Source organism: Stenotrophomonas maltophilia, from assembly GCF_002799155.1.
GTDB lineage: Bacteria > Pseudomonadota > Gammaproteobacteria > Xanthomonadales > Xanthomonadaceae > Stenotrophomonas > Stenotrophomonas maltophilia_R.
In genome coordinates this window covers 2,712,988-2,770,658 of the sequence record NZ_NERD01000002.1, presented here as the reverse complement: position 1 = coordinate 2,770,658, position 57,671 = coordinate 2,712,988, and the positions used below count along the sequence as shown (strand labels likewise).

Here is a 57,671-nt window from a genome sequence, read left to right as displayed (position 1 = left end):
ACCTGGCTGGCCGCCGAGTGGGGCCACCCTTCCGACAATCTCGGCGGCATCTTGGCCGTGTGCGATTGGCTGGGGCGCAACGCGCAGGCCCTGCATCGCCCAGCGCCGACCGTGCACGACGTGCTGCTGGCCATGATCAAGGCGCACGAGATCCAGGGCGCGCTGGCCCTGCAGAATTCCTTCAACCGGGTCGGGCTGGATCACGTGGTGCTGGTCAAGGTGGCCACCACCGCGGTGGTCGCGCAGTTGCTCGGCCTGGATCGCGAACGCATGCTCAATGCGCTGTCGCTGGCCTGGGTCGATGGCCAGGCGCTGCGCACCTACCGGCATGCGCCCAACACCGGGTCGCGCAAGAGCTGGGCAGCCGGCGACGCCACCAGCCGTGGTGTGCGCCTGGCGCTGATGGCGGCCAGTGGCGAGATGGGCTATCCCAGCGTGCTGAGCGCGCCGACCTGGGGCTTCGAGGCGGTATCCATGCGTGGCCAGAGGCTGACGCTGGGGCGACCGCTGGGCAGCTATGTGATGGAGAACGTGCTGTTCAAGATCAGCTACCCGGCCGAGTTCCACGGCCAGACCGCGGTGGAGGCAGCGATCGCGCTGCACCAGCAGCTGCGTGCGCTGGGACGGCGGGTCGAGGACATCGCGCACATCGCGATCCGGACCCAGGAAGCCTGCATCCGCATCATCGACAAGCAGGGGCCGCTGCACAACCCGGCCGACCGCGACCACTGCGTGCAGTACATGGTCGCGATCGCGCTGCTGCATGGGCGGCTGGTGGCCGAGGATTATGAGGACGACGTTGCCGCCGATCCGCGTATCGATGTGCTGCGCGCAAAGATGACCTGCCATGAGGATCCGCAGCTCAGCGCCGATTATCTGGACCCGGACAAGCGCAGCATCGCCAACGGCTTGAGCGTGCGCTTCACCGATGGCAGCGAACTGCCGGAGGTGCTGGTGGAGTACCCGCTCGGTCACGCCCGGCGCCGCGAGGAAGGCATCCCGCTGCTGATGGACAAGTTCCGCCGGCACCTGGCCCACCGCTTCCCGACCACCCAGCAGCAGCGCATCCTGGCCGCATCGCTGGACCCGGTGGCGCTGGCGGCAATGCCGGTGACCGACTACGTGGACCTGTACCTGCCGGGGTGAGGCCGCTCTGGTGGATGCCAACCTTGGTTGGCATGGGGGGGGGCACCAACCAAGGTTGGCGGCAACCAGGTCCCGGGCGGGACCGGCTTTCCGACCGCCGGGGTGTCAACGCCTTGACGCGGCCTGCCTATAATGGCTGCCTCGATCAAGGAGTGACGACATGAGCGGTCCGGCACGGCGGAAGCGGTGGGGATGGGCGGCGGCGGTACTGGCAGGAGGCCTGTTGCTGGGCTTGGCCGGTTGCCGCAACGACAGCGGGCAGCTGCCCAAGGCCAGTGGTGAGGCGATCACCACCCAGGCCGAGCAGGTGAAGGAATTCACCCTGCTGCGCGCTTACCCGGACCAGAAGAATGACGGCCTGTCGCTTGCGCTGGAATTCTCGCGGCCGCTGGTCGGTACCCAGGACTTCGACAAGCTGGTGCGCTTCGAGGAGAAGGTCGGCACCGACGACAGCAGCTGGACCCTGTCCGATGACGGCCTGACCCTGCGTTATCCGTTCGTCGAGGCCGGCAAGGAGTTCAGTCTGGTGGTTTCGCCCGACCTGCTGGCGGCCGATGGCAGCCGCCTCGGCAAGGAGCTGAAGCAGAAGGTGTTCAGCGGCGAGCTGAAGCCGGTGGTCGGTTTCGCTTCGCAGGGCAGCGTGCTGCCGGCCAAGGACAGCCGCGGCCTGCCGGTGGTCTCGGTGAACGTACCGGAGGTCGACGTCGAGTTCCTGCGCGTGCGCGAGAAGGACCTGCCGACCTTCTTCAGCCAGTACCAGCGCGGTGGCCGCCGCGGCAGCTGGGAGTTGAGCAGCGACTACGAGCGCAGCCCGATCAACAAGCTGGCCGAGCCGGTCTACGTCAACCGCTTCATCCTCGGCGGCAAGAAGAACGAGCGGGTGCTGACCTACCTGCCGACCCAGGACATCAAGGAACTGCAGGAGCCGGGCCTGTACTTCGCCCTGCTCAAGCGCACCGGTGACTACGAAGGCGAGTTCGATACCGCGTTCTTCTCGGTCAGCGACATCGGCCTGCATACCCGCGCCTACAAGGACAAGCTGTTCGTGCACACCGCCGGCCTGAAGGACGGTGCGCCGCTGAAGGGCATCGACCTGCGCGTGCTCGACGCCAAGGGCGAGGTGGTGCTGAAGGGCAGCACCGACGGCAATGGCAACGCGCTGCTGAACTACACCCTGGATGCCACCCACGTGCTGGTCGCCAGCACTGGCAAGGACACCAGTTTCCTGCCGTTCAACCAGCCGGCGCTGGACCTGAGCGAATTCGCAGTGGCCGGTCGTGACAACGCCTGGTTCGACGTCTATGCCTGGTCCGGGCGCGACCTGTACCGCCCGGGCGAGACCGTGCGCCTGTCCGCCCTGCTGCGCGACAATGATGGCAAGCCGGTCAAGGCGCAACCGGTGTTCCTGCGCCTGAAGCAGCCCGACGGCAAGACCTTCCGCGAAACCCGCCTGCAGCCGGGCGAGCAGGGCTACATCAACTTCGAGCAGGTCATTCCCGCTGAAGCGCCGACCGGGCGCTGGCAGGTCGAGTTCCGCACCGATCCGGCCAGCAAGGAAGCGATCCAGGGCATGACCCTGCGCATCGAGGAGTTCCTGCCCGAGCGCATGAAGCTGGACCTGGACAGCGCGCAGAAGACGCTGAAGCCGGGCGAGGAGCTGCGCCTGCAGGCCAATGGTGCCTATCTGTACGGCGCGCCGGCCGATGGCAACCGCTTCACCGCGCGCCTGGCGGTGGCCGCCGAGCAGAAGCCGGTGGACGGCCTGCCGGGCTACTTCTTCGGTGACCCAACCCTGCAGCTGCCGCGCGAAGCCAAGGACGTGATCGATACCACGCTGCCGGCCAATGGCCAGCTGCGTGAGGACGTGGCGTTGCCGGAAGAGGCGGCCAAGGCCAAGGCACCCATTGCCGTGGTGCTGTCCGGCAGCCTGTATGAAACCGGTGGCCGTACGGTCACCCGCACCTTGAAGCGGGTGATGTGGCCGGCCAACGCGCTGGTCGGCGTGCGCCCGCTGTTCAACCCAGACGATGGGGCCGATTCCAACGGCAATGCACGTTTTGAACTGATGCGCGTGGATGCCGCCGGCACGCCGCAGCCCGCCAAGGGCCTGAAGATCACCCTGGTGCGCGAGCTGCGCGACTACCACTGGACCTTCAACGACAACCGCTGGGACTACGATTTCACCCGCCGTTTCGAGAACAAGGAAACCCGCACCGTCGATGCCGGCAGCAGCGCGGTTGCCTTCGATTTCCCGGTGGAGTGGGGGGAGTACCGGGTGGACGTGTTCGATCCGTCCACCGGCCTGACCAGCCGCTATCCGTTCCGCGCCGGCTGGAGCTGGGGTGATGACAACCGCGGCCTGGACGCGCGCCCGGACAAGGTCAAGCTGGGCCTGGACAAGACCAGCTACAAGGCCGGCGACACCCTGGAAGTGACGGTGACCCCGCCGCATGCCGGCAAGGGCATCCTGATGGTCGAGACCGATCGCATGCTGTACGTGCAGGACATCGAGGCCAAGCCGGGTTCGACCTTCAAGATTCCGGTCACCGCCGACTGGGAACGCCACGACGTCTACATCACCGCGCTGGTGTTCCGCGGCGGCAGTGCGCCGAGCAAGATCACCCCGGCCCGTGCCGTAGGCGTGGTGCACGTGCCGATGGACCGCAAGGGCCGCACCGTGGCCGTCGGCCTGGTCGCGCCCAAGCAGATGCGGCCGGAACAGGACCTGCCGGTGACGGTCAGCGCACCGCAGCTGGCTGGCAAGATGGCGCACGTTACCGTTTCGGCGGTGGACGTGGGCATCCTCAACATCACCCGTTTCCCGGTGCCCGACGCCGGTGCGCATTTCTTCGCCCAGCGCCGCCTCGGCATCGATGCCTATGACATCTACAGCCGGGTGATCGAGAGCTTTGATGGTGGCAGCGGCAAGCTGAAGTTCGGTGGTGACATGGCGCTGCAGGCATTGCCGCAGGCCAAGCGCCCGACGGCACGCGTGCAGACCGTGGACCTGTTCTCCGGCCCGGTGCAGCTCGATGCCAAGGGCAACGCCCGCATCCGCCTGAAGGTGCCGGACTTCAACGGCACGCTGCGCGTGTCGGCGCTGGTCTACAGCGATGACCAGTACGGCAAGCGCGATGTGGAAACCATTGTGCGCGCGCCGATCCTGGCCGAAGCCAGCATGCCACGCGTGCTGGCCCCGGGCGACCGCAGCACCGTGACCCTGGACGTGCAGAACTTCACCGGCAAGCCGGGCCAGTTCAACGTGAAGGTGGACACCGAGGGCCCGTTGAGCCTCGGCGAAGGCAGCCGCAGCGTGCAGCTGAATGCCGATGCCAAGACCACGCTGAGCTTCCCGCTGTCGGCGCGCGAGGGCCACAGCGTGGCCAAGGTGCGCGTGCGGGTGGACGGCAACGGCTTCAAGGCTGATCGCCGCTACGACCTGCCGGTGCGTGCGGCGTGGCCGCAGGTGCTGCGTTCGCAGGTGCGCACGCTCGACCCGCTGGCGGCGGTCAGCCTCGACAACAGCCTGACCGATGGGCTGATGTCCGAGTCGGTGAACGCGCGCCTGCTGGTCAGCCCGCTGCCACCGATTCCGTTCGCCAGTGCACTGCAGGGCGCGCTGAACTACCCGTATGGCTGTGCCGAGCAGACCACCAGCAAGGGCTACGCCGCGCTGATCCTGGACCAGGCGACATCGTCGATGCTCGGTGCCGACGGCCTGGATGCCAAGACCCGCCGCGAGCGCATGGAAGGCGCGTTCGGTCGCCTGGCATCGATGCAGGTGGCCAATGGCAATTTCTCGATGTGGGGTGACGACGGCTACGTGAACCCGTGGCTGACCCCGTACATCACCGAGTTCCTGCTCGATGCCAAGGACGCCGGTTTCGCGGTGCCGGACAACGTGCTGCAGAAGGCACTCAACCGGCTCAGCGAAGACCTGCTGTCCGGTGGCAACCCGTTCTACGGGCAGGAGGATCGCGAGAAACTGAAGTTCGCCAACCAGGCGTATTCGGGCTACGTGCTGGCCCGGGTCAACCGTGCGCCGCTGGGTACCCTGCGTACGCTGTACGACAACGAGCGCAGCAAGGCGGTCGGCGGCCTGTCGCTGGTCCATCTGGGCGTGGCGCTGTCGTTGCAGGGCGATGCCAAGCGTGGCCAGGCCGCGCTGGCGGCGGCCTTCGCCAAGTCCAGCAGCGAACGCCCGTCGTACTTCGGCGACTACGGCAGTGCGATCCGCGATGACGCGCTGATGATCGCGTTGACCCACGAAAACAAGCTGGCCAAGCCGGCCTGGGATGCCCGCGCGGTCGATCTGGGGCGTGGCCTGGATGCGCGCCGCAACGCCGGCTGGATGTGGCTGAGCACGCAGGAGCAGGTGGCCATCGCCCGCCTCGGCAAGGCCCTTGCCGCCAACCAGAAGGCGCTGGTGGCCGGTGAACTGGTGATCGGCGGCACGACCGAAGCGATCGGCGAGCGCAAGCTGTTCGGCCGCAACTTCAGCGCCAGCGAGCTGGCCAGCGGCGTGCGCTTCACCCCGCAGGGGCAGCCGCCGATGTTCGCCAGCATCGACGTGGCCGGCATCCCGCGCAGCGCGCCGGCGCCGGACAACAGCGTGCTGGGCGTCGAGCGCAGCTACTACGGCACCGATGGCAAGCCGTGGTCGCCGCGTCCGCTGAAGGAGGGCGAAGCACTGATCGTGCGCGTCACCGTCACCGCCGACACCACGATGCCCGATGCACTGCTGACCGACCTGCTGCCGGCGGGCCTGGAGATCGAGAACTTCAACCTGGGCGATGCCAAGCAGTGGGCCGATGTGGTGGTCGATGGCATCACCATCAGCGACCGCGGTGAAGCTGCCGACACCAAGCACGAAGAGTTCCGCGACGACCGCTATGTGGCCGCCCTGAAGCTCTCGCGCGGCAGCAAGGCCAACGTGTTCTATCTGGTGCGCGCGGTGACCCCGGGAACCTACTCGGTGCCGCCACCGCTGGTGGAGGACATGTACCGGCCACAGCTGCGTGGCGTTGGCCGCAGCAACCCGACCACGATCACGGTGGTGCAGCCGTGACCGCGCGGACGGGCCGCGACGGCGCGGCCCGTCCTGCTGGCAACAGGCCATGAAGAAGACGATGACGACCCGGCTGGCGGCCCTGCGCCGCCGGCTGCGGCCGCTGTGGCCGTGGCTGCGCTGGGGGACGGCCGCCACGCTGGCACTGCTGCTGGCGTTGGATTTCGCCTTCCCGCCGCCGCTGCCGAAGCAGCGCGATACCAGCACCCTGGTGGTCGCTGCCGACGGCACGCCATTGCGAGCGTTTGCCGATGCCGAGGGCGTGTGGCGCTATCCGGCATCGATCGACAGCGTCTCGCCGCTGTACCTGCAGGCACTGCTGACCTACGAGGACCGCTGGTTCTGGCGGCATCCAGGCATCAACCCGCTGGCGATCCTGCGTGCCAGCGGCCAGCTGCTGCGCGGTGGCCGCATCGTGTCCGGTGGCTCGACCCTGACCATGCAGGTCGCACGCATCCTCGACCCGCATACGCGCACCCCCTGGGGCAAGCTCAAGCAGATGCTGCGCGCGGTGCAGCTGGAAGTGCACCTGAGCAAGCAGCAGATCCTGGCCCTGTATCTGGAGCGGGCGCCCTACGGCGGCACCATCGAAGGCGTGGAAGCGGCCAGTTGGGCCTACCTGGGCAAGCCGGCGGCGCAGCTGTCGCATGCCGAAGCCGCGTTGCTGGCGGTCCTGCCACAGGCGCCGAGCCGGCTGCGCCCGGATCGTCACCCGGAAGCCGCGCAGAAGGCACGCGACAAGGTGCTGTCACGCATGGCCGAACTGGGCGCGTGGACACCGGAAGAGGTGGAGGACGCGCGCATCGAGAATGTGGTGGCGCGCTCGCTGCGGCCGCCATTGCATGCCCCACTGCTGGCGCAGCGACTGCACTCGGCGCACCCGGGCCAGGCACGCATCCACAGCAGCATCGACATCGGCCTGCAACGCACGCTGGAAGAACGCGTGGCCAGCTATTTCTCGACGCTGCCCGAACGCACCTCGGCCGCCTTGCTGGTGGTCGACAATCAGACCCTGCAGGCGCGTGCCTATGTCGGTACCCTGGCGTTCGGTGACCGCCAGCGGCTGGGCCACGTGGACATGGTGCAGGCCTGGCGGTCGCCGGGCTCCACGCTCAAGCCGTTCCTGTATGCGATGGCGCTGGACGATGGCCTGATCCATTCGGAAAGCCTGCTGGTCGATGCGCCGCAGAGTTTCGGCAGCTACCGCCCCGGCAACTTCGACATGGCCTTCAATGGGCCGATTGGTGCCTCCAGTGCATTGAGACTGTCGCTCAACGTGCCCTCGGTGGACCTGCTGCAACGGGTCGGGGCCGCGCGCTTCGCCGCGCGCCTGTCGCACTCCGGCATCCAGCTGCGCTTCCCCCCGGGAAGCACGCCCAACCTGTCGCTGATCCTGGGCGGTACCGGAGCGCGGCTGGAAGATCTGGTCGGCGCATTCGCCGCGCTCAACCGCAACGGTATTGCCGGACGCGTGCGCTACACCGATGACGAACCGATGATCGAGCGGCGCCTGGCCTCGCCCGGCGCCAGCTGGATCGTGCGCGAGATGCTGGAATCGAACCCACGCCCGGGTTACAGCGTCGGCACCTTCGATGTTGGTGGCCGCCCGCGCGTGGCGTGGAAAACCGGTACCAGCTATGGCTATCGCGATGCGTGGGCGATCGGAAGCACGCGCCACTACACCGTGGGCGTGTGGGTGGGCCGGCCGGATGGCACCCCATTGCCGGGCCAGTACGGCGCGGTCACGGCGCTGCCGTTGATGTTCGAAGTGGTCGACAGCCTGCCGCGCCAGCGCGGCGATTCGGCGGCCGCACCGATGCCGGGCAGCGTCAGCCAGGAGGACATCTGCTGGCCCACCGGCGAACGCGCCGAGGGCCTGCCAGCGGCGCTGTGCCAGCGGCGGATGCCGGCCTATCTGCTGGACGGCGCGGCACCGCCGACTTTCCCCGAGCGTGAGGCACGCCGCTGGCAGCCAGGGCGGCAGCGTTACCTGGCGGATGCGCACACCGGCCTGCGTGTGTCGGCCGATTGCCGCGCGCCACATGAGGAAGTGCCGCGTGAGATCGCGCGTTGGCCGGCGTTGTTGTCACCGTGGCTGCCCAAGGCCACGCGCGAGGCTTCGCAGCTGCCGGCGTTGTCGCCGGACTGCCGCGACGATGGGCGCGAAGCCAGTGTCGCGCTGCATGTGGACGGGCTCAATGATGGCGCTACCTTGGCGCGCGCGCCGAATTCGGAACACGGCGTGCGCCTGCAGTTGCGCGCACTGGGCAGCGAGCAGGCGGTGGACTGGTTGCTGGATGGCCGCTGGATCGCGCAGACCCGCGGTGCGCAGTTGATGCAGCGCGAATTCGCCGAGCCGGGTGCACACACGCTGACCGCACTGGCAGCCGATGGCGCATGGACGCAGGTGCGGTTCAACGTCCTCCGGTAGGTGCCAACCTGGGTTGGCACGCGATGAATCCGCCCATCAAGGTGGGCATCTACCAAGGTGCATGCGGGGCCGCTACTCCCCGATCCACCCATCCAGCAGGTCGGCAAACTCGTCGGCGTGTTCCTCTTCCTGCGCGAGGATCTCTTCGAGGATGCGCTTGGTGGTGGTATCGCGGTCGCCGATGAAGTTGATCATCTCGCGGTAGCTGTCGATGGCGATGCGTTCGGCCACCAGGTTCTCGCGCACCATGTCGCGCAGGTCGCTGCCCTCCTTGTATTCGGCATGCGAGCGCGCGGTCAGCGTATCCGGGTTGAAGTCGGGTTCGCCGCCGAGCTGGACGATGCGCTCGGCCAGCTTGCCGGCGTGCGCCTGTTCCTGCTGCGCATGCTCGAGGAACTCGGCCTTGACCGCGTCGGCCAGCATGCCCTTGGCCATGAAGTAATGCCGGTAGTAGCGCAGTACGCACACGTACTCGGTGGCCAGTGCGTCGTTGAGCAGCTTGATCACCACCTTGCGGTCGGCGCTGTAGCTGTCGGTGATCGCACCGTCCTCGATATTGCGCCTGGCGCGCTCGCGCAGGCTCTTGCGATCGCTGATGCCGGGAACCCCGGCGGCGGGCTTGGGAGCTTTGGCTGGCTTGCTGGACATGGCTGGCCGTTTCCTTTTGCGGTGGGGAATCAGGTAGGCAGGTGCTCCAGCACGTACTCGGCCGAAGACACCTCGAACTGGCCGGGCTCTTCGATCCACGTCGCCCGGACCACGCCGTCAACCACGTACAGGGCGAAGCGGCGCGAGCGGATGCCCATGCCCGACGCGCTGGCATCAAGCTCCAGGCCCAGGGCGCGGGTCAGTTCGGCATTGCCGTCGGACAGCATCAGCAGGCTGTCGGGCACGCTCTGGTCGGCGGCCCAGGCCTTCATCACGAACGGATCGTTGACGGCCATGCAGTAGACGTCGATGCCGCGCTGGCGGAAGGCCTGGAATTTCTCGACGTAGCCGGGCAGGTGGCGTGCCGAGCAGGTCGGGGTGAACGCGCCGGGCACGGAGAACAGCACCACTTTGCGCGCGTCGAACAGCGAGTGCGTATCGAGCGTTTCGATGCCCTCGCGGATGCGCTTGAGGGTCACTTCCGGAATGCGGTCGCCGACATGGATGGTCATGGGGAACTCCTTGCTGGGGCAGGCTAGTGGGCCGGATGGGACAGGGGCGTCAAGACATTGGAAAACCCGTGTGCAGGCCCCATCTTCGGGCTTTGCGGCAGGGGCTTCCAGCCACAGCCTGGGGTATCGGGATGGCAGCCGCATTGCGCAGGATCAGTCGGCCTCACCGGGGCCGCACGAGAGGCGGCGTAGCATCGCCGGCGCGTAGAATGAACCCGGGGCGGCGCCACCGGCGCGGCCGAAGCGAATCGAGGTAGCTGGATGGAATTCAAGGATTACTACGCCACCCTGGGGGTGGAACCAAGCGCGGGCGAGGCGGAGATCAAGACGGCCTACCGCCGGCTGGCACGCAAGTACCACCCGGACGTCAGCAAAGAGACCGGGGCCGAAGACAAGTTCAAGGCGGTCAACGAGGCCTACGAGGCACTGCGCGATCCGGAGAAGCGGGCGGCATATGACCAGCTGCGCGCACAGGGCTACCGCCCGGGCGAGGAGTTCAACGTGCCGCCGAACTACGGCGGCGCCGGTGGTTTCAATTTCGAGGAAGTGTTCGGCGGCGGTGGCCCCAACGGCGGCTTCAGCGACTTCTTCGAAAGCCTGTTCGCGCGCCAGCGTGGCGGTGGCGGCGCTGGTCCGGGGCCGGGCTTCAGCAGCCAGGGGCATGCGCCCAACCGCGACACCCGCGCCAAGCTGTCGGTTCCGCTGGAAGCGGCCTACAGCGGTGACAGCCTGCGCATCACCGTCAACGGCAAGCAGCTGGACGTACGCGTGCCCAAGGGCATCCGTCCGGGCCAGGTGATCCGCCTGGCGGGGCAGGGCAACCATGGCGGCAACCTGCTGCTGGAAGTGGAGTACGCCGCGCACCCGCAGTTCGAGGTCGATGGCCGCAACATCCTCTATACGTTGCCGGTCACGCCGTGGCAGGCCGCGCTGGGTACCAGCATCAGCGTGCCGACCCTGGGCGGTGCGGTGGAGTTGAAGATCCCGGCCGACTCCGATGCCGGCCGCAAACTGCGCCTGCGTGGCCGCGGCCTGCCGGGCAGCCCGGACGGCGACCAGATCGTCGAAATCGAGATCGTGGCCCCGGCCGCGACCGACGAGGCGCAGAAGAAGGCGTACCGGAACCTGGCCAAGGCGTTCGGCGAGACGATCTGACTGGCCGGAGGAGCGCCGTCGGCGAAACGATCTGAGATGGATACTGGTGGGTGCGGACCTTGGTCCGCACGCCTTGCGGTCGTTCAGAGCGTGCCAACCAAGGTCGGCACCTGCGGGGGCGAGCCTCAGCCCTGCCCGGCGAACACCCGCTCCAGCACCTCGGACAGCTCGTCTTCCGAGAACGGCTTGGTGATGTAGGCCTTGGCGCCCTGGCGCATGCCCCACATGCGATCGGTGTCCTGGTCCTTGGTGGTCACCAGGATCACCGGGATATGCCGGGTCGCCTCGTCGCGGGCGAGGGTGCGGGTGGCCTGGAAGCCATTGAGGTTGGGCATCACCACGTCCATCAGGACCAGGTCGGGCAGCTCGGCCTTGGCGGTTTCGACCCCGGCGGCGCCATCGGTGGCGGTCAGGATCTGGTGCCCGAGCTTCTCGACGATGCGCTGTATCCCCAACAGCTGCGACGGTGAGTCGTCGACGATCAGAATGCGTGCCATGTTGTTCCCCATGTAATGCCCGCAGTGTAGTGCGGGCACATTACCGGCGGGAGGGGCGCGGTTGCCGTCCGTCGCCTGCCTGCGACGTTCAGTCGATCCGCACCACCGTGCGCCCCAGCGAGCCACCGCCCAGCATCCGCTCGAACACGGCCGGCAGGCCATCCAGGCCGACCTCGGCGGTGCAGATCCGGTCCAGCTGCTGCGGCTTCCACTCATCCCCCAGCCGCGCCCACACCTCCTCGCGCAGCCCGCGCGGCGCATTGGCCGAGGAGACCCCCAGCAGCGATACGCCGCGCAGGATGAACGGCATCACTGTCATGTCCAGCGCCGGGCTGGCTGCCAGGCCGGCGCTGACCACGCTGCCGTAGGGCACGGTCTGCGCCAGCAGGCTGGCCAGCATTCCGCCGCCGGCATTGTCGAGGCCACCGCCGAAGCGCGCCGACTGCAGTGGACCGGTATCGGCCAACGCCTCGCGCGGCAGCACCTCGCTGGCACCGATGCCGCGCAGGAAATCGGCCTGGTCCGGCTTGCCGCTGACCGCGTGCACGGTGTAGCCGGCACGGCTGAAGATCGACAGCGCCAGCGCACCGACACCGCCGCTGGCACCGGTGACTGCCAGCGGGCCGAGCTCCGGAGCCTGCCGGTTGTCCTGCATGCGCAGCAGCGCCAGCGCCGCCGTGAAGCCGGCGGTGCCCAGCACCATCGCCTCACGCGGGCTCAGCCCGGCCGGCTGGGCGATCACCGCACGCGACTCCAGCCGCACATACTGGCTGTAACCGCCGTCACGGGTCTCGCTGAGGCCGCAGCCGGTGGCCAGCACCGCGTCACCTTCACGCCAGTCCGGGTCGGTGCTGGCGACCACGGTGCCGGCCACGTCGATGCCCCCCACCAGCGGGAAGCGGCGCAGGATCTTCCCTTTGCCGGTGCCGGCCAGGGCGTCCTTGTAGTTGACCGAGGACCAGTGGGCGCGGATCAGCACCTGGCCGGGGTTGAGGTCGTCGACACTGAGCTGGGCCAGGCCGCTGCGGTAGCCGGCGTCGTCGTTTTCGATGCGGAAGGCGGTGAACGGGGTGGTGGGGGCCATCGGCGTTGCCTGACTTCGAGGAAAACGCCACCTTACCCCGTCGCCCCCCTTTCGATCCTGCCGATCCGCCCCATCTTGTATGATCGGTGATGGTTTCACGGCTGGCGCCGCGGGAAGGGCCCGCGCCGCAGCCCACATCTTGATGGAGCGTGCATGGCCTGGAATACACCCGGCGGCAACAAGGGCGGACAAGGCCCCGAGGACAATCGACGCGGGCCGTTCGGGTCGCGCGGCGGTGGCAATGGTGGTGGCTGGGGCGGATTGCCCGGGCCGCTGAAGGACCTGTTCGACGGCGGCATCGTGCGTTGGGTGGTGGCGGCCGTGGTGCTGCTGGTGCTGTTCTCCAGCTTCCAGCTGATCGGCGAACAGCAGCGCGGCGTGGTGCTGCGCTTCGGCCAGTTCTCGCGCATCCTGCAGCCCGGCCCGAACTTCAAGCTGCCGTGGCCGATCGAATCGGTCACCAAGGTCAACGCCACCGAGATCAAGACCTTCTCGATCCAGGTGCCGGTGCTGACCCGCGACGAGAACATCGTCAACGTCTCGCTGAACGTCCAGTACCGCATCGACGACCCGCAGCTGTACCTGTTCGGCACCGTCGATGCCAACCAGGTGCTGGAGCAGTCGGCGCAGAGCGCGGTGCGCGAGGAAGTCGGCCGCGCCGACCTCAATGCGGTACTGAACAACCGTGGCCCGCTGGCCGTGGCTGCCGAGGAGCGCCTGCAGGCGCTGCTGAAGGCGTTCAAGACCGGCCTGACCGTGACCGGCCTGACCCTGCAGGACGCCCGTCCGCCGGAAGAAGTGAAGCCGGCCTTCGACGAGGTCAACGGTGCCCAGCAGGTCAAGGAGCGCCTGATCAACGAAGCCCAGGCCTACGCCGCCAAGGTCGTGCCGGAAGCCCGAGGCCAGGCCTCGCGTGCCCGTACCACCGCCGAAGGCTACAAGCAGGCCGTGGTGTCCAAGGCCGAGGGTGACGCGCAGCGCTTCAGCCTGTTGCAGGCCCAGTACAAGGACGCGCCGGAAGTGACCCGCAAGCGCCTGTGGCTGGAGACCGTGCAGCAGGTGCTGAGCGAGAACCGCAAGGTGATCGGGGGCGATGGCCGCCAGCTGATCTACGTGCCGATGACCGGCGACACCCGTCCCAGCACGTCGGCCCCGGCCGCAGTGGCGAACCCCGACGTGGTGATGCCGTCGCTGCCGGGTGCAGCGGTGGAAGCTTCCCGTGATCCGGGCCGGCCGGTGGGCCGCCCGACCGGGCGACCGAGCGGCCGTGAGGAGGGCAGCCGATGAAAAGTCCTATCTGGATCGCCGTGATCGTGGCGGTGGTGCTGGGCCTGCTCGGCTCGGTGTACGTGGTCCGTGAGGACCAGACCGCCATGGTGCTGAACCTGGGCAAGGTGGTGCGTTCGGACATCAAGCCGGGCCTGCACTTCAAGGTGCCGGTGGTGGAAACGGTGAAGGTCTTCGACCGCCGCTTCCAGGTGCTCGACACCGCGCCGGCGCGCTACTTCACCGCCGAGCAGAAGGACGTCAGCGTCGACTTCTTCGCCATCGGCTACATCTCCAACGTGGGTGACTACTTCCGCGCCACCGGCGGCGATCCGCGCATTGCCAATGCCCGCCTGGCTCCGATCATCACCGACTCGCTGCGCAACCAGATCAACTCGCGCACCCTGCAGCAGCTGGTTTCCGGCGACCGCAGCGAGCTGATCGCCGAGCAGCTGAAGGGGATCAACGAAGCCGTGGCCGGCCTGGGCATGCAGATGATCGACCTGCGCATCAAGCAGGTGGACCTGCCGACCGACAGCCAGGTGATCAACGACGTGTACGAGCGCATGCGCGCCCAGCGCAAGCAGGAAGCGGCCAAGCTGCGTGCAGAGGGCGAGGAGCAGTCGCTGACCATCCGTGCCCAGGCAGACCGTGACAGCACCGTGCTGATCGCCGAGGCCGAGCGTGATGCACAGCGCCTGCGCGGTGAAGGCGATGCCGATGCGGCCCGCATCTACGGCAAGGCCGGCTCGGCCGATCCGTCGTTCTACGCGTTCTACCGCAGCCTGGAGGCCTACCGTGGCTCCATGACCGACGGCAACGGCGTGATCGTGCTGGACAAGAACGACCCGTTCCTGCAGTACCTGAAGAACGACCGCTGAGGTCGCAGGGCAGTACCCCACGGGGCCCGGCCAGATGCCGGGCCCCGTGCTTTTTCCGGAGTCCCCCATGAAAGATCTGTTCGCCGCCGTCTGCCTGGTGGCGGTGCTGGAAGGCCTGTTCCTGTTCGTCGCCCCGTTCGCCTGGAAACGCATGGCCGAACGCCTGCTGGACCTGCCCAGCCCGGCCCTGCGCAGCTTCGGCGGGCTGGTGCTGCTGGCCGGCCTGAGCCTGCTGTGGTGGGTGCGGCATTAGCAGGGGTCAGATCCCTTTCCGCAGGAAAGGGATCTGACCCCGTTTCGGGCCCCCTGACCGCTGGGTGAAGCCGTCCGTCGGAAAGGTGGCACCCGACCCCGGAAACCCGGATAATGCACAAAAGCCGGACGGGCCTCCCCGTTCGGCTTTTTCCGTGTCTGGGCCTTCCATCGCCGGCTGCTCCCCGTTTGGAGCCGCCCTCCAGGTGCTGGCCAGCCCCGCCACGGTTCAACCGTCCGCGGCCCCGATGGCCGCAACATATGAGGAGCCCGTCATGGGTCAGTCTGTCGTAGTGCTTGGTGCCCAGTGGGGCGATGAAGGCAAGGGCAAGATCGTCGATCTGCTCACTGAGGAAATCGGCGCCGTCGTGCGCTTCCAGGGCGGCCACAATGCCGGCCACACCCTGGTCATCAACGGCAAGAAGACCGTCCTGCACCTGATCCCGTCGGGCATCCTGCGTGACGATGCGCTGTGCCTGATCGGCAACGGCGTGGTGATCTCGCCGGCCGCGCTGCAGAAGGAAATCGCCGAGCTGGAAGCCTCCGGCGTGGAAGTGCGTTCGCGCCTGAAGATCTCCCCGGCCGCGCCGCTGATCATGCCGTACCACATCGCCCTGGACCAGGCGCGCGAGCGCGCTGCCGGTGGCAAGGCGATCGGCACCACCGGCCGTGGCATCGGCCCGGCCTACGAAGACAAGGTGGCGCGTCGCGGCATCCGCATCGCCGACCTGCATTACCCGAAGCAGCTGGAAGAACTGCTGCGCACGGCGCTGGATTACCACAACTTCGTGCTGACCAAGTATCTGAACACCGATGCGGTCGATTTCCAGAAGACCTTCGACGAAGCACTGGCCTTTGGCGAATACGTGCAGCCGATGAAGTCCGACGTGGCCGGCATCCTGCACGACCTGCGCAAGCAGGGTAAGCGCGTGCTGTTCGAAGGCGCGCAGGGTGCGCTGCTGGACATCGACCACGGTACCTACCCGTACGTCACCAGCTCCAACACCACCGTCGGTGGTGCACTGGCCGGTTCCGGCGTCGGCGCCGATTCGATCGACTACGTGCTGGGCATCGCCAAGGCCTACGCCACCCGCGTCGGCGGCGGCCCGTTCCCGACCGAGCTGGACGACGAAGTCGGCCAGGGCATCCGTGACCGCGGCGCCGAGTACGGTGCCTCGACCGGCCGTCCGCGTCGTTGCGGCTGGATGGACATCGTCGCGCTGAAGCGCGCCGTGGCCATCAACGGCATCAGCGGCCTGTGCATCACCAAGCTGGACGTGCTGGATGGCATGGAAAAGCTGAAGGTCTGCATCGCCTACGAATACAACGGCAAGCGCACCGAGTACGCGCCGCTGGACGCGCAGGGCTGGGAAGACTGCACCCCGGTGTACCTGGAGTTCCCGGGTTGGAGCGAGAACACCCACGGCATCACCCAGTGGGATGACCTGCCGCCGGCCGCACGCGCCTACCTGCGTTCGCTGGAAGAGCTGGCCGGCTGCCCGATCAGCATCGTCTCCACCGGCCCGGATCGCGACCACACCATGGTCCTGCAGGATCCGTTCGCCTGAGATGGCACCGGGCCATGCCCGGCGTCCGCTGCAAGAAGGAGCCCCGCAAAAGCGGGGCTTTTTCGTTACTGTTGCTGCGGGGCCGGCGGAGCGGCGAAGCGATGACCAGGATGTCAGCGTGAAGGGCGAGACGGTAGTGCGGGTCACCTTGTGGGTGTTGTGGAGCCTGTGGGGCATCGCCTGCCTGGCGCTCTTGCTGGGTGCAGCCGCCAATGCCCTGGCTTCGCGCACGCAGACGGTGCCGCTGGCGATGAGTCCTGGTGCAACCGCCCAGATCACCGTCTATCGCCTCATCGATGATCGTCTGCGGTTGCGCCTGCGGTATGCCGCAGACGGTACGGAGGCTGACCCCGATGTACTGCTGCGCATCGAAACTCCGACCGCTCATGGAGCCTTCCGCGCAGGGGCGCGTTCGGGCGTGGCCGGGCAGGGCATCAACCGCCCGCTGGCATCGGTTGAGTCCAGCGGCCTCACGGCGTCCTACTTTGGATACGGCCGCGGCGATGCATTGCCACGTGGCCGCTCTTGGCTGCGGGTCACCGTGCTGGAGGTGGACCCGGCATTGGCGGGGCACGCGGCAGACATCGAGCTGCAGCCACCGCTGGATCTGCTGAAGCTGGCCGACCTGGATTACGTCTGGCTGTGGCCGTTCTTCTTCTGGAAGATGGCGGCACTGTTTTTGCTGATTCCAGGGGCTGCGTTGGCTGTCTTCACTTGGGCGTTGCGGCGCTGGCAGCGCCAGGCATCAGTGCTGCCGACTTCAGCAGGGGATAGGGGTTGATCGACTCTCCCTTCCACCACTGCCTTTCCGGCCCCAGCACGTGCACCTCGAAATGCAGGTGCGGCGCGTCGGCACTGGCATTGCCTGTGCTGCCGACATAGCCGATGACGTCCCCGCGCTTGACCACCTGCTTCTCGGCCAGGCCATCGGCATAGCGCTGCAGGTGGGCGTAGTAGTAACACCAGCGCCCGCTGGGCTCGAACTGGTAGATTGTCAGGCCACCGCGCGCGCTGTCGAACAGTTTTTCCACGGTGCCATCGGCCACCGCCAGCACCGGCGTTCCAGCGTCGGCCATGATGTCGATGGCATCGTGCACACGCCCTTCGCTGCGGGCTTCGGTGAAAGTGTCGCGCAGCTGTGAGGCAGCCACGCCCTGTACCGGTAGCAGCAGCCCGGACGGTGCATCCGCAGCCCGCGTGGCCGACGGCGCAGCGATGGCAGGTGGGGCCACTGCGCGTGGCGCGACAGGTTGCTTCACCGGTGCAGCGGCCACCGTCGATGGCGCTGCCGGCAGCGAGGCGGCTACCGGTTCACCCGCATCGCGGCGCAGCCACCAACCTGCACCCAGCCCCAGCAGAACGCCCAGCACGATCAGCTGCGAAAGACGCATCGGCTCACTCCTGCATCACCACGGATACCGAGGTATCCACTGCATCGGCCACACGCAGCGCATCCCAGTTGGTCATGCGCACGCAGCCATGCGATTCAGTCTTGCCGACATGGCCGGGTTCGGGCGTACCGTGCAGGCCATAGTGCGGCTTGGAGAGGTCGATCCAGACGCGGCCGACCGGATTGTTCGGGCCTGGCGGCAGCGTGGCCTTCTTCTCGCCCTTGCGCGCATCCCAGAACAGCTTGGGGTTGTAGTGGAACGGCGGGTCGCGGTAGACGCCGAGTATCTTCCATTCGCCGATCGGAAGCGGGTCATGCTGGCTGCCGGATGACACCGGCACCTGCGCGATCACCTTGCCCTGCGCATCCAGCAGCTGCAGGGTGGAGTCGGATTTGTCGACCACGATCTTCGCGGCCTTCGGCAATGCGCCTGACGCGATGTTGGGTACCTGGATGCGGCTGCCCGCCTTGCTCAGATCCACGCCAGGGTTGAGCAGTTTCAGGAGACCAGGGGAGGCATGGAAACGCTCGCCCAGGGCCTCTTCCACACTGCCGTAGCCCAGCGATTTGAGCTTGGCCTGGGCGGCGGGCCCTTTCGGTGTGGCCTGGAACGGACCGGCAACATCCTGAGCAGTCAGCGTATAGCTGGCCAGCGGCCCGACCGTATCAGCCTGCAGGGCCTTCCAGGTGGCGTCGTCCAGTTCACCCGAGACGGTCAGCCCATGCGCCGCCTGGAAGCCCGACACCGCGCGCCGCTGGTTGCTACCCACCTCGCCATCAATCTGGCCGGGGGAAAAATTCGCGCGATCCAGCAGTACCTGGGCATGCAGCGCGGAGCGCGGGGCGGTGTCCGGTCCGGCCTTTTCGGCGATGGGGACGGGCAAGTTGGCCGGCGGCGCCTGCGCGAAGACCGGCGACGCCAGCAGCGAGATTGCGAGCAAGGTGGATCGGGACACAGATGAGGGCATTGGGATCTCCAGCAGGTACGCCACCACCTTGCACGCAGCCGGCGCCGAGCCACCGTGAAAGGCATCTGATGCCCGCATGAGCAGCCATGGCCATTGCGGCCGGTTCCTGCGGACAGGTGCCGCAGGGCGGACGCTCACCAAGGTGAACAGTGGCCGACGCCGTCGATGGGCAGCGATCAAGATTGCCTGCCGTGTCGCCGATAAGGGCGCATCCCCCCGTTTTGGATACCCCCATGAACTACTTGAGGAACGTCAGGGTTGCCTGGCGTCTTGGGCTGGGCTTTGGCCTGTTGCTGCTGCTGGTTGCTGCCGTGGTGGCCACTGGCGCGACCGCCAGTGTCGTGCAGAAGCGCGCGATGCAGCAGGTGGTCGACGTCAGCGTGGCCAAGGTGCGCCTGCTGTCGCAGATGCTCGATGCCAACAACCAGATGATGGTGGTGCGCCGCGAGATGCTGATCCGCCAGGGTGACGAGCGTGGCCGCGACGAGCAACGCATCGCCGATCTGGTCAAACGCTACGAGGCCAGCTGGACCGCCTACCAGGCCCTGCCCAGTGACGCCGACGGCAAGGCCATCGCCGAAACCATCGCCGCCAAGCGTGCCATCGCGCGCCCGCTCAACAAGCAGACCAGCGAACTGATGGAGCAGGGCGACTACCCGGGCGCCGTGGCGCTGACCCTGGGCCCGGTGCAGGACGCGGCCAACGGCTGGAACAAGGCCCTGTCCGATGGCGTGGACTTCGAAGAGAAGGAAAGCCGCGATGCGGCCGCCGAGGCGATCCGCCTGGGTGAGCGCAGCCTGATGCAGCTGCTGGTGCTGGGCAGCGTCGCGCTGCTGGTCGGCATCGGTGCCTCGGTGATGATCGGCCGCAGCTTGACCGGCCCGCTGGCCCGCGCGGTGAACCTGGCTGAGCGCCTGTCCAAGGGCCAGCTGGACCAGGAGTTCCGCCTGGGCGGTCGTGACGAACTGACCCAGCTGGGTGAAGCCATGGCCAGCGTGCGGCAGAGTGTGCAGGCCGCGATCGGCGCGCAGCTGCAGATGGCCGAGCAGCATGAGGCCGGCGCGATCCGCTATCGCATGGATGCAGGTGCGTTCCCCGGTGACTTCGGCCGCATGGTCCAGGCGACCAACAGCCTGGTCGAGTCACACGTGCAGGTGGAACTGCTGATGGCCGAGGTGATGCAGCGCTACGCCATCGGCGACCTCAGCCGCGACCTGCCGGATTACCCGGGCGAGAAGGGCACGCTGACCCACACCCTGGCGGCAGTGAAGCAGAGCCTGATGGCGATCAACGCGCAGATCGATGAACTGGCCCGCGCCGCGCGCGCCGGCGACTTCAGCATGCGCGGGGATGCCGCTGCGTTCCAGTACCAGTTCAAGGCGATGGTCGAGCACCTCAACGGCATGATGGCCAGTTCGCAGGCCAGCATCGCCGATGTCTCCGACGTGCTGCGCGCGATCTCGCACGGTGACCTGACCGCACGCATGGACGGCGAGTACGACGGTGTGTTCGCCCGCATGCGCGACGACGCCAACACCACCACCGCGCAGCTGACCGGCATCGTGCGGGGCATCCAGGTGGCTGCCGACAGCATCAACAATGCGGCACAGGAACTGGCCGCCGGCAACAACGACCTGTCGCGCCGCACCGAGCAGCAGGCGGCGAACCTGGAAGAGGCCGCTGCATCGATGGAGGAACTGACCTCCACCGTGCGCCAGAATGCCGAACTGGCCCGTCAGGCCGACAGTGAAGCGCATGCCGCCGGTGCCGCGGTGCGCGAGACCGAGCAGGCGATGGCGCAGATGGCGTCGGTGATGGGCGAGATCGACCAGTCGTCGGCACGCATCTCGGAGATCTCCACGGTGATCGACGGCATCGCGTTCCAGACCAACATCCTGGCGCTGAACGCGGCGGTGGAAGCCGCACGTGCCGGTGAGCAGGGCCGCGGTTTTGCCGTGGTCGCCAGCGAAGTGCGCACGCTCGCGCAGCGTGCCGGTGTCGCCGCCAAGGAGATCAAGGAGCTGATCGAAGACGCCGCTGCCAAGGTGAAGAGCGGCCTGGCAGTGACCGTTGAATCCGAAGCCGCGATCGCGCGCGTGGCACAGGCAAGTTCGCGCACGACCCAGCTGATGAGCGACATCGCTGCGGCGAGCAAGGAGCAGGCCGCCGGTATCGAACAGGTCAACCAGGTGGTGGTGCAGATGGACCAGGTGACCCAGCAGAACGCCGCGTTGGTGGAGGAAGCCACCGCCGCCAGCCGCGCGCTGGAAGAACAGGCGCATGCGCTGACCACCTCGGTGTCGGTGTTCAAGGTGGAAGGCGAAGCAGCGTCGGTTGTGCCGCGTCGCGCAGCCTGAGCTGCTGCCAGCGCAGTGACAGGAATACGGCCGCCCTGGGCGGCCGTATTTCAATGGCCGGCGCAGGCAGTGGGAAGCACGTCCATCATTGCTCCAGAACGCTGCCGAGCATGGCCCCCAGTACATACAGCACAGCCAGGGTGGGGGGAATCACCAGAAGGTAGATGGTTGTCCAGCTCTTTCCGGAAAGCCATGCGCCCATGCCGATGGCGTCGAGCGCAACGGTCTGCAGCATCACCGGCAGTTGCATGAAGATGTAGGCGCTCTTGGGATCGCTGTAGGCCTGGGCGTCGTGGACCCACCAGACCGTCAGTGCGAGATAGAGTACGCACATGGCAATGCCGGTCCAGCTGAGCCAGCGTGGCTTGCGCATGCCGCCTTCTCCGTTCCGTCGGGGCCACCAGCGTAGCGCGGCGTTCGCGGCTGTGCACTTCCGAAGGTCGGGCCGACGGGTGAAGCTGCAGGGCAGTGATTGCCACGGGAAGGCATGAAGGATGGTCGACGTGATGAATGCACTGCTGCCGCCGGTCGTGATGCTGCCAGGCCTGGATGGCACCGGCCTGCTGTCGGCACGTTTCGTAGAGGCGATGCAGGCGCACGGCGTGCAGGTGCGGATATTGTCGATGCCCGTGCAGGGGCCACAGGACTACACCACGTTGGCGTCGATCCTGCGCCCGCAGCTTCAGGCATCTCCTTTCGTGCTGCTGGCCGAATCGTTCGCCGGACCACTGGCCATCGAACTGGCGGCGGCCGGGCAGCCTGGATTGCTTGGATTGGTACTGAGTGCGACCTTCGCACGGCGGCCGGTGCCACTGCCTGCGGCGAGCGCCCGGATACTGGCTCCGGCGTGGCCGTTGCCGCCACTCACGTTGATGGCCCGGTTGCTGCTGGGGCGATGGCGGACGCGCGCGAACCAGCGTGAGCTGGGCCTGGCAATCGCGCAGGTACCGGCTGCAACCCTGCGCCAGCGTGCTGCGACAACGCTGCAGGTGGATGTTCGTGCACTGCTGCCGGAACTGGTGGTGCCGACGCTATGCCTGCATGCCCTGCAGGACCGCCTGCTGTGGCCACCCAGCGTGGCCGAGCTGCAGGTGTTGCTGCCCGGCGCCCGGCATGTTTCGCTGGAGGGGCCGCATCTGCTGCTTCAGGCACGCGCTGACGCAGCCGCAGCCGAAGTCGCCGCGTGGATGAGAACGCTGTCGTCCTGATCGGCAGGCTCAGCCGCGCGCGCGGGTACGCGCGGCTTTCTTCGCCGCCACCTTGCGGACGGTCTTCTTCGCCGCACGGGTCTTCGCCGCCTTCTTTGCGGCAGCACTGCGCGAGGCGGCCGAACTCGCCGTCTTGACCGCCGTCTTCTTTGTGGCCTTCCTCGTGGCTGTCTTGCGAGCCGGTGCCTGCTTGGCTGCCGCCTTCTTCGCAGGTGCCTTCTTCGCCGCCGTCGTCCTGGTTGTGGCCTTCTTCGTGGCCGACTTCCTGGCAGGCACCTTCTTGGCAGGCGTCTTGCGGGTCGCCTTCTTCGCACCCTTGCGTGCGCTGCCGCTGCGCTTGCCGCCACCGTCCTGCTTGTTCACGGTGGCCCAGGCAATGCGTTCTGCCGTGCCTTCGCTTGCGCCACGATCACGCTCGCTTTGCTCGATGTGCTCGGCCTGGCGCTTCTGCTTCTCGGTATAGGCGGATTTGTCACCACGGGGCATGACGGTTCTCCTGTCGTGTGGTCAGGCCAGCAGTCGCAGCTTGGGTTCGCGGGCCCACTGGCGGGTGGCGGCCGCCGCCAGGAACCCCTTGACGTCCTCCGCTTCGACGATGCCGGCGTCGTTGCCGACTCTTGCTGCCTTCAGCAGCGCCTGGCCGCCCGTGTCGCTGGCGATGGCCTTCAGGTGAGCCCACGCCTGGCTGGCGAACTCGATGGCGGCACTCTCTTTGGACAACGCCTTCGACGCCTCCAGGCTCAGCACCACGGCTACCGCATCGAACACAGCCGATGGGGTGCCGGCCAATTGTCCATCGGCCGCCTGCAACGTACCGTCGCTGAGCGTGGCGCCGCCCACTTTCGGCGCGACCAGCTTCACGTCCGCACCCGCCTTCCGCGCGGCCTTGCTCAGGCTGGCAATCATGCGGGCGTCAGAACCTTCATCGAACAGGATGCCAATGCAGCGCCCCTGCAGGGTGGGTTTGGTGCGGCCGATCACGCGCACCTCGGGGGCCGGCGGCATGTCGCGTGCCGGGGTGGCGGTGGGCGCCGGGTCGGGCAGGGCAGGCAGCGCCAGTCCATCGGCCACGCGCTGCGCCAATGCGTCATCGATGTTGCGCAGATGGCTGACGGTCCGTACCCGCACCTTCAGCGTTTCCACCTTCGACAGTTCGAACACCAGCGCCGATGCCAGGTGCGCCTGCTCCGGCTTTTCAAGGCTGCGGAAGAACATGCGCGCCTGGCTGTAGTGGTCGGCGAAGCTCTCCGCGCGGGTGCGCCCCTTGCGACCGTCGTCCGCACTGGCGTGGCTGCGGAAGCCGCTCGGGGTCTCGCGCGGTGTGTCGTCCTGCAGCGAGCTGGGATCGTAGGCGACGCGGCCCTTGGGCACCTGCATCTGCATGTGGCCGTCGCGCTGGTGATTGGCGAATGGGCACTTCGGGGCATTCACCGGGATCTGGTGGAAGTTCGGCCCGCCCAGACGCAGCAGCTGGGTGTCCAGGTAGGAGAACAGGCGGCCCTGCAGCAGCGGGTCGTTGCTGAAGTCGATGCCCGGCGGCACATTGGCCGGGCAGAACGCCACCTGCTCGGTCTCGGCGAAGAAGTTGTCCGGCCATCGGTCCAGCACCATGCGCCCGACCACCTGCAACGGCACCAGCGATTCGGGAATGATCTTGGTCGGATCCAGGTGATCGAACGGGAAACTGTCGGCCTGTTCTTCGGTGAACAGCTGCACTGCCAGTTCCCATTCCGGGAAGTCGCCGCGCTGGATGGCCTCGAACAGGTCGCGGCGATGGAAGTCGTTGTCGGCCGACTGCAGTTTCAGCGCTTCGTCCCACACCGTGGACTGGATGCCCAGCTTTGGCCGCCAGTGGAACTTCACGAAGGTCGAGTCACCCGCCTCGTTCAGCAGGCGGAAGCTGTGCACGCCAAAACCCTCGATCATGCGCAGCGAGCGCGGGATGGCGCGATCACTCATCGCCCACATGATCATGTGCATCGATTCGGGCATCAGCGAGATGAAATCCCAGAAAGTGTCGTGGGCGGAGGCGGCCTGAGGAAAGGCACGATCAGGCTCCATCTTCACCGCATGCACGAGGTCCGGGAATTTCATCGCGTCCTGGATGAAGAACACCGGGATGTTGTTGCCGACCAGATCCCAGTTGCCTTCCCGGGTATAGAACTTGACCGCAAAGCCGCGCACGTCGCGCGGGGTATCCACCGAGCCCGCGCCACCGGCCACGGTCGAGAAGCGGGTGAATACTGGCGTCTTCACGCCTACCTCGGTCAGGATGCGTGCACGGCTGTGGGCCGCCAGCGATCGGGTCAACTCGAAGTAGCCATGTGCCGCGCTGCCACGTGCGTGCACGATGCGCTCGGGGATGCGCTCATGGTCGAAGTGGGTGATCTTCTCCCGCAGGATGAAGTCCTCCAGCAGTGTGGGTCCCCGAGGTCCCTGCCGCAGGGAGTTCTGGTTGTCCGCCACCGGGATGCCCTGGTCGGTGGTCATCGCCGGGTGGCTGCCCCCGGCCTGCTGGTGCAGTTCATCGCCATTGCCCCGGCGATCGTTCTCGGTCTGGGCGGTTGCGCGCTTGCCGGTCGGCTTGCTGGCGGCCATGGATGGTGGCTCCGGATCATCAAAGGGAACCACGACACTGGAACCGGACCCGTTAAACCAAGGTCCGGCAAAGGTGAACGTACAGGCAAAAGCAGGCTCGGGTATGCTTGCTACATGCGAGTCGAGCCCGCCGACATCGAAGCCCTGTTCGACGCCATCCCGGATGTGCTGTTCTTCATCAAGGACCGCCAGGGGCGTTATACCCACGTCAACCAGACCATGCTGCGGCGGCTGGGCCTGCGTGCGCGCAAGGACGTGATCGGCCGTACCGCGGCCGAGATCTACCCGACCGGCCTCAGTGCGGACTACGTCGACCAGGATGCCCGCGTGCTGTCCGGCGAGGTGATCGAGAACCTGATGGAGCTGCACCTGTTCGCCAACCGCGAACCGGGCTGGTGCCTGACCTGCAAGCGCCCGCTGGTGGTCGACGGGGCCATCGAGGGCCTGATCGGCATCTCCCGCGACCTGGGGCAGAAGGACAGCCTGGGCACCCAGTACGAGCAGCTGCGGCTGGCGCTGGCCCATCTCAACGCGCACTACGCCGAGAACGTGCGCATGCAGACGCTACTGGACATCACCGGCTTCTCGCTGTCCAAGCTGGAGCGCAGTTTCCGCAAGGTGTTCCAGATGACCCCGCAGCAGGTGCTCACCCGGCTGCGGATCCAGATGGCCATGCACCTGCTGCATGGCGACGACAGCATCGCCTGCATCGGCCAGGCCTGCGGTTTCAGCGACCAGAGTGCCTTTACCCGCAAGTTCAAGGCTGAAACCGGTTTTTCGCCACGCGCCTACCGTGCCCGTATCGGTGGGAACGTCGGCGAGCCGGCGCTGGCCTGAGCCGCCTGCTGCGCTGTGCCTATCCCCGTGGGCACGGGACAGGGTAAGGTGTCGCCCCTGTAGCCCGCCGCCAGCCCCGCCGATGCCCAACTCGATTCCGACCGCTTCGCCGTCCCGCCTCGGACATTCGCTCAAGCCCCGCCAGCTGATCATGATGGGCCTGGGTAGCGCCATCGGTGCCGGCCTGTTCCTCGGCTCGGGCGTGGGTGTGCAGGCCGCAGGCCCGGCGGTGCTGGTGTCGTATCTGGTAGCCGGTGCGCTGGTGATCATCGTGATGAACGCACTGGGCGAGATGGCGGCGGCCAAGCCGACCAGCGGTGCGTTCTCGGTGTACGCCGCCGATGCCATGGGCGCCACGGCCGGCGCCACGGTCGGCTGGCTGTGGTGGGTGCAGCTGGTGATCGTGATCGCCGCCGAAGCGGTGGGCGCCGCCGGGCTGCTGGCTACCGTCTGGCCGGCGATACCGGTACCGATGGCGGCATTGGCCTTCATGCTGTTCTTCACCGCGATCAACCTGCTCGGGGTGAAGAACTTCGGCGAGTTCGAATTCTGGTTCGCCATCCTCAAGGTGGCGGCGATCCTGGCCTTCATCGCCATCGGTGTGGCGCTGCTGATGGGGTGGCTGCCGCAGGTCACCTCGCCAGGCCTGAGCAACTTCACCGAGCACGGCGGATTTGCACCCAAGGGCCTGGCCGGGATCGGCGCGGCGCTGCTGGTTGTCGTTTTTGCCTTTGGCGGAACTGAGATCGTGGCCGTTGCGGCGGCTGAAACCGAAGATCCCGAGCGCAGCATTGCCCGTGCCATCCGCACCGTGGCCTGGCGCATCCTGGTGTTCTACATCGGCTCGCTGAGCGTGATCATCGCCGTGGTGCCGTGGACGAGCGAGGCGCTGAAGTCGCCGTTCGCCGCCGTGCTGGACATCGCCCGCATCCCGGGCGCCGGTACCGCCATCACCCTGATTGCAGTGATCGCGCTGCTGTCGGCGCTCAATGCCAACCTCTACGGAGCCTCGCGCATGATGTATTCGCTGGCGCAGCGCCGCGAAGCCCCGGCCGTGCTTGGCTGGACCGACCCGCGCCAGGTGCCGGTGATCGCCGTGCTGGCCAGCGTGCTGTTCGGCTTTGCCGCCACGGTGATGGAGCTGCTCTTCCCGGACAAAGTGCTGCCGGTGCTGCTGAACATCGTCGGCTCCACCTGCCTGCTGGTGTGGACGCTGTCGCTGGTCTCGCAGCTGGTGCTGCGTAGGCGTGCGGATCGCCTGGGTACCCGCCTGCCATTCCGCATGGCCGGCTTCCCGTGGCTGACCGTGTGTGCGCTGGCGATCCTGGCGCTGATCTTCGGGCTGCTGCTGAGTGAAGCGCATACCCGGCTGCAGTTCCTGTCGATGGTGGCGCTGACTGCCACGATCGCCGCCAGCAGCGCCATCGCACGGCGCATGCGCGAGGCTTGATGGAAGCTGCCGGGTAGCGGCCGGCACTACCACGGGGGCTGCACATCCGCCGTGCCATCCTGATCGCATGGGCCGTCATCGGCCCGTCGAACAGGAGCACCGCATGCTGCGCAGCCGTCCCTTCCTGATGTTCACCGGCCAGGCCGAGGCCGCGCTGGCCCTGTACGCGGAAGCCTTTGCCGACTTCCGCCTGCTGGCCCTGCAACGCCACCCCGAGGGGGCCGGCGCTGGCGTGCCCGGGCAGGTCCGCCAGGCCATCTTCCTGCTCGGTGGCACCCACTACCTGTGCTTCGACAGCCTGGACGTGCACGATTTCACCTTCTCGCCGTCGATCTCGCTGTTCGTCGAGTGTTCCGGCGCCGAGCAGTTCGAACGAGCCGCACGCGTGCTGGGCGAGGGCGGCCATTGGCTGATGCCGGTGGGCGATTACGATTTCAGCAACCGCTACGGCTGGGTGCAGGACCGCTTCGGCGTGTCGTGGCAGTTGAGCCTGGGGCAGATGCCTGACCCGTGATCCGATGTGTGTGGGTGCGGGCCTTGGTCCACGCGCCCTTACGAAAACGGCCCGCTCGCGCGGGCCGTTTTCGTTGCCGATGCAGTGAGGAATCAAGCCTCGACTTCATCATCCTTGTAGGCATCGACCGGGATGCAGGCGCACATCACGTTCTTGTCGCCGTACACGTTGTCGACACGCGCCACCGGCGGCCAGTATTTGCTCTGCTTCAGGCTGGCCAGCGGGAAGGCGGCCAGTTCGCGCGGGTAGGCGTGGGTCCACTCGCTGGCGGTCACTGCGGTGGCAGTGTGCGGCGCGTTCTTCAGCGGGTTGTCCTCGCGGTCCAGGCGGCCGTCTTCGATCGCAGTGATTTCCTCGCGGATCTGGATCATCGCGTTGATGAAGCGATCCAGTTCGTGCAGCGATTCGCTCTCGGTCGGCTCCACCATCAGCGTGCCGGCCACCGGGAAGCTGAGGGTCGGGGCGTGGAAGCCGAAGTCGATCAGGCGCTTGGCCACGTCCTCGGCACCGATGCCGCTGGTCTTCTCCAACGGGCGCACGTCCAGGATGCACTCGTGTGCCACCAGGCCGTTGCGGCCGGTGTACAGGGTCTTGAAGTGCGGGGCCAGGCGCTTGGCGATGTAGTTGGCGTTGAGCTGCGCGACCTGGGTGGCCTTGCGCAGGCCGTCGCGGCCCATCATCGCGATGTACATCCAGCTGATCGGCAGGATCGAGGCGCTGCCGAAGCTGGCTGCGCTGACCATGCCGACCGGGCCGTTGTCACCCAGCTTGCCCGGCAGGAACGGGGCCAGATGCTCCTTGACCGCGCACGGGCCGACGCCCGGACCGCCACCGCCGTGCGGGATGCAGAAGGTCTTGTGCAGGTTCAGGTGCGAAACGTCCGAACCCCACTTGCCCGGCTTGGCCACGCCAACCAGGGCGTTCATGTTGGCGCCATCGGTGTACACCTGGCCACCGTGCTTGTGGATGATCTCGCAGATCTCCACCACCTCTTCCTCGAACACGCCGTGCGTGGACGGGTAGGTCATCATGATCGCGGCCAGGCGGTCGCTGTATTTTTCGGCGTTGAGGCGGATGTCTTCCACGTCGACGTTGCCGTTGGCATCGGTCTTGGTCACCACGACCTTCATGCCGCACATCTGCGCCGAGGCCGGGTTGGTGCCGTGCGCCGAGTCCGGGATCAGGCAGATGTCGCGGTGGTCTTCGCCGCGCGAGCGGTGGTAGGCGCGGATCGCCAGCAGGCCGGCGTACTCGCCCTGCGCGCCGGAGTTCGGCTGCAGGCTGACCGCGTCGTAGCCGGTGCATTCCACCAGCATCGCTTCCAGCGTGTCGATCAGCTCCTTGTAGCCCAGCGCCTGGTCGGCCGGCACCAGCGGGTGGATCTGCGAGAACTCCGGCCAGGTCACCGGGATCATCTCGGCGGTGGCGTTGAGCTTCATGGTGCACGAGCCCAGCGGGATCATCGTGCGGTCCATCGCCAGGTCCTTGTCGGCCAGCGAACGCAGGTAGCGCAGCAGTTCGTGCTCGCTGTGGTGGGTGTTGAACACCGGATGGGTCAGGAACGCGGACTGGCGCAGCAGGCCGGCCGGCAGTGCGTCGGCGGTGCTGGCATCCAGCGCGTCGACGTCGGCCTGGGCACCGAACACGGCAGCCAGCGCGACCACGTCGGCGCGGGTGGCAGTCTCGTCCAGGCTGATGCCGACCGAGTCGCTGTCGATCGCGCGCAGGTTGTAACCGGCGGCGCGGGCCTTGGCGTGGATTTCATCGGCATGCACACCGGTGACATGCAGGGTGTCGAAGAAGTCACCACCGACCTGCACGCCGGCGTTGCGCAGCGCGGCGGCCAGGATCGAGGCCAGGCGATGGGTGCGGCGGGCGATGCGGGTCAGGCCGTCCGGGCCGTGGTAAACGGCATACATCGAGGCCATCACCGCCAGCAGCACCTGTGCGGTGCAGATGTTGGAGGTGGCCTTCTCGCGGCGGATGTGCTGCTCGCGGGTCTGCAGGGTCAGGCGGTAGGCCGGGTTGCCCTGGGCATCGACCGAGACGCCGATCAGGCGGCCCGGCATCGAGCGCTTGTAGGCGTCACGGCAGGCCATGAACGCGGCGTGCGGACCGCCGAAGCCGAACGGCACGCCGAAACGCTGGCTGTTGCCGACCACGATGTCCGCGCCCCATTCGCCCGGGGCGGCCAGCAGGGTCAGGGCCAGCAGGTCGGTGGCCACGGCCACCAGGCCGCCGCGCGCGTGCACGGCATCGACCAGCGCCTTGTAGTCGCCGACCTGGCCGAAGGTATCCGGGTACTGCAGCAGCAGGCCGAAGGCTTCCGCTTCCAGCGCTTCGGCCGGGGTGCCGACGCGCAGCACGATGCCCATGGGTTCTGCGCGGGTACGCAGCAGTTCCAGGGTCTGCGGATGCACGGCGTCGTGCACGAAGAAGGTGTCCGACTTCGACTTGGCCGAACGCTTGGCCAGGGTCATCGCTTCGGCGGCGGCGGTGGCTTCGTCCAGCAGCGAGGCGTTGGCGATTTCCATGCCGGTGAGGTCGGCGCACAGGGTCTGGAAGTTGATCAGCGCTTCCATGCGGCCCTGCGAGATTTCCGCCTGGTACGGGGTGTAGGCGGTGTACCAGGCCGGGTTTTCCAGGATGTTGCGCAGGATCACGTTCGGCGTGTGGGTACCGTAGTAGCCCTGACCGATGAAACTGCGCAGCACGGTGTTCTTGTCGGCGATCGCACGGATCTTCGCCAGGGCCTGCACTTCGGTCATCGACTCCGGCAGTGCCAGCGGCGCCGGCGACTTGATCTTGGCCGGTACGATGGCATCGGTCATCGCATCCAGCGACGCGTGGCCGACGACGTCGAGCATCTGCGCGATCTCGGCATCGTTGGGGCCGATGTGGCGCTCGACGAACGCGGAATGATGCTCGAGCTCACGCAGGGAAGGGGTGTTCTGGGACATGGCGAAGGATCCGTCAGGAAAGGGCACACGCACGGGCACAAGCCGCCGGTTGGCGGTCTGCGGGGCGCCCCTCTGTCCTTTTGCCTGAGAGTTTAAAAGCGCGGCGGACCGCAGCTTCGTGCCCCTTCGGCGCCGGATCGAACCGGTCTCTCCAGAGTTGTGTTACGGGTGGTATCGGGCCTGAGCGATTACGGGCGTTGCGCCTTCGGCAGCGGTGTTCCGCTTCTCCCACCGTGTTGCCCGCCGATTATAGCCCGTTGCGGGCGCGCCAGCCGCCTCCGGGCCCGGCCGTTGCGCCTGAATGGCCGATGGCCCGGCCGTGCGTTTTGTGCACCGCTGCATGGCATCAGGCGCAATCCCCACCTATGATGGGCGGATACCCGAATTCATCTGGCGCCGTCCCTGCAGAAGGGGATCGGCGCCCGCCGTGCGTGCTGCGCATGGCCCTGCCGGACGCCTTCCCCATGACCGCCGCTGTTCCTCCTTCCACCCGCCGCATGGCCCTGCTGCTCGCCGGCCTGGCCATGTTCGGCCCGTTCTCGATCGACACCATCTTCCCGGCGTTCCCGCAGCTGGCCCAGCGCCTGGCGGTGGACGAGGTGGCGGTGCAGCAGACCATCAGCGTGTACCTGCTGTTCTACGGCCTGATGAGCCTGGCGCATGGCCCGCTGTCCGACGCCTGGGGACGCAAGCGGGTGATCCTCGGTGGCCTGGTGATTTTCGTCGGTGCCTCGGTCGGCTGTGCGCTGTCCACCGACCTGACCACGCTGCTGGCGTTCCGCGCGCTGCAGGGCCTGTCTGCAGGCGTCGGCATGATCGTCGGCCGGGCGGTGATCCGCGACCTGTACCACGGCCATGACGCGCAGCGGCTGATGAGCCAGGTGTCGATGCTGTTCGGCATCGCCCCGGCCATCGCGCCGATCATCGGCGGCTGGATCCTGCTCAGCGGTGCTGGCTGGCCGCTGATCTTCTGGTTCCTGGTGGTGTTCGCACTGGTCCTGCTGGCAGCCACCGCACGCTACCTGCCGGAAACCCACCCGGTCGAGGCCCGGGTGCCGTTGTCGCCGCGCGTGCTGATGCGTGATTACGTGCGCATCGGTTTCAACCCGCGCTTCCTGCGCCTGGCGCTGGCCGGCAGCATCGGTTTCGGCGGCATCTTCCTGTACATCGCCTCGGCGCCGGTGTTCGTGATGCAGCACCTGCATCTGGGCGAGGGCGGCTTCGCCTGGCTGTTCATCCCCACTATCGGCGGCATGACCACCGGCTCGTTCCTGTCCGGGCGCATGGCCGGGCACACCACGCCCACCCGCCAGGTCGCCATCGGTTTCGGCCTGTGCGCGCTGTCGGTGGTGCTGAACGTCGGCTACGTGGCGCTGGCGCCGCAGTTCGTGCTGCCGTGGGCGGTGCTGCCGATCTTCCTGGGCGGCATGGGCATGGCATTGATCTTCCCGATCCTGGCGCTGGCGGTGCTGGACATGTACCCGCACCAGCGCGGCTTGGCCTCGTCGCTGCAGGCCTTCGTGCAGCTGATGATCAGCACCGTGGTGGCCGGCGTGGTGTCACCGCTGCTCAGCGCCAGCCCGCTGCACCTGGCGCTGGGCCAGGCGGCGTTCTTCGGCGCCGGCTTCGTGTTCTGGTACTGGGAACACCAGCGCGAACACACGGCGCAGGCGGCCAGCACAGGTCACTGAGCAGCGTGCAGGGGTAGGGCGGGCCGTGACGCCCGCAGCACTTGCGACGGGAAACCACCGGACTAGGCTGGGTACTCCAGCCAGCCGGTGCACGGGTGCACGACAGCCAGCCGATCCACTGTCGTTGCATGAGGTACCCCCATGGCTGCGCAGCAGACCTACCGCCTGTTCGAGGTGGCGCTGAAGGAGCGCCGCGTTCTTTCCCCTTCCCTGGACCGCATGGTGTTCACCGGTGCCGACGTGGCGCGGATGAAGACCGAAGGCCCGGACCAGCGCATCAAGGTGTTCTTCCCCTTGCCCGGCCAGGAGGTGCCGCAGGTCCCCAGCGGCGAGGACTGGTATCCACGCTATCGGGCCCTGCCGGACGACCAGCGCCCGCCGATGCGCACCTACACCATCCGCCAGCTGCGCGCCGAGCAGGGCGAGGTCGACGTCGATTTCGTCATCCACGGCGTGACCGGCCCCGCCTCGCGCTGGGCCATGCATGCACGGCCGGGCGACCGTGTGGTGCTGCTGGCCCCGGATGCCGACTGCGCCGACAGCAGCGAGGGCTGGGAATGGAAGCCGCCGGCCGGCGTTGGCCAGGTGCTGCTGGTGGCTGACGAGACCGCGCTGCCGGCCGTGGCCGGCATTCTCGAGGAACTGGCGGCCATGGTGGATCCGCCGCGTACGTTGGCCCTGCTGGAAGTGGCGCAGGCCGGTGATGCGGTTCCCCTGAAGGCGCCGGCCACGGCCGAGCTGGTCTGGTTGCCGCGCGGGCAGGCGGCGTACGGGCAGCCCTTGCTGCAGGCAGTCCAGGCAAGGTTGGCCGCGGCCTCGGGTGTGGCTGCCGGCGATGCGCTGGAGGAGATCGACGTCGATACGCAGATCCTCTGGGAGCAGGCCGATACCCGCGTGGCCGGGCCGCTGTACGCCTGGGTGGCGGGCGAGGCGGGGGCAGTGATGGCGATCCGCCGCCACCTGGTGCGCGATTGCGGGCTGGACCGCCGCGCGATCACCTTCATGGGCTACTGGCGGCACGGCAAAGTGCTGGACTGAGGTGGCGTGAAGCGGCGCTGCGGGCGGGGTGCGCTATCCTTGCGCCCCCCTCGCAGCGGTACCGCACCATGTCCACCAGCTCCAAGACCCGCCGCGACCAGCGCCGTCGCCAGGAAAAGCAGGCCGCCAACAAGGCCGCTGCCCAGGCCTCGCCGGTGGAGCCGCATGCCGAACTGCGCGACGCGCAGCGCACCCTGCTGGCCGGTGTCGTGCGCCGTGATGGCGAATGGGTGTTGGGCATGGATGGCCGCATCGCCGGCCACAGTGATTCTGCCGCGCAGGTACTGGCGCTGATCATGCAGGCCGGTGAGCTGCACGAGCGCAACGGCACGCCAGTGCGCCTGATGTACTCCGATGCGCTGCGCGATGCCGCGCAGGCCGAAGCGAAAGAGAAGGGCCAGACCTTCGAGGAATTCAAGGCCGAACTGGCTGCAGCGATGGCGGCGAAGAAGGTCAGCTGATCGCTGCCAAACCGTCGAGCCGAGCCATGCTCGGCTCTACAACACCTGAAAGGGGCGGATCCTTGCGGATCCGCCCCTTTTTTCATTTCGCCGCCGGGGCCGCGTTGGCCTGCCAGCCGCACATCTGGCCTTCGTTCTGCTGCTTCAACCACTCATTGACCGGGGTGAAGTACTCGATCATCGGGCCGGCATCGAGCTTGTCGGTGCCGGTCAGCTCCTTCAGCGTGGCCTGCCACGGCTGGCTGGCACCCTTGCTCAGCATCGCCCAGTATTTCTGGCCGGCTTCCTTGTTGCCGTAGAAGGTGCACTCATGCAGCGGGCCCTTGTAGCCGGCCGCGTCGCACAGGCCCTTGTAGAACTGGAACTGCAGGATGCGCGCCAGGAAGTAACGCGTGTACGGGGTGTTGCCCGGCACGTGGTACTTCGCGCCCGGGTCGAAGAATTCTTCGCCACGGGTGCTGGCCGGTGCCACGCCCTGGTACTTGGCCTTCAGGTCCCACCATGCCTTGTTGTAGTTGTCGGCGGTGATCGAACCGTCGAACACGCCCCAGCGCCAGCGGTCGATCATCAGCCCGAACGGCAGGAACGACACACCCGACAGTGCCATGCGCATCTGGTTGTTGATGACTGCCTCGCGGCTTTCGGTCGGCGCATCGACCAGGCCGATCGAGCTGAGGTACTTGGGCGTCATGGCCAGCACGATGGTGTCGCCGATCGCTTCATGGAAGCCATCGTTGGCTCCGCCCTGGAACAGCGGCGGCAGGGGGTTGTAGGCCAGGTCGTAATAGATGTGGCCCAGCTCGTGGTAGATGGTGGTGAAGTTCTCTTCGTTCGGCTTGATGCACATCTTCGTGCGCACGTCGCCTTCCATGTTCATGTCCCAGGCGCTGGCGTGGCAGACCACGTCGCGGTCATCGGGCTTGATGAACTGGGTCTTCTCCCAGTACGACTGCGGCAGCGACGGCATGCCCAGCGACACGTAGAAGTCCTGCGCGCGTTCGGTCATCTGCTTGGCGGTACGCAGTTCGGCCTCGCGCTGCGCTTTGTACTGCGCCGCCACGTTGGCGTCCTTGCCGGCCTTGGCCAGCGCTGCGCTCAGGTTGGCCTGGTACTGCTTTTCCAGCGCTGCGGTGATGTCCAGGCTGCCGGCACCCGGGTACGGTTCCAGCTGGTCCCACAGGTTCGACCAGTCCTGCTGCCACATGTTGCCGAGCAGGTGTGCGGCGATCAGGCCGTTGCCCACTTCGGCCTTGTCCTTGCCGTAGGTCTTGTCCAGCTTGCCGCGTGCGTAGCAGTGCAGCTGCTCGTACATCGGCTTGACCTGTTCCCACAGACGATCGGTTTCCGGGCCGATCTGCTCCGGCGGCATGTCGTAGCCGCTGCGCCACATCTGGCCGGCATCGGTGAAGCCCATGCCCTTGGCGCCTTCATTCACCAGGCCGACGAACTTCTGGTAGTCGCCGCGCATGCTCCTGGTGGTGCTGTGCCAGCCCTGCCAGGCGTCGAGCTGCTGGTCGTAATCGCGGCTGCGCGCCAGCACCTGCTCCAGCTCGCCCAGCTGGCGGCAGGAGTTCGGATCGTTGGCATCGGTGCAGTACTTGCCGGCGCCATAGCTGCCTTCCATGCGCGTGGCGATCTGGGTCAGCTCGGCCAGCTTGGCCGGGTCGCGCGGTGCCGGCATCGACGACATCAGCTTCAGCAGGTGGATCGCGCGCTTGCTGTCCTCACTCATCGGCTTGCCGTCGAACCTGGCGGCCTGTTCGATCCAGCTGTTGAGCTGGGTCAGCGAACGCTCGTTGGCCTTGGCCGCGATGCGTTCGGAATCACTGTTGATGTAGGTGGAGGACAGCCACTGCGCCGAGGTCATCTCCGGGTAGGCGGCCTTGAATTCGGCATTGATGCGGGCCACGAACTGGTCGGCGGTTTCGCCGGCCGGGGCGCTGCTGCTGGCGGTATCGGTACCTGGGGCAGCTTCCTTCTTGCAGGCGACCAGGGCCAGCGTGGCGGCGGCGATTGCCGAGGCCAGCAGGAGATGACGGTGTTTCACGGGCGGTCCTTGGGTGGTGAACGACGGCCGAAGGCTAGTGGGCCGTCGCTGTCACCGCAAGTGGCGGAAGTCGGCCGGGCGGCGCCCGGCACCCGCAGAGGCTTTCAAGCAAGGGCAACGTCAACTTCAAAAGCGAGGATTCCGTGCGGTGGCGGGGCGGTGTCGGAGTGCGGGGACGCCGCAAGTACGTCCATGTAGGCTTGGCAGCCGCATCCATGCGGCTGACACCCCGCACTCCGACACCGCCCCACCTGTGACAGATTCCGTGTGCTGTCGGTAGGTGTCGACCTTGGTCGACACATCTGTCAGGTATCGACAAACAAGAATGGGGTCGGATCCGTTTTCCGAAGGAAAAACGGATCCGACCCCAAGGTCGTTCCAACAGATCGCGGAAAACTGTCGAAGGCGGGATGGTTCCGGTGGCGGGAGTGTCCGCGGCATGGATGCCGCGGCCAAGCCCCCAGGGATGGGTTTACGGCGTCTCCCGCCACCGGACCCACCCCGCCATCCCACGGATACCCCGCTGTTGCTGTTGCTTCGGTCGTTGAAGTTGCCGTTGCCTCTGCGGGTGCAGGGCTGCAAGCCCTGCCGAACAATCCTCAACTCTCGCAGTTGGCGAACACGTCGCGGTCTCGCTCGTACAGCGAGGTCTTCACCTGCATCAGGCCCAGCACCGACGGGAACAGGTTGTCATGGTCCGTGTACGCCGCCGAACGCTTGCGCACGCACTGCAGGTCCAATCCGCGGCTGCTGGCAAAGCCCGGCGAGAACCACATCGTCATCGGTACCCGGGTCTGCTCGGCCGGGGCAATGGCGTACGGCACGCCGTGCAGGAACAAGCCCTTCTCGCCCAGCGACTCGCCGTGGTCGGACAGGTAGATCATCGCCGTGTCGTAGTCCTGCATGCCCTGCAGCGTGCCGATGGTCTTGGTCAGGAAGTGATCGGTGTACAGCACGGCGTTGTCGTAGCTGTTGGTGATCTCTTCGCGCGAGCAACGGCCGATGTCACGGGTATCGCAGGTCGGGGTGAAGCGGCGGAACGCGGGTGGATAGCGCTCGAAGTAGGCCGGGCCATGGTTGCCCAGCTGGTGCAGCACCACCACGCGGTCGCCCGGTTTCGCACGTACCTGGGTGGCCAGGTCCTGCAGCAGGATCTCATCCATGCAGCGGCCATCGGCACACAGGCCTGGCGTGGTGGCATCGGACAGCGACTGGAAGTCCAGGCCTTCGCATACGCCCTTGCAGCCGGACTGGTTGTCACGCCACAGCGGGGTGATGCCGGCACGGTTCAATACATGCAGCAGCGACTGGTGCGCGCGGATCTTCTTCTCGTCGTAGTCGTGGCGTCCCCACGGCGAGAACAGGCAGGGCAGCGAAACTTCGGTGCTGGTGCCGCACGAATGCATGTCCGGGAAATTGACCACGCTGGCCTGGGCCAGCTCCGGGGTGGTATTGCGGCCACCGTTGAGCCCCCAGTTCTGCGCACGCACGGTCTCGCCCATGACGATCACCAGCAGGCGCGGCTTGCTGGCCGGAGCACGCGGGGTGGCCTTGGCATCGGTGCCGATCGGCAGCTTCGGCGCGCGCTGCACCGGGTTGTCACCACGCAGTGCACGGGGCAAGCCCAGCAGCACATTGGCCGGCGTGGCGAGGTAACGCACTTCGCGCTGGTTGCGCATCAGTGCGGAGATATCCTGGAACGAGATCAGCGCACCGCCCACTGCGGTTACCGCCGCCGCCACCAGGAAACCGATGCGCCAGAGCAGGCTGCGGCCCCAGCTGCGACGGCGCAGCTGCACGCGCCACAGCACGATCATCGGCAGCACCGCCAGCAACAGCACCGGCCACAACAGCGACACGGTCATCAGCTCACGGCTTTCCTTGGGGTCGGTCGCCAGCACGTTGCGCAGCATGTCCGCATCCAGGTAGATGTGGTAGCGACTCATGTAGTGCGCAGCGAATGCGGTCACCAGCAGCAACAGGCTGATCACCACCTTGGCGCTCCAGCGCCAGACCAGGAGGCCCAGCAGCACGCCGTGTGCACCCAGCAGCAACAGCAGCAGCGAAAGCGCATAGCGCAGGCTGCCCGGATGGCTGGCCATCGCGCTGTGCCAGAACAAGCCGTTGCCGGCCACCGCGAAGAACAGGCTGGTCAGTGCGATCAGTGCTTCGGTGGACAGCTGCGGCCGCCAGCGGCGAAGACTCGCCAACGCGGGAAGGCGGGCGAGGCGGTGGACCGACGCACTCATGCGTTTGCCTCCTGGCGGTTGGAACGGTCCAGCTGACGGCGTGTCAGGATGCGCTTGACGATGAGATACAGGCCCAGCGAAAGCAGCCAACATATCAATGCAGTGGCGACGTCATGCGAAAGGAAATGCGCGCCCCGGACCTGCTGGCTGATGCCGAACACCAGGCCGCTGCCGAGGCCGATCCACAGCCCGGCCCAGCGCCACGACGGGCGCCACAGCAGGGCGAAATAGTACAGGGACAACCATGCGTAGCCAGCACTGGCGTGCCCCGCCGGGAAGCAGGCCTGTGCGGTCATGCCAGCGGGGCGCGCCGTGAAGAGCCCGATGAAAGGCTGGTGCCCGCCGTAGCGCAGCAGGTCCCACGGGCATTCCATCGGCACCAGCGCCTTCAGCAGGGAGATCATGCCGGTGCCCAGCGCCATGGCAATCACAACATAAAGCAGCGCCCATCGCAGGGTGCGATCGCGTCCCCTGCGCCAGTGATGGAAGCACAGCAGGATCGCCACCAGCGCCGCTGCCGTGCTCAGCCATTTGCCCACCTTGTGCACCACCGTGCGGGTGATCCAGGCGTCCTGCAGCGCCCAGCGGCCGCCCTCAAGGCGGAACAGGTGGTCGGCCACCCATTGATCGCCGCCCATCCCCATCAGCAGCGTAAACACCGGCAGACCGAGTGCTACAGGCAGCCAAAGGTGAGTTACGGCAAATCTTGACGCCAGTGGCGATGTCGCAAGCGGCGCTACTGAATCGATGGGACGAACGGGCATGCTGGGAAGGGGCGGTTCGGGAATCCGCGGTCATGCTCGTCACCTGCATGTCGGAGAAGGGTCGGACGCTCGTTCGTGCCGGGTTAATGCTTGCCCGGCACGGGTCGACGTTCAGTCTTCTTCGGCGGTCGATCCTGCCCGCTCGGCGTGGCACTGCGGGTCCCAGGCCGTGCCGGGAAGCAGTTGCCAACGATTCCGGTTGGCAATGCCGATGTCGATCACCTTGGTGGGGTCCACGCAGGGGCTCATCGCATCGTCCAGCACCAGCAGCCAGCGCTTGCCCGGTGCCTTGGCCAGCCACGGGCCGGCGTCATGCCACTGCTCGGCCCACGGGCGCTTGAAGCCGAACTCACGCACCGGTCGATCTGCCTGCAGCAGGTTCTGTTCGCGCCAGGCAACCAGTGCCAACTCTGCGTCGGGGCCGATCCGCGCGCCCACCCGGCGCATTACCGCCGACGCCGACGCATACGGATCCAGCGCCGGGATCAGCACCAGGCCGTAGAGCATCCACAGCATGCCGTGGGTCAGCAGCACCAGCGTTGCGGCACGGCGTACCCGCAGCCACACGATCAGCGTGGCCAAGGCAATGGCAAAGGTCAGCAAGCCATCCCCCAGCACCGGCAGCAGCGAATCCGGCATGGCCCGGCGCTCCAGTTGCGCCACGGCCCACGGATGCTCGGTCATCAGGATCACGCCGAGCACGCCGGTGGCCAGCATCAGCACTACGCTGTAACCGAACAGGTAGCGGCGCACGCACAGCCGGCGCAGCAGGCCCGGCAGCAGCGGCGCTACGGCCAGCGCCATTGCAGGCAGCATCGGCAGCAGGTACACCTCGCGCTTGCCCGGGCTGGCACTGAAGAACACCAGTACCAGTACGGCCCAGCCCAGCAGCAGCCACTGGCGGCGATCGCCACGACGGATGCGGCGCCACCAGGGCTTGAACAGCATCGGCAGCAGAAGGCTGCCTGGCAGCCACAGGGTCAGGATCACCTGCAGGTAGTACCAGGCCGGCTGCCGGTGGTGCCAGGCATTGGCGTAGCGGGTGCCGGTCTGCTTGAACAGCAGCTCATGCGCGTAGGCCTGCAGTTCGGCGCTGGGCGTATGCAGCAGGGCCCAGCCCAGCGGCGCCAGCCACACGCCCACGCCCAGCAGGAATGCCGGGATCAGCCACAGCAGCGTTGCCGGGTGCGGACCCTCCACACGGTGCCCGCGACGGCGCTGGTACAGCCACCAGCCGAACCAGGGCAGCACCAGCAGCAGCGGCAGGAAACCCACGCCCTTGGTCACCGTGCCGAGGCCAGCGGCGAAACCGGCCAGCCACAGCGCGGGCAGGTTGCGGCGCTCGCACAGGTGGCGCATCAAGCCCCACAGGGCCACCGTGGTCATGCCGACCAGCACCATGTCGATCTGCGCGCGCTTGGCCATCAGGCCGAACTGCAGGGTGCAGAACAGCGCGCCGAGGGCATAGATGGAATGCCGCGGCGACCACAGCCGCCGTGCCAGATCCGACACCAGCCACAGACTCAGCAGGGCGCCCAGCAACGACGGCAGCAGGAACGACCACTGCCAGCTGCCGACCACCTCGTAGGCGGCCGCCTGCAGCCACATGAACACCGGTGGTTTCTCGGCATACAGCTCGCTGCCACGATGCGGCAGCAGCCATTGCCCACTCTCGACCATGGTCCGCGCGGCCAGCACGAAGCGCGGCTCGTCCGGCGGCTGTGGCTGCCGAAGGCCGATGCCCGCTGCCAATGCAGCGATGATCAGCAGCCACAACAGGGGCAGGCGCCAACGGCGGGGCAGGGCTACGGGCACGGCAGGCTCCGGGAGCAAAACGGCCACTCTGACGTGGCAGGGGTAGGAAAGGCGTCGGAATGGGCGCAGGTCGACCGCATTCCGACATGGTCGGCGCTACCATGGTACGAACTTCCGTGGATGTTTCGTGCATGCGTCTGTTGGTGATCGAGGACAACCGCCAGCTGGTGGCCAACCTGTTCGACTATTTCGAGTCGCGCGGGCACGTGCTCGACGTGGCCCCGGATGGCATCACCGGCCTGCACCTGGCCGGCAGCCACCCCTACGATGCGGTGATCCTGGACTGGATGCTGCCGCGCATGGAGGGGCCGGAGGTGCTGCGCCGGTTGCGCGCCGAACATGCGTCGGAGGTGCCGGTGATCATGCTGACCGCGCGTGACGAGCTGCCGGACAAGATCGCCGGTTTCCGCGCCGGGGCCGACGACTACCTGACCAAGCCGTTCGCCCTTCCTGAGCTGGAAGTGCGGCTGGAGGCACTGCTGCTGCGTGCGCAGGGGCGCAACCCGCGCAAACGGCTGCAGGTCGGCGACTTGGTACTGGATCTGGCGACGCTGGAGGTTCAGCGTGAGGGCCAGGTGCTGCACCTGTACCCGGCGTGCCGCAAACTGCTGGAAGTGCTGATGCGGGCCAGCCCGGGTGCGGTGACACGACAGCAGCTGGAGTTTGCCCTGTGGGGCGACGAGCCGCCGGATGGCGACCTGCTGCGTTCGCATGTCTACGAGCTGCGCCGCAGTGTGGATGGACCGTTCGCCGAGAAGCTGATCCATACGCTGCCGCGGGTGGGCTATCGGTTGGCGGTGATGGACGGTGCCGACGCCGGCAGGAATGCTGATGAGGGCGCGTAAGCCGGGGCCGCTGTACCGGCGGGTGGTGTGGTGGCTGCTCGGGTACCTGGCACTGCTGTCGATCGCGGTGTTCAGTGTCGGCAACTACGTGCACGAACACGCCGAGCACGCCGCGTGGCGCGCGCTGCTCAATTCCGAACTGGACAGCATCGTCGAGCATGTCGAGCACGAGCCTCATTACCGCTGGCAGGACTCGGACACGCTGAGCCTGTACCGCTTCGACGCGGTCAATCTGCCGGAGAGCCTGCGCACCCTGCATCCGGGGCTGCATGACGGAGTGATGGTCAAGGGCCGCGAGACGGCGGTGATGGTGCGTGAAACCCAGTCGATGGGACGGGTAGCACTGGCGCTGGACATCTCCGATTTCCATGACCTGGAACAGTTCGCCACGCGCTGGGTGATGCTGGCCGGGGTGATCATGATCTTCGTCACCGTGTTGATGGCGTCTTTCGGCATGGAGCGCATGGTGCGCCCGTTGAGCCTGCTGGCCCAGCACATCGGCGCTCTGCGGCCGGGCGTGCAGGGCCAGCGAATCGATGTCGACCCGCGCGGCAGTTCCGAGCTGCACACCATCGCCGATGCGCTGAACGACTACCTCGATCGCAATGAGCAGTTCGTCGAGCGTGAACGGGTCTTCATCAGCACCGCCAGCCACGAACTGCGCACGCCGATCGCGGTGATGACCGGCGCCGCCGAACTGGCGCTGGAGCAACCGGGCCTGCCCGAGCGCGCGCGCCAGCAGATGCAGCGGGTGCTGCGCACGGCGCAGAGCGTGGAGCAGCTGATCGAGCTGCTGCTGGTACTGGCGCGTGATCCGGCGCGCCTGGCCGCGCGTGCCGAGCGCATCGCGCTGGACCAGCTGTTGCCGGAGATTGTCGACGACCATCGCCACCTGCTCGGCGACAAGGACCTGAGCATCGGCATCCAGGCGGCGCCGGTGGATATCGTTGCGCCGATGGCGGTGGTGCAGGCCGCCATCGGCAACCTGCTGCGCAACGCCATCGAGAACAGCGGCCGTGGCCATATCGTGCTGCAGCTGGATTCGTCGGCAGTACTGACCCTGCAGGATCCCGGGCATGGCATGAGCCCGGAGGAGATCGCGGCGATCCACGCGCGCATGGCCCGCGGCGAGCGCGCCGATCGTGGCGGTGGCATCGGCCTGGACCTGATCGCCCGGCTATGCGGCCACCTGGGCTGGACCCTGCAGCTGCAGCCCTGCGAACCGCGCGGAACGCGCGCAACGCTCGACTTCAGTGCCTCGCGCCCCACATGACGGTAGTGCCGGCCGCTGGCCGGCAACCCCGCCTCACTGGGGGCTGGCCGGTCGCGCCACGTGCTGGTCGATCAGGATCACATTGCCATCAGGATCGGCCAGCTGCAGATAGCCCGTGCCCTGGCCATCGGGATCGGTCCGTACTGCCAGTGCGATGCCCTTGGCATCCAGCTCGGCCTGCAGCTCACGCACGTCCTGGAACCGGGGAAGTTCCTGCTTGTGCTGGTCCCAACCGGGGTTGAAGGTCAGCAGGTTGCCCTCGAACATGCCCTGGAACAGTCCGATCACCGTGCCGTTGCTACGCATCACCAGCCAGTTCTGGGCAGGGTCACCGCCGGTGACTGAAAAGCCGAGGGCTTCGTAGAAGGCGCGAGAGGCCGCGAGATCCTTCACCGAGAGGCTGACCGAAAAGGCGCCAAGCTGCATGAGTGGGCTCCCTGAGGGGATGTGGTCGTGGCCGGCACTGCAGCATGACCCGGCGTGAAGACAATGTTAATCTCATCGTGCGCCGCTTTATGCGGCGCTTTTTTTTCCCGCTCTTTCGATCGACAGAGGATCCCATGCCGACCGAACCCGCTACTGCCCTGATCAGCAACGACATCGTTGGCCTGGGCCTGATTGCTGCCACCCTGGCCCTGATCTTCTGGGCCGCCAGTGGTCCGACCCCGTTGCTGAAGAAGATCTTCGCCTGGGTGCCGTCACTGCTGCTGTGCTATTTCATCCCCGCCATCTACAACACCGCCGGTGTCATCGATGGCCACAACACCTCGCTGTACAACCCGGTCGCGCGCGACGTGCTGCTGCCGGCGGCGCTGGTCCTGCTGACACTTTCGATCGACCTGAAGGGCGTCATCAAGCTCGGCCCGAAGCTGCTGCTGGTGTTCTGCGCGGGCACCGCCGGCATCATGCTCGGCGCCATCGTGTCGTTCCAGCTGATGAAGCTGATCCATCCGGAAACCGTGGCCGGTGACACCTGGGCCGGCATGGCCGCGCTGGCCGGCAGCTGGATCGGCGGCGGCGCCAACATGGTCGCCATGCGCGAAGTGTTCGGCACCGATGCCACCACCTTCGGCCAGTTCGCGGTGGTCGACGTGGCCTGCGCCAGCCTGTGGATGGCGATCCTGCTGTTCCTGGCCAACCGCGCGCAGCAGATCGACACCCGCAACGGTGCCGATACCCGTGCCATCGACGAGATGAAGGCACGCATCAGTGCCTACGAGGCACAGAACGCGCGCATTCCCAGCATGACCGACCTGATGATGATCGTTGGCGTGGCATTGGGTGGTGTCGGCCTGGCCCATGCCATCGCCGCGCCGCTGGCGGGCTGGTTCAAGGCCAATGTCAGCTGGGCCAGCCAGTTCAGCCTCGACAGCCAGTTCGTCTGGGTGATCCTGCTGTCCACCGCAATGGGCCTGGGCCTGAGCTTCACCCGCGCGCGCCGGCTGGAAGCGGCGGGTGCGTCGCGCTTGGGCACGGTGTTCCTGTATTTCCTGATCGCCTGCATCGGCATGCAGATGAACCTGCTGTCGCTGCTGGATCGGCCGTGGCTGTTCCTGCTCGGCGCGATCTGGATGGCCACGCACGTGCTGGTGCTGTGGGTGGTGGCCAAGCTGCTGCGCGCGCCGCTGTTCTTCTTCGCGATCGGTTCGCAGGGCAACATCGGCGCTGCGGCGTCGGCGCCGGTGGTGGCAGCGGCATTCCATCCGACCCTGGCCCCGGTGGGCGTGCTGCTGGGCACGGTCGGTTATGCCACCGGCACCGGGCTGGCGTATGTCACCGGCCTGATGCTGAAGTGGATGGCCGGAGCCTGAGTCCTGAGCTGACGATCATGTTGCGTGTTCACGGTAATTGCCGTGGACACGCTTTCCCCGTGCAGAGCCGAGCCCACGCTCGGCTTTTTTTTTGCCTGCCACCGGATAGATCCACGTCATGCGTGGATGCACTTCATGGGTATCCATGAACAAAGAAAGGACAGATCCGTTTCCCCGCGGAAACGGATCTGCCCCCTGATGCTTCTTGCCGTCACCGGAAATCTGTCGAAGGTGGGGTGGTGTCGGATGGCGGGGTGTCCGCGGCATGGATGCCGCGGCCAAGCCCCCAAGGACGGGTTTACGGCGTCCCCGCCATCCGACACCACCCCGCCAAATTCACGGAAAACCAGAGCCGACGCTTTGGCCGTTGCAGTTGCAGTTGCCTCTGCGGGCGCCGGGCTGTAAGCCCGGCACCCACCTCACTGCTCAACAGCAGCGGCCGCCGTTGCGCCCGCCGTAACGCGCTTCCTGGCGCTCGCGGAAGAACGTCTTGTAGTCCATCGGCTCCTGGTCCGGGTGCTTTTCCAGCATGTGCCGGACGTAATTGTCGTAATCAGGAATGCCACAGCACAGCCGTGCGGTCTGCACCAGGCGCCGCCAGATACGGCGGTGCGCCTGGTACTGGCCGGCGGGAACCAGTTGCGTGCTCATCACAGATCCACCATTTCATGCGGCTTCAGCGCCACGTACGGGGTCTCGCGGTCGGTGCGCTGCGGATTGCGGCGGGCCGCCAGGATGGTCTTGATCGAATACACCAGCACCGCGCCCACCACCAGCAGGAACAGCGCGGTCAGGCCGGTGTTGACGTAGGCGTTGACCACGATCTGCTTCATCTGCGCCACGGACTTGGCCGGTGCGGTGATGGTGTCGCTGGCGAGCGCGGCCTGGAACTTGTGTGCCTGTGCCAGGAAACCCTGCGCCGGATTGCTGTCGAAGATCTTGATGAAGCCGGCGTAGGTGGTGCAGATCAGCAGCCACACAGCCGGTACCGCGGTGACCCAGGCATAGCGGTCACGCTTCATCTTGAACAACACCACCGTGCCCAGCATCAGCGCGATACCGGCCAGCATCTGGTTGGAGATGCCGAACAGCGGCCACAGCGTCTGGATGCCACCGAACGGATCGACCACGCCGGTGTACAGCAGGTAGCCCCACAGCGCCACGCAGCCGGCGGTGCCGATGATGTTGGCGGTCCACGATTCGGTCTTCTTCAGGGCCGGCACGAAGTTGCCCAGCAGGTCCTGCAGCATGAAGCGACCGGCGCGGGTGCCGGCGTCCACCGCGGTGAGGATGAACAGTGCTTCGAACAGGATCGCGAAGTGGTACCAGAACGCCATCATCGCGTCGCTGCTGCTGGGGATGGCCTGGTGCAGGATCTGCGCGATGCCCACCGCCAGCGTCGGCGCACCACCGGCGCGGTGCAGGATGGTCGGCTCGCCAATCGCCGCCGCGGTCGCGGTCAGCTGCTCGGGGGTGATGGTGAAGCCCCAGGTGTTGGTGATGTAGTGCGCCGCCGAGGCCGCATCGGCACCGATCACTGCCGCCGGGCTGTTCATCGCGAAGTAGATGCCCGGATCGATGATCGAGGCCGCCACCAGTGCCATCACCGCTACGAACGATTCCATCAGCATGCCGCCGTAGCCGATGTAACGCATGTGCGCTTCATTGGCCAGCAGCTTCGGCGTGGTGCCGGAGGAGATCAGGGCATGGAAGCCGGAGACCGCACCGCAGGCGATGGTGATGAACAGGAACGGGAACATGCCGCCCTTCCACACCGGGCCATCACCGCTGGCAGCGAACTGGGTCAGCGCCGGCATCTTCAGTTCCGGCATCACCACCAGGATGCCGATGGCCAGCGCAATGATGGTGCCGATCTTCAGGAAGGTCGACAGGTAGTCGCGCGGGGCCAGCAGCAGCCACACCGGCAGCACCGAGGCGACGAAGCCGTAACCGATCAGCATCCAGGTGATCTGGGTGCCGGTGAAGGTGAACGCCGGGCCCCACACCGGGTCGGCGGCGACCTTGCCGCCGTACCAGATCGCGGCCAGCAGCAGGATCAGGCCAACCACCGAGATCTCGCCGATCTTGCCGGGGCGGATGTAGCGCATGTACACACCCATCAGGATCGCGATGGGCATCGTCGCGATCACGGTGAACATGCCCCACGGGCTTTCGGCCAGCGCCTTGACCACCACCATCGCCAGCACCGCCAGGATGATGATCATGATCAGGAACGCACCGAACAACGCGATGGTGCCGGGCACCTGGCCCATCTCCTCCCGCACCAGGTCGCCCAGCGAGCGGCCGTTGCGACGGCTGGACAGGAACAGCACCATGAAGTCCTGCACCGCACCGGCCAGTACCACGCCCACCACCAGCCACAGCAGTCCGGGCAGGTAGCCCATCTGCGCGGCCAGCACCGGGCCGACCAGCGGACCGGCGCCGGCGATGGCGGCGAAGTGGTGGCCGAACAGGACGTGCTTGTTGGTCGGCACGTAGTCCAGGCCATCGTTGTTGATCACCGCCGGGGTGGCCCGGGTCGGATCCAGCTGCATCACCTTGTTGGCGATGAACAGGCTGTAGAAGCGGTAGGCGACCAGGTACAGCGAAACCGCCGCGACGACGATCCACAGGGCATTGATGTGTTCGCCGCGGCGCAGCGCCACGGTGCCCAGACAGAACGCGCCGAGCAGAGCGAGTACCGCCCAGCCCAGTTTGGAAAACCCTTTCATGAGGTGCTCTCTCCCGGAAAGACAGTCAAAGAGTCCTGCTTGCCTTCGACAGGGTCAATTGGCACAGGACGAATCTGCGGTAGTACTTTGGTCGTACGCAGGGCGCGCTGACGTGCAGCGAACGTCAGGGATGGAACAATCGGTTGCGGAGCCATCCATTGGCCTACGGCCGTGTGGCGTCCATCTTCAGTGGCATCCATCCAACAGGAGTCGCCATGAGCTTCCCCGAACCGGTCCGCGTGCTGCGCACCATCCGTGGCATGCCCACCTCCGACGGTGCCGGCGTGCGCCTGACCCGCGTCATCGGCGGCCCCACGCTGCCCGACCTGGATCCGTTCCTGCTGCTCGATGAATTCGGTACCGACCGCGCCGAGGACTACATCGCAGGCTTCCCGGAGCATCCGCATCGCGGTTTCGAGACCGTCACCTACATGCTCGACGGGCGCATGCGGCATCGCGACAACCACGGCAACGAAGGCCTGCTGACCCCGGGCAGCGTGCAGTGGATGACCGCTGGCCGTGGCCTGGTGCACTCGGAGATGCCCGAGCAGGAAAGCGGGCAGATGCGCGGGTTCCAGCTGTGGGTGAACCTGCCGGCGAAGGAGAAGATGACCGACCCGAAGTACCAGGAATTCGCACCCGAGCGCATTCCCGTGGTGCACCCGGAGCCGGGTGTGGAGGTGAAGGTGATCGCCGGTACGGTCGGCGGCACCCGCGGCCCGATCGTGCAACCGGCCACCGAGCCGCTTTACCTCGACATCACGTTGGCGCCCGACCGGGCCTGGACCTATACGCTGCCGGAAGGCCACAACGCCTTCGCCTATGTATTCGAAGGAGCGCTGACGGTGGGTGAGCAGGACGCTGCCCGCGATGTCGCGCGCCAGGAACTGGCGGTGCTGGGCGGCGGCGAACAGCTGCATGTTTCGGCCGGCAGCGAAGGCGCGCGGCTGATCCTTGTAGCAGGCCGTCCGCTGCGTGAGCCGGTGATGCGCCACGGCCCGTTCGTGATGAACACGCGGCAGGAACTGATGCAGGCCTTCGTCGATTTCCAGGAAGGCAGGTTCTGACGGGTAGCGCCGGGCCATGCCCGGCGAACGTCCCGCGCGTCGGATCCTGCGGGGATGCTGCCAGGCAGTCATCCCCATCACCGTCAGCGCCCGGCGGCCACGGCCGACGGGGTCAGGCTCATGCCCTGCGCCAGCTGCTGCAGTGAGCCCAGCTCCTGCGCGCTGTCCGGATACAGCGAAATCTGCGCGTAACGCCCTTTGTCGATCTTGACCACGCTGATGCGCCGCTCGGCATACCCCGGCGGTTGCTGGCCGCCCAGGTCGGGCTGGTACCAGTACAGTGATTCACCAGCGAAGCTGCCTTTTTCCTGGCGCAGCGAGCGGCTCAGCGGAATGGCGGGATCACGCGCGCTGAGCATCAGGCTCAGCACTTCGCGACCATCGGTGGTGCTGGCGCGGCAGACCAGGAAATCGGCCTGCACCACTTGCTGCCACTGCAGGCCACTGCTGGCGGGCAGCGAAGGACATTCGGACGGCGCCTGCGCGGCGGCCTGGGCCGCGGCAAACAGCAGGCTCGACAACATGACAGGCACGAACTTCATGCATCCCCCAAGGTGATGAGTTGTTTGGCTCCGCCAGCAGCGCCAGCGGCCATGGCATCCCATCCCCGGATGCCGCCCCATCCGGCATGTGCACGGACGGTCAACTCAACCTTAACGGAACGTGAGCGATCGCACAATTCGCGGTTACAGAAGTAACCATTGCGGCCGAGGGTCGGCCGCAATGGGGGCCGCGTGGATCAGCGGTCGCTGCCGATCCACTTGTAGATGATGCCTCCGATCGCGCCGCCCAGCAGGGGCGCGACCCAGAACAGCCACAGCTGGCCGATTGCGCCGCTGCCGGCGAAGAAGGCCACGGCGGTGGAGCGGGCCGGGTTCACCGAGGTGTTGGTGACCGGGATGCTGATCAGGTGGATCAGGGTCAGCGACAGGCCGATCGCCAGCGGGGCGAAGCCGGCCGGTGCCTTGCCGTGGGTGGCACCCATGATCACGATCAGGAACACCGCGGTCAGCACCACTTCGCACAGGAAGGCCGCTGCCACGCTGTAACCACCGGGCGACAGTGCGCCGTAGCCGTTGCTGGCGAACGCACCGGCCTGGCTGCCATCGATGGCGAAGCCGCTGGCGCCGGAGGCGATCTGCAGCAGGATGAAACCGGCCAGCAGGCCGCCAGCCACCTGGGCGATGATGTACGGGATCAGGTCCTTGGTCGGGAAACGACCGCCGGCCCACAGGCCGACACTGACCGCGGGGTTGAAGTGCGCGCCGGAGATGTGGCCGAACGCATAGGCGCCGGTCACCACGGTCAGGCCGAAGGCCAGCGCAACGCCGAGGAAACCGATACCCAGCGGATTGCCGTCACCCCCGAACTTGGCGGCCAGCACGGCACTGCCACAGCCACCCAGAACCAGCCAGAACGTGCCGAGGAACTCGGCGGACAAGCGTTTACCCATGCTCATGTGTTGCACTCCTTTGACGGTCTAAAGTGTGATTTATGTCACATTTCAGTGATCAGCGGGTGACTGTAGCGTCAACGCCGGGTGCAGGGATACACCTTCGGATGTGTGCAACACGCGATGTTCAGTACTGGGGCAGGGGAATGAACTCCTTGTCGTCGCCCGGAATGGTGCCGAAGCGGCCGGCTTCCCAGTCGTGCTTGGCCTGCTCGATGCGCTCCTTCGAGCTGGACACGAAGTTCCACCACAGGTGGCGCGGGCCATCCAGCGGCTCGCCACCGAACAGCATCGCCTTGACCGGCGTCTTCGCGCGCAGGCGCCCTCGCGCGCCGGCTTCGGGAATCACCAGGTGCTGAGCGGGGATGTCCACGCCATCGAGCTGCGCCTCGCCTTCGAGGATGTACAACGCGCGCTCGCGGTGGCCGTCGTCGATATCGATCTCTGCATCCGGGTCGAGATCGATCGCCACGTTGAGCGTGTCGGCGAACACCTTCACCGGCGATTCCTCGCCATAGGCGCGGCCGGCGATCACCCGCAACCAGGCCCCATTGCGGCGCTGCTCGGGCAGGGTGGCGGCGGCATGGTGGTAGAACGCCGGCTCGATTTCCTCATGCGACTTCGGCAGTGCGACCCAGGTCTGCATGCCATGGATCGGGTTGTCGTGGTCGCGGTCCGGTTGCGGCGTGCGCTCGGAATGGGCGATGCCGCGGCCGGCGGTCATCCAGTTGACGTCGCCGGGACGGATCACCTGGTCCGAGCCCAGCGTGTCGCGGTGGCCGATCGCGCCCGACCACAGGTAGGTGACGGTGGCCAGGCCGATGTGCGGATGCGGGCGCACGTCGATGGCCGTACCGGGGTGCATGAGTGCCGGGCCCATCTGGTCGACGAACACGAATGAGCCGATGCTGCGCGCCTGCAGGGTGGGGACGGCGCGACGGACTTCGAGGCCGCCGATGTCGTGCACGCGCGGGGCGATGATGGTGGTCATGCGGGCGTTCTCGCTGGCAGGGATCAGGTGATCAGCATCGCATGCAGCTGTGACGGGGACATGCCCCGTATGGGTAACAGGTTGTTCCAGCCAACGGCGCAGCCCCTCGTGGCTGTGGGTTGGTCGCTGAAGGCGGAAGCAAAATCAAAAGCCGCGCTTGGCCGGGCGGGTGGGTTGCGCAGGACACGCCGTAAACCCATCCATGGGGGCTCGATGGCGCCATCCATGGCGCCAACGGTCCTGCGCAACCCACCCGCCCGACCTCTGACAGTTTCTGTGTGCTGTCCAGCCACGGAGAAGAAAAAAAGAAAATCAAAATCAAAATCAAAATCAAACGCCGGTCGCTTCGCTCCTGGTGGCAACCAAGGTAGCCACCCACCAGTTCGCAGTAGCCATCAACCAGATTCGCGGTTCACCGACCGTCACCGGGAAGCTGTCAGGGGTGGGGCGGTGTGGGTGGGCAGGACCGTTGGCGCCATGGATGGCGCCATCGAGCCCCCAGGGACGGGTTTACGGCGTGTCCTGCCCACCCACACCGCCCCGCCCACCAAACAGAAAAGCCAGAGCCGCTTTGGCTCTGGCTTCTGCTTTAGAACTTGACGCTGCCTCTGCGGGTGCCGGGCCGCAGGCCCGGCCGATCAAACCACCGCTTCGCGCAGGATGGGGTTGTCCCAGCCTGGGCGCGGCGCGAAGCGGTCGCCGTGGCGCTGCTGCAGTGCCTTCAACCGCTCGACGATCGCGTCGGCACCCACCGCACGGATGTGCTGGATGGGGCCGCCGCGGAACGGTGCGAAACCGGTACCGAAGATCACGCCGGCATCCAGCAGGTCCGCATCCGCCACCACGCCTTCGTGCAGGCAGGCCACCGCCTCGTTCAACAGCGGCAGGATCAGGCGGTCCTCCAGGTCGGCCGGGGCCTGGTAGTCGCTGGCAACGTCCGGCTTCTTCGGCTTGCCGTTCTCCCAGGTGTAGATGCCCTGGCCATCCTTCTTGCCGCGCTTGTCCGGCTCCACGGTCTGCAGCGCGGCCGGAATCTGCAGGCCCAGGAACGGTGCCAGTTCGCGGCCGACGCCGGCGGCCACGTCCAGGCCCACGGTGTCGATCAGTTCGATCGGGCCCATCGGCATGCCGAACTTCACGGCGGCCTTGTCGATCACCGGGCCCGGGATGCCTTCGGCGTAGGCAGTGGCAGCTTCCAGCATGTACGGGAACAGCACGCGGTTGACCAGGAAGCCCGGGCTGCCGGCCACCGGCACCGGGAACTTGCCCAGCGCCTTGCAGAACGCGGCCAGGCGGCGCTCGGTCTCCGGCGCCATGCCGTCGTGATGGATGATCTCCACCAACGGCATCTGTGCCACCGGGTTGAAGTAGTGCAGGCCGGCGAACTGTGCCGGGCGCTGGATGTGGTCGCGCAGCTCCACCAGCGGAATCGACGAGGTGTTGGTGGTCAGCAGCGCATCCAGCTTCATCTTCGGCTCGAGCGTCTGGTACAGCGCACGCTTGGCTTCGGGGTTCTCGATGATCGCCTCGATCACCAGGTCGGCCTCGGCCACGCCATCGCCTTCCAGGTCGGCACGCAGCCGCGCGGCCACGGCGGGGCGTTTGCTCTCGTCGCGCACCTTCTTGGCGAACAGCGCCTGTGCGCGTTCCATGGCCGGGTCGATGAAGCGCTGCTCGCGGTCCTGCAGGGTTACCTCGAAGCCCTTGTACGCGGCCCATGCGGCGATGTCACCGCCCATCACGCCGGCACCGACCACGTGCACGTGGCGGATGCCGGAATCACCACCGCCGAGGCCCTTCAGGCGCTCGGTCAGGAAGAAGATGCGGATCAGGTTGCGCGCGGTCGGCGTGCTGGCCAGCTTCACCACGGCCCGCCGCTCGGCGTCCAGGCGGGCCTGGATCGGCTTGCCGCCGCTGCGCTGCCAGGTGCTGATCAATGCATACGGCGCCGGGTACTGGTCCTTCTTGGCCTTGCGTGCGACCTGCTTGACCATCTGTGGTGCCAGCAGCGTGCGTGCCAGCCAGGTGTTGGTGGCCCAGGCCGTCGCGCGCTGCTTGAACGGGCGCGTGGTGCCGGACAGCGCCAGCGCCACGGCAGTGTCGAGCACCACCGCCGGTGCCACCACCTTGTCGACCAGGCCGATGCCACGCGCGGCCGAGGCCGACAGGGTGCGGCCGGTCAGCATCATGTCCATCGCCGCCGGGGCGCCGACCAGCTGCGGCAGGCGCGCGCTGCCGCCCCAGCCCGGGAAGATGCCCAGCTGGGTTTCCGGCAGGCCGATGCGGGTGCTGCTGTCATTGGAGGCCACGCGGTAGCGGCAGGCCAGGGCAAGCTCGGTGCCGCCGCCGAGGCAGTGGCCGTGGATGGCCGCCACGGTCGGGCAGGGCAGCTCGGCCAGCTTCTGGTAGGTGGCCTGGCCACGCCGGATGGCGTCGTTGACGGTGCCGCGACGATCGAATTCCTGGAACTCCTTCAGGTCGGCACCGGCAATGAAGCCGGCCTTCTTCAGCGACTGGATCACCACGCCCTTGGGCGGGTCAAGCGCGATGCGCTCGAGCAGGTCGCCCAGTTCCAGCAGCACATCCTGCGACATCGCGTTGACGCTGCTGTCCTGACGATCCAGGGAGAGAACCACCACGCCGTCGTCGCGGATCTCGGGGTGCCAGTGGCTGAAGCGGAGACCATCGAAGCCTGAGAGCATGGACGTTCCATCCGGTTGTGTATGGAGAAGCGGCTATGATCCAGAGGTTGTTTCCCCCGCGTCAAATCCCAATAGCAGGGGAGTGGCGACCCCGGATCCATGGCCGTGGACCGGGACGCTAACGGAACGGTGGTTAAAAGCTGGTGCGGCGCCAGGTGATCGGCGACTGAACTTTTCCCGGGATTGGCAGTCTCATTGCCCGACGTCGGTTGGGCTGACAGGAGTGCGGCCCCTCATGGCCGATGTTGATACACCTCAGGAGCTGGATCTGGAACTGGTCCGGCGCGTGCAGCACGGCGAGAGTGCCGCATTCGATGTCCTGGTGCGCAAGTACCAGCATCGGGTCGTGGCCCTGGTCGGTCGCTACATCGCCGACTGGAGCGAATGTCAGGACGTCGCCCAGGACACTTTCATCCGTGCCTACCGCGCGATCGGAAGTTTCCGTGGCGATGCCCAGTTCTCAACCTGGTTGCATCGAATCGCCGTGAATACCGCCAAAAACTACCTGGCTTCACACAATCGCCGTCCGCCGACCGACGACATCGACATCGGCGACGCCGAGCAGTTCGACAGCGGTACCCGCCTGCGGGACACCGATACGCCCGAGCGCGAATTGATGCGCCAGGAGCTGGAACAGACGGTCATGAAGGCCGTCAACGCGCTGCCGGAAGAACTCCGGTCGGCGATCACCCTGCGCGAGGTGGAAGGCCTGAGCTACGAGGATATCGCGCAGAAGATGGGGTGCCCGATCGGCACCGTGCGGTCACGGATTTTCCGGGCGCGCGAGGCGATCGACACCGAACTCCGGCCGCTGTTGGACATCGGCAGCGCCACCCGTGAGAAGAGCCGCGTATGACCAGTAATCCGTTCAACGAATCGCAGAACCATCAATCGCCCGCCGGGCAGCGCCTGGACCAGCGCCATCGCGAACAGCTGTCGGCCCTGGTCGATGGCGAGCTGGGCGCCGATGAAGCGCGCTTCCTGCTGCGCCGGATGGAGCACGATCCCGAACTGGCCGGCTGCCAGGAGCGTTGGCAGCTGCTGGGCGACGTGATGCGCGGGCAGGCCTCGGTGCTGGCACCGGCCGGTTTCAGCGCCGCCGTGGCCGCTGCTGTTGCCGCCGAGCCCGCGCCGCAGCCCGAGCCCCGTCGCCAGGTACGCCGCAGTGGCTGGCGGGCCTGGGGGGGCGGTGCCGCACTGGCCGCCTCGGTGGCGGCCGTGGCGCTGTTCATGGGCGGCGAGAAGCTGCAGGAGGCCACACCGGGCGAGCCGCTGGCCCCCCAGGTGATTGCCAGCGAGGCCCAGCTGGCGCCGGCACCGAGCCGCCCGGTGACGGTCACCGAAGCATCGGTGGATACCGCGGCAGTGGCCGTTGCGGCTGCGCCGGCCGTGGCGATGGCTGCCGCCAGCCGCCGCCAGGACGCCCGCCGCGCCAGTGCCACCCGCAGCCAGCAGGCTGCGCGTGCCGCCCAGCGTGACGATGTGCCGCTGCGCGCCGTGGCTTCCGCGCAGGCACCGTTGACTCCGACCGTGCCCGCCAGCGCCAACCGCAACCTGCCGTTCGGTGAGGTCGGTGGGTTGCAGGCCCGGCCGTGGCCGCGCTCCAGCCTGGCGCCCGCCGCCGGTGGCGCGCTCAATGCCAGCTTCCCGGCTCACGCCGGTGGTGCCGCGTTCTACCCATTCGAGCCGCGCCTGCAGGACGACCTGCCGGTGCCGCCGCGCCCGCGCGACTGAGCCGGGCGCCTTCACGCCCCGCCGTCGGCGGGGCCCGTATTCCTTTTTCCATCCGACCCGGAGGTTGCCGTCCGATGACTCCCCGACTCCGCACGCAGGCCATTGGCCTGCTGGCCCTGACCCTTCCCCTGATGGCCTGTGCCCAGGCGCCGGCGCCTGCCGCCCAGCCCCAGCCAGCGCCGGCCGCAGCGCCGCGGGTACCCGCACAGCCGCTGGTCAGCGGCCTGCCCGACTTCACCAACCTGGTCGAACAGGTCGGCCCGGGCGTGGTCAACGTCGACACCACCATCGTCCGCAACAACCGCCAGGCCTCGCGGGGCCCGATGGGCGGTGACGATGACATGCCGGAGTTCTTCCGCCGCTTCTTCGGACCGGATTTCCCGATGCCGGGGCAGGGCCCTGGCGGCCCGGACGGTGGCCCCAGCATCAAGGGCCGCGGCATGGGCTCGGGCTTCATCATTTCCCCCGATGGCTATGTGCTGACCAACTACCACGTGGTGGCCGACGCCAGTGAGGTGAAGGTCAAGCTGGGCGACAGCCGCGAGTTCACCGCCAAGGTGGTGGGCAGCGACCAGCAGTACGACGTGGCCCTGCTGAAGATCGACGGCAAGAACCTGCCGACCGTGCGCGTGGGTGATTCCAACACCCTGAAGCCGGGCCAGTGGGTTGTCGCGATCGGCTCGCCATTTGGCCTCGACCACTCGGTCACCGCTGGCATCGTCAGCGCGCTGGGCCGCAGTACCGGTGGCGCCGATCAGCGCTACGTGCCGTTCATCCAGACCGACGTGGCAATCAACCAGGGCAATTCCGGTGGCCCGTTGCTCAATACCCGCGGTGAAGTGGTCGGCATCAATTCGCAGATCTTCTCCGCCTCCGGCGGCTACATGGGCATCAGCTTCGCGATCCCGATCGATCTTGCGATGAGCGCGGTCGAGCAGATCAAGAAGAGCGGCAAGGTCACCCGAGGCCAGCTCGGCGCGGTGGTCGAGCCGATCGATTCGCTGAAGGCACAGGGCCTGGGCCTGCCGGACAGCCGCGGCGCCCTGGTCAACCAGATCGTGGCCGGCAGTGCGGCCGCCAAGGCCGGTGTGCAGGTGGGCGATGTCATCCGCTCGGTCAACGGCAGCCCGGTCAACAGCTGGTCCGACCTGCCGCCGCTGATCGGAGCGATGGCGCCGGGCAGCAAGGTGAACCTGGTGGTGTACCGCGACGGCAAGCCGCATGACCTCAATGCCACGCTGACCGCGCTGAGCGAAGACGGGCAGGCCAGTGCCCGCGGGCCGGCGACCGGCAATGCCGACGCGGCTCCGCAGACCGGCGCCAATGCCCTGCTGGGGCTGGACGTCAGCGACCTGAACGCGGCCCAGCGCAAGCAGTTCGGGCTCAACGGCAACGAAGGCGTGCGCATTACCGGGGTCAAGGGCCAGGCAGCGCGGGATGCCGGCCTGTCGCCGGGCATGGTGATCCTGCAGGTCGGCCGCGTCGCGGTCGGCAGCGTGGATGCCTTGAACCGGGCGCTGTCCAGCTTCAAGAAGGGCGACGTGGTGATGCTGCTGGTCCGCACGGCCAATGGCAACAGCGCCTTCGTGGCGGTCAAGGCCGGGCAGTAAGGCCTGCCGGGACCGCTCCGGCGGCCCCCTGCGTTTCTCCCCGAAGCCCCGCCCCGTCGGGGCTTCGGTCGTTCCGGGCCGGTGTCCGGCAGCCGGTTTTCGCGGCCGGGCGCTGGGCGTGCGATAATCGACCGTTACCCTGACGACGCCGCGCGCCGCCGCCACCTATGTCTTCTGATTCGATGCGGAACATCCGCAACTTCTCCATCATCGCCCATGTCGACCACGGCAAGTCCACGCTGGCCGACCGCATCATCCAGCTCTGCGGTGGCCTGCAGGCCCGCGAGATGGAAGCGCAGGTGCTCGATTCCAATCCGATCGAGCGCGAGCGTGGCATCACGATCAAGGCGCAGTCGGTGTCGCTGCCGTACCTGGCCAAGGACGGGCAGACCTACCACCTGAACTTCATCGACACGCCCGGCCACGTCGACTTCTCCTATGAAGTCAGCCGTTCGCTGGCCGCCTGCGAAGGTGCGCTGCTGGTGGTCGATGCCGCCCAGGGCGTGGAAGCGCAGTCGGTGGCCAACTGTTACACCGCCGTGGAGCAGGGCCTGGAAGTGGTGCCGGTGATCAACAAGATCGACCTGCCCACCGCCGA

46 protein-coding genes and 1 riboswitch (2 of these 47 only partly in view) are annotated in these 57,671 nt (G+C 67.1%); of the genes, 25 read left to right on the top strand and 21 right to left on the bottom strand.

Annotated elements, in window-relative coordinates; genetic code table 11:
• The 3 genes from B9Y82_RS13480 to pbpC all read left to right on the top strand — a co-directional run.
• Positions 1-1,146: the 3' portion of a bifunctional 2-methylcitrate dehydratase/aconitate hydratase gene (locus B9Y82_RS13480; protein ID WP_100473604.1), read on the top strand. It extends 315 nt beyond the left edge of the window; the window shows 1,146 of its 1,461 coding nt (coding positions 316-1,461); its start codon lies beyond the left edge, outside the window; its stop codon occupies positions 1,144-1,146.
• A 160-nt stretch (positions 1,147-1,306) separates the two neighbouring features.
• On the top strand, positions 1,307-6,214 hold the full coding sequence (locus tag B9Y82_RS13475) for an alpha-2-macroglobulin family protein (RefSeq protein WP_100473603.1): 4,908 nt from the start codon (positions 1,307-1,309) through the stop codon (positions 6,212-6,214).
• A gap of 49 nt (positions 6,215-6,263) precedes the next feature.
• Positions 6,264-8,645, top strand: a complete 2,382-nt coding sequence (pbpC, locus tag B9Y82_RS13470; RefSeq protein ID WP_100473602.1) for a penicillin-binding protein 1C — start codon at positions 6,264-6,266, stop codon at positions 8,643-8,645.
• A gap of 72 nt (positions 8,646-8,717) precedes the next feature.
• Here pbpC and B9Y82_RS13465 read toward each other — a convergent pair whose 3' ends face one another.
• On the bottom strand, positions 8,718-9,293 hold the full coding sequence (locus B9Y82_RS13465; protein ID WP_100473601.1) for a ferritin-like domain-containing protein: 576 nt from the start codon (positions 9,291-9,293) through the stop codon (positions 8,718-8,720).
• A gap of 29 nt (positions 9,294-9,322) precedes the next feature.
• Complete coding sequence (locus B9Y82_RS13460) at positions 9,323-9,805, bottom strand: peroxiredoxin (RefSeq protein WP_100473600.1); 483 nt, start codon at positions 9,803-9,805, stop codon at positions 9,323-9,325.
• A gap of 261 nt (positions 9,806-10,066) precedes the next feature.
• Here B9Y82_RS13460 and B9Y82_RS13455 point away from each other — a divergent pair, with 261 nt between their 5' ends.
• Positions 10,067-10,960, top strand: coding sequence for a DnaJ C-terminal domain-containing protein (locus B9Y82_RS13455; RefSeq protein ID WP_100473599.1), 894 nt, complete (start codon positions 10,067-10,069; stop codon positions 10,958-10,960).
• A 125-nt stretch (positions 10,961-11,085) separates the two neighbouring features.
• On the opposite strand, the gene pilH is transcribed toward B9Y82_RS13455, so the two are convergent.
• On the bottom strand, positions 11,086-11,457 hold the full coding sequence (gene pilH, locus B9Y82_RS13450; protein ID WP_005410644.1) for a twitching motility response regulator PilH: 372 nt from the start codon (positions 11,455-11,457) through the stop codon (positions 11,086-11,088).
• 88 nt (positions 11,458-11,545) lie between these two features.
• Positions 11,546-12,541 carry a YhdH/YhfP family quinone oxidoreductase gene (locus B9Y82_RS13445; RefSeq protein ID WP_100473598.1) on the bottom strand — a complete coding sequence of 332 codons (996 nt, stop codon included), beginning with the start codon at positions 12,539-12,541 and terminating at the stop codon, positions 11,546-11,548.
• Positions 12,542-12,694: 153 nt separating this feature from the next.
• On the opposite strand from B9Y82_RS13445, the gene hflK reads away from it, so the two are divergent.
• The 5 genes from hflK (at position 12,695) to B9Y82_RS13420 (ending at position 17,289) form a co-directional block, all read left to right on the top strand.
• Positions 12,695-13,828, top strand: coding sequence for an FtsH protease activity modulator HflK (gene hflK, locus B9Y82_RS13440; protein WP_100473597.1), 1,134 nt, complete (start codon positions 12,695-12,697; stop codon positions 13,826-13,828).
• Positions 13,825-14,688, top strand: a complete 864-nt coding sequence (gene hflC, locus B9Y82_RS13435; protein ID WP_010482785.1) for a protease modulator HflC — start codon at positions 13,825-13,827, stop codon at positions 14,686-14,688. Before hflK ends, hflC begins: the two co-directional genes overlap by 4 nt.
• Before the next feature lie 67 nt (positions 14,689-14,755).
• Entirely contained in the window at positions 14,756-14,941 is a 186-nt protein-coding gene (locus tag B9Y82_RS13430; protein ID WP_005414170.1) for a DUF2065 domain-containing protein, read from the top strand.
• A gap of 274 nt (positions 14,942-15,215) precedes the next feature.
• Positions 15,216-16,508, top strand: coding sequence for an adenylosuccinate synthase (locus B9Y82_RS13425; RefSeq protein WP_100473596.1), 1,293 nt, complete (start codon positions 15,216-15,218; stop codon positions 16,506-16,508).
• 118 nt (positions 16,509-16,626) lie between these two features.
• A complete protein-coding gene (locus tag B9Y82_RS13420) occupies positions 16,627-17,289 on the top strand; it encodes a hypothetical protein (RefSeq protein ID WP_100473595.1) in 663 nt (220 codons plus the stop codon).
• On the opposite strand, the gene B9Y82_RS13415 is transcribed toward B9Y82_RS13420, so the two are convergent.
• Positions 17,219-17,899, bottom strand: coding sequence for a M23 family metallopeptidase (locus B9Y82_RS13415; protein WP_100473594.1), 681 nt, complete (start codon positions 17,897-17,899; stop codon positions 17,219-17,221). The genes B9Y82_RS13420 and B9Y82_RS13415 overlap by 71 nt on opposite strands.
• A 4-nt stretch (positions 17,900-17,903) precedes the next feature.
• Positions 17,904-18,866, bottom strand: coding sequence for a L,D-transpeptidase family protein (locus tag B9Y82_RS13410; protein WP_100475235.1), 963 nt, complete (start codon positions 18,864-18,866; stop codon positions 17,904-17,906).
• A 233-nt stretch (positions 18,867-19,099) separates the two neighbouring features.
• Here B9Y82_RS13410 and B9Y82_RS13405 point away from each other — a divergent pair, with 233 nt between their 5' ends.
• A complete protein-coding gene (locus B9Y82_RS13405; protein ID WP_100473593.1) occupies positions 19,100-21,223 on the top strand; it encodes a methyl-accepting chemotaxis protein in 2,124 nt (707 codons plus the stop codon).
• An 85-nt stretch (positions 21,224-21,308) separates the two neighbouring features.
• Here the strand turns inward: B9Y82_RS13405 and B9Y82_RS13400 are convergent, their stop codons facing one another.
• Positions 21,309-21,596, bottom strand: coding sequence for a hypothetical protein (locus B9Y82_RS13400; RefSeq protein WP_100473592.1), 288 nt, complete (start codon positions 21,594-21,596; stop codon positions 21,309-21,311).
• Between the two features lie 133 nt (positions 21,597-21,729).
• Here B9Y82_RS13400 and B9Y82_RS13395 point away from each other — a divergent pair, with 133 nt between their 5' ends.
• Positions 21,730-22,431, top strand: coding sequence for an alpha/beta hydrolase (locus tag B9Y82_RS13395; RefSeq protein ID WP_100475234.1), 702 nt, complete (start codon positions 21,730-21,732; stop codon positions 22,429-22,431).
• A 9-nt stretch (positions 22,432-22,440) separates the two neighbouring features.
• On the opposite strand, the gene B9Y82_RS13390 is transcribed toward B9Y82_RS13395, so the two are convergent.
• Positions 22,441-22,917, bottom strand: coding sequence for a hypothetical protein (locus B9Y82_RS13390; RefSeq protein ID WP_100473591.1), 477 nt, complete (start codon positions 22,915-22,917; stop codon positions 22,441-22,443).
• Positions 22,918-22,938: 21 nt separating this feature from the next.
• Positions 22,939-25,029, bottom strand: a complete 2,091-nt coding sequence (locus B9Y82_RS13385) for a catalase (RefSeq protein WP_100473590.1) — start codon at positions 25,027-25,029, stop codon at positions 22,939-22,941.
• 114 nt (positions 25,030-25,143) lie between these two features.
• On the opposite strand from B9Y82_RS13385, the gene B9Y82_RS13380 reads away from it, so the two are divergent.
• The 3 genes from B9Y82_RS13380 (at position 25,144) to B9Y82_RS13370 (ending at position 27,830) form a co-directional block, all read left to right on the top strand.
• Complete coding sequence (locus tag B9Y82_RS13380; protein ID WP_014038112.1) at positions 25,144-25,866, top strand: AraC family transcriptional regulator; 723 nt, start codon at positions 25,144-25,146, stop codon at positions 25,864-25,866.
• A gap of 82 nt (positions 25,867-25,948) precedes the next feature.
• Entirely contained in the window at positions 25,949-27,316 is a 1,368-nt protein-coding gene (locus tag B9Y82_RS13375; RefSeq protein WP_100473589.1) for an amino acid permease, read from the top strand.
• 103 nt (positions 27,317-27,419) lie between these two features.
• Positions 27,420-27,830, top strand: coding sequence for a VOC family protein (locus B9Y82_RS13370; protein ID WP_005418291.1), 411 nt, complete (start codon positions 27,420-27,422; stop codon positions 27,828-27,830).
• Between the two features lie 92 nt (positions 27,831-27,922).
• Here the strand turns inward: B9Y82_RS13370 and gcvP are convergent, their stop codons facing one another.
• The gene (gene gcvP, locus B9Y82_RS13365) at positions 27,923-30,790 is read right to left on the bottom strand and encodes an aminomethyl-transferring glycine dehydrogenase (protein WP_100473588.1); all 2,868 of its coding nucleotides are present in this window, start codon (positions 30,788-30,790) and stop codon (positions 27,923-27,925) included.
• Positions 30,791-30,852: 62 nt separating this feature from the next.
• A riboswitch (glycine riboswitch) is annotated at positions 30,853-30,955 on the bottom strand.
• Between the two features lie 299 nt (positions 30,956-31,254).
• Here gcvP and B9Y82_RS13360 point away from each other — a divergent pair.
• From B9Y82_RS13360 to B9Y82_RS13350, 3 genes are all read left to right on the top strand, one after another.
• Positions 31,255-32,481, top strand: a complete 1,227-nt coding sequence (locus B9Y82_RS13360; protein ID WP_100475233.1) for a multidrug effflux MFS transporter — start codon at positions 31,255-31,257, stop codon at positions 32,479-32,481.
• Positions 32,482-32,622: 141 nt separating this feature from the next.
• Entirely contained in the window at positions 32,623-33,519 is an 897-nt protein-coding gene (locus B9Y82_RS13355) for a siderophore-interacting protein (RefSeq protein WP_100473587.1), read from the top strand.
• A gap of 68 nt (positions 33,520-33,587) precedes the next feature.
• Positions 33,588-33,980, top strand: a complete 393-nt coding sequence (locus B9Y82_RS13350) for a hypothetical protein (protein WP_100473586.1) — start codon at positions 33,588-33,590, stop codon at positions 33,978-33,980.
• Between the two features lie 82 nt (positions 33,981-34,062).
• Here the strand turns inward: B9Y82_RS13350 and B9Y82_RS13345 are convergent, their stop codons facing one another.
• The 4 genes from B9Y82_RS13345 to B9Y82_RS13325 all read right to left on the bottom strand — a co-directional run bounded on the left by B9Y82_RS13345 (position 34,063) and on the right by B9Y82_RS13325 (position 40,873).
• Positions 34,063-36,027 (bottom strand): M2 family metallopeptidase, encoded by a 1,965-nt coding sequence (locus B9Y82_RS13345; RefSeq protein WP_100473585.1) that lies wholly within the window; start codon positions 36,025-36,027, stop codon positions 34,063-34,065.
• 599 nt (positions 36,028-36,626) lie between these two features.
• The gene (locus B9Y82_RS13335) at positions 36,627-38,276 is read right to left on the bottom strand and encodes a phosphoethanolamine transferase (RefSeq protein WP_100473583.1); all 1,650 of its coding nucleotides are present in this window, start codon (positions 38,274-38,276) and stop codon (positions 36,627-36,629) included.
• Positions 38,273-39,040: a phosphatase PAP2 family protein gene (locus B9Y82_RS13330; RefSeq protein ID WP_100473582.1), complete on the bottom strand. Its 768-nt coding sequence runs from the start codon at positions 39,038-39,040 to the stop codon at positions 38,273-38,275. The genes B9Y82_RS13335 and B9Y82_RS13330 overlap by 4 nt, the downstream gene beginning before the upstream one ends.
• Positions 39,041-39,151: 111 nt before the next feature.
• Positions 39,152-40,873, bottom strand: coding sequence for an ArnT family glycosyltransferase (locus tag B9Y82_RS13325; protein ID WP_428993186.1), 1,722 nt, complete (start codon positions 40,871-40,873; stop codon positions 39,152-39,154).
• Positions 40,874-40,986: 113 nt separating this feature from the next.
• Here B9Y82_RS13325 and B9Y82_RS13320 point away from each other — a divergent pair, with 113 nt between their 5' ends.
• Entirely contained in the window at positions 40,987-41,700 is a 714-nt protein-coding gene (locus B9Y82_RS13320) for a response regulator transcription factor (RefSeq protein ID WP_100473580.1), read from the top strand.
• The gene (locus B9Y82_RS13315; RefSeq protein WP_100473579.1) at positions 41,687-42,973 is read left to right on the top strand and encodes a sensor histidine kinase; all 1,287 of its coding nucleotides are present in this window, start codon (positions 41,687-41,689) and stop codon (positions 42,971-42,973) included. Before B9Y82_RS13320 ends, B9Y82_RS13315 begins: the two co-directional genes overlap by 14 nt.
• A 33-nt stretch (positions 42,974-43,006) precedes the next feature.
• Here the strand turns inward: B9Y82_RS13315 and B9Y82_RS13310 are convergent, their stop codons facing one another.
• A complete protein-coding gene (locus B9Y82_RS13310) occupies positions 43,007-43,399 on the bottom strand; it encodes a VOC family protein (protein ID WP_100473578.1) in 393 nt (130 codons plus the stop codon).
• 134 nt (positions 43,400-43,533) lie between these two features.
• Here B9Y82_RS13310 and B9Y82_RS13305 point away from each other — a divergent pair, with 134 nt between their 5' ends.
• Positions 43,534-44,784 carry a DUF819 domain-containing protein gene (locus B9Y82_RS13305; protein WP_100473577.1) on the top strand — a complete coding sequence of 417 codons (1,251 nt, stop codon included), beginning with the start codon at positions 43,534-43,536 and terminating at the stop codon, positions 44,782-44,784.
• Positions 44,785-45,210: 426 nt separating this feature from the next.
• Here B9Y82_RS13305 and B9Y82_RS13300 read toward each other — a convergent pair whose 3' ends face one another.
• Positions 45,211-45,435, bottom strand: a complete 225-nt coding sequence (locus B9Y82_RS13300; RefSeq protein WP_005410613.1) for a YbdD/YjiX family protein — start codon at positions 45,433-45,435, stop codon at positions 45,211-45,213.
• Positions 45,435-47,516 (bottom strand): carbon starvation CstA family protein, encoded by a 2,082-nt coding sequence (locus tag B9Y82_RS13295; protein WP_088026772.1) that lies wholly within the window; start codon positions 47,514-47,516, stop codon positions 45,435-45,437. The genes B9Y82_RS13300 and B9Y82_RS13295 overlap by 1 nt, the downstream gene beginning before the upstream one ends.
• 215 nt (positions 47,517-47,731) lie before the next feature.
• On the opposite strand from B9Y82_RS13295, the gene B9Y82_RS13285 reads away from it, so the two are divergent.
• Positions 47,732-48,583, top strand: a complete 852-nt coding sequence (locus tag B9Y82_RS13285; protein ID WP_100473575.1) for a pirin family protein — start codon at positions 47,732-47,734, stop codon at positions 48,581-48,583.
• Positions 48,584-48,666: 83 nt separating this feature from the next.
• On the opposite strand, the gene B9Y82_RS13280 is transcribed toward B9Y82_RS13285, so the two are convergent.
• From B9Y82_RS13280 to B9Y82_RS13265, 4 genes are all read right to left on the bottom strand, one after another.
• Positions 48,667-49,125: a hypothetical protein gene (locus B9Y82_RS13280; RefSeq protein WP_100473574.1), complete on the bottom strand. Its 459-nt coding sequence runs from the start codon at positions 49,123-49,125 to the stop codon at positions 48,667-48,669.
• 197 nt (positions 49,126-49,322) lie between these two features.
• Entirely contained in the window at positions 49,323-50,042 is a 720-nt protein-coding gene (aqpZ, locus tag B9Y82_RS13275) for an aquaporin Z (protein WP_100473573.1), read from the bottom strand.
• Positions 50,043-50,163: 121 nt separating this feature from the next.
• Positions 50,164-51,027 (bottom strand): pirin family protein, encoded by an 864-nt coding sequence (locus B9Y82_RS13270; RefSeq protein ID WP_049427674.1) that lies wholly within the window; start codon positions 51,025-51,027, stop codon positions 50,164-50,166.
• 638 nt (positions 51,028-51,665) lie between these two features.
• Positions 51,666-53,729, bottom strand: a complete 2,064-nt coding sequence (locus tag B9Y82_RS13265; protein WP_100473572.1) for a 3-hydroxyacyl-CoA dehydrogenase NAD-binding domain-containing protein — start codon at positions 53,727-53,729, stop codon at positions 51,666-51,668.
• 235 nt (positions 53,730-53,964) lie between these two features.
• Here B9Y82_RS13265 and rpoE point away from each other — a divergent pair, with 235 nt between their 5' ends.
• The 4 genes from rpoE to lepA form a co-directional block, all read left to right on the top strand.
• The gene (gene rpoE, locus B9Y82_RS13260; protein WP_014038091.1) at positions 53,965-54,585 is read left to right on the top strand and encodes an RNA polymerase sigma factor RpoE; all 621 of its coding nucleotides are present in this window, start codon (positions 53,965-53,967) and stop codon (positions 54,583-54,585) included.
• The gene (locus B9Y82_RS13255; protein ID WP_100473571.1) at positions 54,582-55,463 is read left to right on the top strand and encodes a sigma-E factor negative regulatory protein; all 882 of its coding nucleotides are present in this window, start codon (positions 54,582-54,584) and stop codon (positions 55,461-55,463) included. The genes rpoE and B9Y82_RS13255 overlap by 4 nt, the downstream gene beginning before the upstream one ends.
• A gap of 74 nt (positions 55,464-55,537) precedes the next feature.
• Positions 55,538-57,073 carry a DegQ family serine endoprotease gene (locus B9Y82_RS13250; RefSeq protein ID WP_100473570.1) on the top strand — a complete coding sequence of 512 codons (1,536 nt, stop codon included), beginning with the start codon at positions 55,538-55,540 and terminating at the stop codon, positions 57,071-57,073.
• A gap of 182 nt (positions 57,074-57,255) precedes the next feature.
• Positions 57,256-57,671 carry the beginning of a translation elongation factor 4 gene (gene lepA / locus B9Y82_RS13245; RefSeq protein WP_162292096.1) on the top strand. 1,378 nt of this gene lie beyond the right edge of the window, so 416 of the gene's 1,794 nt are visible here — the first part of the coding sequence; the start codon lies at positions 57,256-57,258; its stop codon lies beyond the right edge, outside the window.

Coding starts and splice junctions, on each gene's coding strand:
- B9Y82_RS13475 (WP_100473603.1), top strand. CDS start 1,307: ATGAGCGGTCCGGCACGGCGGAAGCGGTGGGGATGGGCGGCGGCGGTA.
- pbpC (WP_100473602.1), top strand. CDS start 6,264: ATGAAGAAGACGATGACGACCCGGCTGGCGGCCCTGCGCCGCCGGCTG.
- B9Y82_RS13465 (WP_100473601.1), bottom strand. CDS start 9,293: ATGTCCAGCAAGCCAGCCAAAGCTCCCAAGCCCGCCGCCGGGGTTCCC.
- B9Y82_RS13460 (WP_100473600.1), bottom strand. CDS start 9,805: ATGACCATCCATGTCGGCGACCGCATTCCGGAAGTGACCCTCAAGCGC.
- B9Y82_RS13455 (WP_100473599.1), top strand. CDS start 10,067: ATGGAATTCAAGGATTACTACGCCACCCTGGGGGTGGAACCAAGCGCG.
- pilH (WP_005410644.1), bottom strand. CDS start 11,457: ATGGCACGCATTCTGATCGTCGACGACTCACCGTCGCAGCTGTTGGGG.
- B9Y82_RS13445 (WP_100473598.1), bottom strand. CDS start 12,541: ATGGCCCCCACCACCCCGTTCACCGCCTTCCGCATCGAAAACGACGAC.
- hflK (WP_100473597.1), top strand. CDS start 12,695: ATGGCCTGGAATACACCCGGCGGCAACAAGGGCGGACAAGGCCCCGAG.
- hflC (WP_010482785.1), top strand. CDS start 13,825: ATGAAAAGTCCTATCTGGATCGCCGTGATCGTGGCGGTGGTGCTGGGC.
- B9Y82_RS13430 (WP_005414170.1), top strand. CDS start 14,756: ATGAAAGATCTGTTCGCCGCCGTCTGCCTGGTGGCGGTGCTGGAAGGC.
- B9Y82_RS13425 (WP_100473596.1), top strand. CDS start 15,216: ATGGGTCAGTCTGTCGTAGTGCTTGGTGCCCAGTGGGGCGATGAAGGC.
- B9Y82_RS13415 (WP_100473594.1), bottom strand. CDS start 17,899: ATGCGTCTTTCGCAGCTGATCGTGCTGGGCGTTCTGCTGGGGCTGGGT.
- B9Y82_RS13410 (WP_100475235.1), bottom strand. CDS start 18,866: ATGCCCTCATCTGTGTCCCGATCCACCTTGCTCGCAATCTCGCTGCTG.
- B9Y82_RS13405 (WP_100473593.1), top strand. CDS start 19,100: ATGAACTACTTGAGGAACGTCAGGGTTGCCTGGCGTCTTGGGCTGGGC.
- B9Y82_RS13400 (WP_100473592.1), bottom strand. CDS start 21,596: ATGCGCAAGCCACGCTGGCTCAGCTGGACCGGCATTGCCATGTGCGTA.
- B9Y82_RS13395 (WP_100475234.1), top strand. CDS start 21,730: ATGAATGCACTGCTGCCGCCGGTCGTGATGCTGCCAGGCCTGGATGGC.
- B9Y82_RS13390 (WP_100473591.1), bottom strand. CDS start 22,917: ATGCCCCGTGGTGACAAATCCGCCTATACCGAGAAGCAGAAGCGCCAG.
- B9Y82_RS13385 (WP_100473590.1), bottom strand. CDS start 25,029: ATGGCCGCCAGCAAGCCGACCGGCAAGCGCGCAACCGCCCAGACCGAG.
- B9Y82_RS13380 (WP_014038112.1), top strand. CDS start 25,144: ATGCGAGTCGAGCCCGCCGACATCGAAGCCCTGTTCGACGCCATCCCG.
- B9Y82_RS13375 (WP_100473589.1), top strand. CDS start 25,949: ATGCCCAACTCGATTCCGACCGCTTCGCCGTCCCGCCTCGGACATTCG.
- B9Y82_RS13370 (WP_005418291.1), top strand. CDS start 27,420: ATGCTGCGCAGCCGTCCCTTCCTGATGTTCACCGGCCAGGCCGAGGCC.
- gcvP (WP_100473588.1), bottom strand. CDS start 30,790: ATGTCCCAGAACACCCCTTCCCTGCGTGAGCTCGAGCATCATTCCGCG.
- B9Y82_RS13360 (WP_100475233.1), top strand. CDS start 31,255: ATGACCGCCGCTGTTCCTCCTTCCACCCGCCGCATGGCCCTGCTGCTC.
- B9Y82_RS13355 (WP_100473587.1), top strand. CDS start 32,623: ATGGCTGCGCAGCAGACCTACCGCCTGTTCGAGGTGGCGCTGAAGGAG.
- B9Y82_RS13350 (WP_100473586.1), top strand. CDS start 33,588: ATGTCCACCAGCTCCAAGACCCGCCGCGACCAGCGCCGTCGCCAGGAA.
- B9Y82_RS13335 (WP_100473583.1), bottom strand. CDS start 38,276: ATGAGTGCGTCGGTCCACCGCCTCGCCCGCCTTCCCGCGTTGGCGAGT.
- B9Y82_RS13330 (WP_100473582.1), bottom strand. CDS start 39,040: ATGCCCGTTCGTCCCATCGATTCAGTAGCGCCGCTTGCGACATCGCCA.
- B9Y82_RS13320 (WP_100473580.1), top strand. CDS start 40,987: ATGCGTCTGTTGGTGATCGAGGACAACCGCCAGCTGGTGGCCAACCTG.
- B9Y82_RS13315 (WP_100473579.1), top strand. CDS start 41,687: ATGAGGGCGCGTAAGCCGGGGCCGCTGTACCGGCGGGTGGTGTGGTGG.
- B9Y82_RS13310 (WP_100473578.1), bottom strand. CDS start 43,399: ATGCAGCTTGGCGCCTTTTCGGTCAGCCTCTCGGTGAAGGATCTCGCG.
- B9Y82_RS13305 (WP_100473577.1), top strand. CDS start 43,534: ATGCCGACCGAACCCGCTACTGCCCTGATCAGCAACGACATCGTTGGC.
- B9Y82_RS13300 (WP_005410613.1), bottom strand. CDS start 45,435: ATGAGCACGCAACTGGTTCCCGCCGGCCAGTACCAGGCGCACCGCCGT.
- B9Y82_RS13295 (WP_088026772.1), bottom strand. CDS start 47,516: ATGAAAGGGTTTTCCAAACTGGGCTGGGCGGTACTCGCTCTGCTCGGC.
- B9Y82_RS13285 (WP_100473575.1), top strand. CDS start 47,732: ATGAGCTTCCCCGAACCGGTCCGCGTGCTGCGCACCATCCGTGGCATG.
- B9Y82_RS13280 (WP_100473574.1), bottom strand. CDS start 49,125: ATGAAGTTCGTGCCTGTCATGTTGTCGAGCCTGCTGTTTGCCGCGGCC.
- aqpZ (WP_100473573.1), bottom strand. CDS start 50,042: ATGAGCATGGGTAAACGCTTGTCCGCCGAGTTCCTCGGCACGTTCTGG.
- B9Y82_RS13270 (WP_049427674.1), bottom strand. CDS start 51,027: ATGACCACCATCATCGCCCCGCGCGTGCACGACATCGGCGGCCTCGAA.
- B9Y82_RS13265 (WP_100473572.1), bottom strand. CDS start 53,729: ATGCTCTCAGGCTTCGATGGTCTCCGCTTCAGCCACTGGCACCCCGAG.
- rpoE (WP_014038091.1), top strand. CDS start 53,965: ATGGCCGATGTTGATACACCTCAGGAGCTGGATCTGGAACTGGTCCGG.
- B9Y82_RS13255 (WP_100473571.1), top strand. CDS start 54,582: ATGACCAGTAATCCGTTCAACGAATCGCAGAACCATCAATCGCCCGCC.
- B9Y82_RS13250 (WP_100473570.1), top strand. CDS start 55,538: ATGACTCCCCGACTCCGCACGCAGGCCATTGGCCTGCTGGCCCTGACC.